The sequence below is a fragment of the Burkholderia sp. IT-111MI5 genome (assembly GCF_949752865.1).
GTDB classification, from domain to species: domain Bacteria; phylum Pseudomonadota; class Gammaproteobacteria; order Burkholderiales; family Burkholderiaceae; genus Burkholderia; species Burkholderia pyrrocinia_C.
Genome location: NZ_CATKIF010000009.1, coordinates 56,307 through 113,052 on the forward strand (window position 1 = coordinate 56,307; position 56,746 = coordinate 113,052).

The 56,746-nt window shown below is 65.1% G+C and carries 50 protein-coding genes, 2 pseudogenes and 1 riboswitch (2 of these 53 only partly in view); of the genes and pseudogenes, 35 read left to right on the forward strand and 17 right to left on the reverse strand.

Features of this window, described 5'->3' with window-relative positions; translation table 11 throughout:
• Both tam and ACM6JT_RS07355 read left to right on the forward strand, forming a co-directional pair.
• Positions 1–60, forward strand: partial view of a trans-aconitate 2-methyltransferase gene (gene tam, locus ACM6JT_RS07350; RefSeq protein WP_414856185.1) — the end only. The gene continues 726 nt to the left of window position 1, outside the view; 60 of the gene's 786 nt are visible here — the last part of the coding sequence; its start codon lies off the left edge, out of view; its stop codon occupies positions 58–60.
• Between the two features lie 219 nt (positions 61–279).
• Entirely contained in the window at positions 280–684 is a 405-nt protein-coding gene (locus ACM6JT_RS07355; RefSeq protein WP_034181912.1) for a nuclear transport factor 2 family protein, read from the forward strand.
• Between the two features lie 67 nt (positions 685–751).
• Here ACM6JT_RS07355 and ACM6JT_RS07360 read toward each other — a convergent pair.
• A pseudogene (locus ACM6JT_RS07360) lies at positions 752–1,273 on the reverse strand (aldehyde dehydrogenase family protein); the annotation flags it as partial.
• Positions 1,274–1,282: 9 nt separating this feature from the next.
• Positions 1,283–2,167: a helix-turn-helix transcriptional regulator gene (locus ACM6JT_RS07365; RefSeq protein WP_414856186.1), complete on the reverse strand. Its 885-nt coding sequence runs from the start codon at positions 2,165–2,167 to the stop codon at positions 1,283–1,285.
• A gap of 439 nt (positions 2,168–2,606) precedes the next feature.
• On the opposite strand from ACM6JT_RS07365, the gene ACM6JT_RS07370 reads away from it, so the two are divergent.
• Positions 2,607–3,074, forward strand: coding sequence for a YbhB/YbcL family Raf kinase inhibitor-like protein (locus tag ACM6JT_RS07370; protein ID WP_414856187.1), 468 nt, complete (start codon positions 2,607–2,609; stop codon positions 3,072–3,074).
• A 78-nt stretch (positions 3,075–3,152) separates the two neighbouring features.
• On the opposite strand, the gene ACM6JT_RS07375 is transcribed toward ACM6JT_RS07370, so the two are convergent.
• Entirely contained in the window at positions 3,153–3,521 is a 369-nt protein-coding gene (locus ACM6JT_RS07375) for a hypothetical protein (RefSeq protein ID WP_034181916.1), read from the reverse strand.
• 33 nt (positions 3,522–3,554) lie between these two features.
• Complete coding sequence (locus tag ACM6JT_RS07380; protein WP_131949094.1) at positions 3,555–3,947, reverse strand: winged helix-turn-helix transcriptional regulator; 393 nt, start codon at positions 3,945–3,947, stop codon at positions 3,555–3,557.
• Between the two features lie 136 nt (positions 3,948–4,083).
• Here ACM6JT_RS07380 and ACM6JT_RS07385 point away from each other — a divergent pair, with 136 nt between their 5' ends.
• From ACM6JT_RS07385 to ACM6JT_RS07410, 6 genes are all read left to right on the forward strand, one after another.
• On the forward strand, positions 4,084–4,716 hold the full coding sequence (locus ACM6JT_RS07385) for a glutathione S-transferase C-terminal domain-containing protein (protein WP_105392733.1): 633 nt from the start codon (positions 4,084–4,086) through the stop codon (positions 4,714–4,716).
• A 130-nt stretch (positions 4,717–4,846) separates the two neighbouring features.
• Positions 4,847–5,233, forward strand: coding sequence for a hypothetical protein (locus ACM6JT_RS07390; protein ID WP_414856188.1), 387 nt, complete (start codon positions 4,847–4,849; stop codon positions 5,231–5,233).
• A 92-nt stretch (positions 5,234–5,325) separates the two neighbouring features.
• A complete protein-coding gene (locus tag ACM6JT_RS07395; RefSeq protein ID WP_414856189.1) occupies positions 5,326–6,618 on the forward strand; it encodes a TolC family protein in 1,293 nt (430 codons plus the stop codon).
• Positions 6,619–6,629: 11 nt separating this feature from the next.
• The gene (locus tag ACM6JT_RS07400; protein ID WP_131949090.1) at positions 6,630–8,162 is read left to right on the forward strand and encodes an efflux RND transporter periplasmic adaptor subunit; all 1,533 of its coding nucleotides are present in this window, start codon (positions 6,630–6,632) and stop codon (positions 8,160–8,162) included.
• On the forward strand, positions 8,159–11,365 hold the full coding sequence (locus ACM6JT_RS07405) for an efflux RND transporter permease subunit (protein WP_414856190.1): 3,207 nt from the start codon (positions 8,159–8,161) through the stop codon (positions 11,363–11,365). Before ACM6JT_RS07400 ends, ACM6JT_RS07405 begins: the two co-directional genes overlap by 4 nt.
• Positions 11,356–11,724: a copper-binding protein gene (locus tag ACM6JT_RS07410; protein ID WP_414856218.1), complete on the forward strand. Its 369-nt coding sequence runs from the start codon at positions 11,356–11,358 to the stop codon at positions 11,722–11,724. The genes ACM6JT_RS07405 and ACM6JT_RS07410 overlap by 10 nt, the downstream gene beginning before the upstream one ends.
• 121 nt (positions 11,725–11,845) lie before the next feature.
• Here the strand turns inward: ACM6JT_RS07410 and ACM6JT_RS07415 are convergent, their stop codons facing one another.
• Entirely contained in the window at positions 11,846–12,856 is a 1,011-nt protein-coding gene (locus ACM6JT_RS07415) for a sodium:calcium antiporter (protein ID WP_414856191.1), read from the reverse strand.
• 112 nt (positions 12,857–12,968) lie between these two features.
• Positions 12,969–13,106: riboswitch (yybP-ykoY riboswitch) on the reverse strand.
• Between the two features lie 364 nt (positions 13,107–13,470).
• On the opposite strand from ACM6JT_RS07415, the gene ACM6JT_RS07420 reads away from it, so the two are divergent.
• From ACM6JT_RS07420 to ACM6JT_RS07435, 4 genes are all read left to right on the forward strand, one after another.
• The gene (locus tag ACM6JT_RS07420; protein ID WP_414856192.1) at positions 13,471–15,180 is read left to right on the forward strand and encodes a methyl-accepting chemotaxis protein; all 1,710 of its coding nucleotides are present in this window, start codon (positions 13,471–13,473) and stop codon (positions 15,178–15,180) included.
• A gap of 216 nt (positions 15,181–15,396) precedes the next feature.
• Positions 15,397–16,710 carry an EAL and HDOD domain-containing protein gene (locus tag ACM6JT_RS07425; protein ID WP_034181925.1) on the forward strand — a complete coding sequence of 438 codons (1,314 nt, stop codon included), beginning with the start codon at positions 15,397–15,399 and terminating at the stop codon, positions 16,708–16,710.
• 380 nt (positions 16,711–17,090) lie between these two features.
• Entirely contained in the window at positions 17,091–19,604 is a 2,514-nt protein-coding gene (locus tag ACM6JT_RS07430; protein WP_175746761.1) for an EAL domain-containing protein, read from the forward strand.
• Between the two features lie 233 nt (positions 19,605–19,837).
• The gene (locus ACM6JT_RS07435) at positions 19,838–20,785 is read left to right on the forward strand and encodes a GlxA family transcriptional regulator (protein ID WP_414856193.1); all 948 of its coding nucleotides are present in this window, start codon (positions 19,838–19,840) and stop codon (positions 20,783–20,785) included.
• A 55-nt stretch (positions 20,786–20,840) separates the two neighbouring features.
• Here ACM6JT_RS07435 and ACM6JT_RS07440 read toward each other — a convergent pair whose 3' ends face one another.
• From ACM6JT_RS07440 to ACM6JT_RS07450, 3 genes are all read right to left on the reverse strand, one after another.
• Positions 20,841–21,323 carry a YybH family protein gene (locus tag ACM6JT_RS07440; protein WP_034181928.1) on the reverse strand — a complete coding sequence of 161 codons (483 nt, stop codon included), beginning with the start codon at positions 21,321–21,323 and terminating at the stop codon, positions 20,841–20,843.
• Between the two features lie 126 nt (positions 21,324–21,449).
• On the reverse strand, positions 21,450–22,304 hold the full coding sequence (locus ACM6JT_RS07445; protein ID WP_414856194.1) for a DJ-1/PfpI family protein: 855 nt from the start codon (positions 22,302–22,304) through the stop codon (positions 21,450–21,452).
• A 149-nt stretch (positions 22,305–22,453) separates the two neighbouring features.
• Positions 22,454–23,200, reverse strand: coding sequence for an SDR family oxidoreductase (locus ACM6JT_RS07450; protein ID WP_414856195.1), 747 nt, complete (start codon positions 23,198–23,200; stop codon positions 22,454–22,456).
• A gap of 347 nt (positions 23,201–23,547) precedes the next feature.
• Here ACM6JT_RS07450 and ACM6JT_RS07455 point away from each other — a divergent pair, with 347 nt between their 5' ends.
• Entirely contained in the window at positions 23,548–24,756 is a 1,209-nt protein-coding gene (locus ACM6JT_RS07455; protein WP_105392746.1) for an MFS transporter, read from the forward strand.
• Positions 24,757–24,782: 26 nt separating this feature from the next.
• Here ACM6JT_RS07455 and ACM6JT_RS07460 read toward each other — a convergent pair whose 3' ends face one another.
• Both ACM6JT_RS07460 and ACM6JT_RS07465 read right to left on the reverse strand, forming a co-directional pair.
• Complete coding sequence (locus ACM6JT_RS07460) at positions 24,783–26,201, reverse strand: heavy metal sensor histidine kinase (protein ID WP_414856196.1); 1,419 nt, start codon at positions 26,199–26,201, stop codon at positions 24,783–24,785.
• On the reverse strand, positions 26,198–26,869 hold the full coding sequence (locus ACM6JT_RS07465) for a heavy metal response regulator transcription factor (RefSeq protein ID WP_034181932.1): 672 nt from the start codon (positions 26,867–26,869) through the stop codon (positions 26,198–26,200). Before ACM6JT_RS07465 ends, ACM6JT_RS07460 begins: the two co-directional genes overlap by 4 nt.
• A gap of 267 nt (positions 26,870–27,136) precedes the next feature.
• Between ACM6JT_RS07465 and ACM6JT_RS07470 the strand changes: the two genes are divergently transcribed.
• The 10 genes from ACM6JT_RS07470 (at position 27,137) to ACM6JT_RS07515 (ending at position 37,474) form a co-directional block, all read left to right on the forward strand.
• A complete protein-coding gene (locus tag ACM6JT_RS07470) occupies positions 27,137–27,493 on the forward strand; it encodes a hypothetical protein (protein WP_034181933.1) in 357 nt (118 codons plus the stop codon).
• Positions 27,494–27,581: 88 nt separating this feature from the next.
• Positions 27,582–27,878 carry a hypothetical protein gene (locus ACM6JT_RS07475; RefSeq protein WP_243566039.1) on the forward strand — a complete coding sequence of 99 codons (297 nt, stop codon included), beginning with the start codon at positions 27,582–27,584 and terminating at the stop codon, positions 27,876–27,878.
• On the forward strand, positions 27,875–29,359 hold the full coding sequence (locus tag ACM6JT_RS07480; RefSeq protein ID WP_414856197.1) for a TolC family protein: 1,485 nt from the start codon (positions 27,875–27,877) through the stop codon (positions 29,357–29,359). The genes ACM6JT_RS07475 and ACM6JT_RS07480 overlap by 4 nt, the downstream gene beginning before the upstream one ends.
• 1 nt (position 29,360) lies before the next feature.
• Positions 29,361–30,656 carry a multicopper oxidase family protein gene (locus tag ACM6JT_RS07485; protein ID WP_072438338.1) on the forward strand — a complete coding sequence of 432 codons (1,296 nt, stop codon included), beginning with the start codon at positions 29,361–29,363 and terminating at the stop codon, positions 30,654–30,656.
• Positions 30,657–30,730: 74 nt separating this feature from the next.
• The gene (locus ACM6JT_RS07490; RefSeq protein WP_131949125.1) at positions 30,731–31,078 is read left to right on the forward strand and encodes a copper-binding protein; all 348 of its coding nucleotides are present in this window, start codon (positions 30,731–30,733) and stop codon (positions 31,076–31,078) included.
• 14 nt (positions 31,079–31,092) lie between these two features.
• The gene (copC, locus tag ACM6JT_RS07495; RefSeq protein ID WP_414856198.1) at positions 31,093–31,473 is read left to right on the forward strand and encodes a copper homeostasis periplasmic binding protein CopC; all 381 of its coding nucleotides are present in this window, start codon (positions 31,093–31,095) and stop codon (positions 31,471–31,473) included.
• On the forward strand, positions 31,470–32,411 hold the full coding sequence (locus tag ACM6JT_RS07500; protein ID WP_414856199.1) for a CopD family protein: 942 nt from the start codon (positions 31,470–31,472) through the stop codon (positions 32,409–32,411). The genes copC and ACM6JT_RS07500 overlap by 4 nt, the downstream gene beginning before the upstream one ends.
• A gap of 215 nt (positions 32,412–32,626) precedes the next feature.
• Positions 32,627–34,438 (forward strand): ExeM/NucH family extracellular endonuclease, encoded by a 1,812-nt coding sequence (locus tag ACM6JT_RS07505; protein ID WP_414856200.1) that lies wholly within the window; start codon positions 32,627–32,629, stop codon positions 34,436–34,438.
• A 704-nt stretch (positions 34,439–35,142) separates the two neighbouring features.
• Positions 35,143–36,999 (forward strand): S10 family serine carboxypeptidase-like protein, encoded by a 1,857-nt coding sequence (locus tag ACM6JT_RS07510; protein WP_414856201.1) that lies wholly within the window; start codon positions 35,143–35,145, stop codon positions 36,997–36,999.
• A gap of 43 nt (positions 37,000–37,042) precedes the next feature.
• Positions 37,043–37,474, forward strand: a complete 432-nt coding sequence (locus ACM6JT_RS07515; RefSeq protein ID WP_063835067.1) for a hypothetical protein — start codon at positions 37,043–37,045, stop codon at positions 37,472–37,474.
• An 83-nt stretch (positions 37,475–37,557) separates the two neighbouring features.
• Here ACM6JT_RS07515 and ACM6JT_RS07520 read toward each other — a convergent pair whose 3' ends face one another.
• On the reverse strand, positions 37,558–38,637 hold the full coding sequence (locus ACM6JT_RS07520) for an alcohol dehydrogenase catalytic domain-containing protein (protein ID WP_034181940.1): 1,080 nt from the start codon (positions 38,635–38,637) through the stop codon (positions 37,558–37,560).
• 110 nt (positions 38,638–38,747) lie between these two features.
• On the opposite strand from ACM6JT_RS07520, the gene ACM6JT_RS07525 reads away from it, so the two are divergent.
• Positions 38,748–39,545 carry a helix-turn-helix transcriptional regulator gene (locus ACM6JT_RS07525; protein WP_034181941.1) on the forward strand — a complete coding sequence of 266 codons (798 nt, stop codon included), beginning with the start codon at positions 38,748–38,750 and terminating at the stop codon, positions 39,543–39,545.
• Between the two features lie 165 nt (positions 39,546–39,710).
• Here ACM6JT_RS07525 and ACM6JT_RS07530 read toward each other — a convergent pair whose 3' ends face one another.
• The 6 genes and pseudogenes from ACM6JT_RS07530 to ACM6JT_RS07555 all read right to left on the reverse strand — a co-directional run bounded on the left by ACM6JT_RS07530 (position 39,711) and on the right by ACM6JT_RS07555 (position 47,364).
• Positions 39,711–41,189, reverse strand: a complete 1,479-nt coding sequence (locus ACM6JT_RS07530) for an aminotransferase class V-fold PLP-dependent enzyme (protein ID WP_414856202.1) — start codon at positions 41,187–41,189, stop codon at positions 39,711–39,713.
• A 264-nt stretch (positions 41,190–41,453) separates the two neighbouring features.
• On the reverse strand, positions 41,454–41,759 hold the full coding sequence (locus ACM6JT_RS07535) for a TrfB-related DNA-binding protein (protein ID WP_034182204.1): 306 nt from the start codon (positions 41,757–41,759) through the stop codon (positions 41,454–41,456).
• 18 nt (positions 41,760–41,777) lie between these two features.
• The gene (locus tag ACM6JT_RS07540) at positions 41,778–42,035 is read right to left on the reverse strand and encodes a PAAR domain-containing protein (protein ID WP_081938507.1); all 258 of its coding nucleotides are present in this window, start codon (positions 42,033–42,035) and stop codon (positions 41,778–41,780) included.
• 133 nt (positions 42,036–42,168) lie between these two features.
• A pseudogene (locus tag ACM6JT_RS07545) lies at positions 42,169–44,160 on the reverse strand (hypothetical protein); the annotation flags it as partial.
• Between the two features lie 4 nt (positions 44,161–44,164).
• Positions 44,165–46,933: a type VI secretion system Vgr family protein gene (locus ACM6JT_RS07550; RefSeq protein ID WP_414856203.1), complete on the reverse strand. Its 2,769-nt coding sequence runs from the start codon at positions 46,931–46,933 to the stop codon at positions 44,165–44,167.
• A gap of 227 nt (positions 46,934–47,160) precedes the next feature.
• On the reverse strand, positions 47,161–47,364 hold the full coding sequence (locus tag ACM6JT_RS07555; RefSeq protein WP_414856204.1) for a hypothetical protein: 204 nt from the start codon (positions 47,362–47,364) through the stop codon (positions 47,161–47,163).
• Positions 47,365–47,685: 321 nt separating this feature from the next.
• Here ACM6JT_RS07555 and ACM6JT_RS07560 point away from each other — a divergent pair, with 321 nt between their 5' ends.
• The 10 genes from ACM6JT_RS07560 to ACM6JT_RS07605 all read left to right on the forward strand — a co-directional run.
• Complete coding sequence (locus ACM6JT_RS07560) at positions 47,686–48,939, forward strand: MFS transporter (RefSeq protein WP_414856205.1); 1,254 nt, start codon at positions 47,686–47,688, stop codon at positions 48,937–48,939.
• A 148-nt stretch (positions 48,940–49,087) separates the two neighbouring features.
• Positions 49,088–50,017: a LysR substrate-binding domain-containing protein gene (locus ACM6JT_RS07565; protein ID WP_414856206.1), complete on the forward strand. Its 930-nt coding sequence runs from the start codon at positions 49,088–49,090 to the stop codon at positions 50,015–50,017.
• Between the two features lie 114 nt (positions 50,018–50,131).
• Positions 50,132–50,626 (forward strand): hypothetical protein, encoded by a 495-nt coding sequence (locus ACM6JT_RS07570; RefSeq protein WP_034181946.1) that lies wholly within the window; start codon positions 50,132–50,134, stop codon positions 50,624–50,626.
• A 42-nt stretch (positions 50,627–50,668) separates the two neighbouring features.
• Entirely contained in the window at positions 50,669–51,688 is a 1,020-nt protein-coding gene (locus ACM6JT_RS07575) for a hydroxyquinol 1,2-dioxygenase (protein WP_034181947.1), read from the forward strand.
• 44 nt (positions 51,689–51,732) lie between these two features.
• A complete protein-coding gene (locus ACM6JT_RS07580; RefSeq protein ID WP_217588758.1) occupies positions 51,733–53,199 on the forward strand; it encodes an aldehyde dehydrogenase family protein in 1,467 nt (488 codons plus the stop codon).
• Positions 53,200–53,206: 7 nt separating this feature from the next.
• On the forward strand, positions 53,207–54,274 hold the full coding sequence (locus ACM6JT_RS07585) for a maleylacetate reductase (protein ID WP_414856207.1): 1,068 nt from the start codon (positions 53,207–53,209) through the stop codon (positions 54,272–54,274).
• Between the two features lie 34 nt (positions 54,275–54,308).
• Positions 54,309–55,178 (forward strand): intradiol ring-cleavage dioxygenase, encoded by an 870-nt coding sequence (locus ACM6JT_RS07590; RefSeq protein ID WP_414856208.1) that lies wholly within the window; start codon positions 54,309–54,311, stop codon positions 55,176–55,178.
• A gap of 4 nt (positions 55,179–55,182) precedes the next feature.
• Complete coding sequence (locus ACM6JT_RS07595) at positions 55,183–55,494, forward strand: YciI family protein (protein WP_072438385.1); 312 nt, start codon at positions 55,183–55,185, stop codon at positions 55,492–55,494.
• Between the two features lie 3 nt (positions 55,495–55,497).
• Entirely contained in the window at positions 55,498–55,833 is a 336-nt protein-coding gene (locus ACM6JT_RS07600; protein ID WP_105393329.1) for a Rieske (2Fe-2S) protein, read from the forward strand.
• Positions 55,834–56,032: 199 nt separating this feature from the next.
• Positions 56,033–56,746: the 5' portion of a porin gene (locus tag ACM6JT_RS07605; protein ID WP_414856209.1), read on the forward strand. 375 nt of this gene lie beyond the right edge of the window; 714 of the gene's 1,089 nt are visible here — the first part of the coding sequence; its start codon is at positions 56,033–56,035; its stop codon lies off the right edge, out of view.

Here is a 56,746-nt window from a genome sequence, read left to right on the forward strand (position 1 = left end):
GACGACGGCACCGTGCTGCTGCCGTTCCCGCGCCTGTTCGTCGTGGCGACGCGGAAGTGACGCGGCAATGCCGCCGGCGACGGGCCGGTGGCCGGCAAGATGCAGACGCATGTCATCGTCGCGGCAGGATAGCGGTGCCCCGGATTGCTCATATCAAATCGGCGCCGCTCGATTGCTCGCCAACCCTAAGTGTGTCGCGCTGCGGTTCGACTATGCTGAAATGACTGCAGCCCGGGCATCGCGCCGCAACGCTGCAACTGGCGATGACGGGAGGGCACGATGACCGAGCAAAGCAACGTTCAACTAGTGCAGCAGGCGTACGCGGCGTTCGGCAGGGCCGATATCGACGGCATCCTGCAGACGTTATCCGAAAGCGTCGACTGGTTCATACCAGGGCCGACCGGCATCATTCCGTTCGCAGGCAGACGACATGGGCCTCAAGAGGTCGCGGCGTTCTTCGGGGCGCTTGCGTCGACGCAGACCGTGGAACGGTTCGAACCGCTCGAGTTCATCGCCAGCGGCAACCGGGTCGTCGTGCTCGGCGCACAACGCTGGTATGTCCACTCGACCGGGCGCACGTACGAGGACGAGTGGGTGCATCTGATCACGATCGAAAACGGCAAGATCACGGCGTTTACCGAGTATCACGATACCGAGGCGGAAGCGGCGGCACATCGACAGTGACGGCGCTGTATGCGTGCCGGCTTTCCGGGAAAAACTCGTCTGGAATCCTGAGCGGCGGAACTGGTCGGTCGATCGCGCGCATCGCGTGGCGCAGTTCATGACAGCTGCGCAGCCACGCGATGCCGAGTTCGCTGCCGATCCCGCTGAGCCCGAAGCCGCCCCAGCACACGTGCGGGTAGATGAGTTGCGGCGCATTGATCCACACGAGCCCCGCGCGCACGTGTTTCTGGAACTGCTTCGCGACGTCGAGATCGGCATCCTCGCGCACGATCAGCGACGACTTGCCGCCGAGTTCGAGCGTCACGCGCTTCATGTCCTCGGCCGCTGCCTGCATCACCTTGCGGCCGGCCGCCGTGCTGCCGGCAAACGAGACCTTGTCGATCAGCGGATGCGCGGTCAGCGCCGCACCGACGTCGGCTTCGGCCTCGAGCGGCGGTTTGCAGCTCACCTGCATCTGCAGCGCGGCGAGGCGGTCACGTTCGGCTTCGACACGCTCGGCGACCGTCGCGAGAATGCGGCCGCGCTCGGCGGGCGGCGTATCGCGCCAGTCGGCGAACGCACCGCGCACAGCGGCGTCGACGTGCGCGGCCTGGCCAGGTCAGCGCGCGATCGCGGGTGGCGCGGCGCCGTCTTGCGATCCGGCGGAAGGGAGCGCGGTGGTGGCCGAACCCCACGCAGCGAGTTCGCGTTTCGTGCGCACGCCGAGCTTCGCGAATGCGCGCTTCACGTACGACTCGGCCGACGCGACGCGCACGCCGAGGATCCCGGCGGTTTCCGGCACCGTCTTGCCGGAGATCAGGTGCTTGCAGGTTTCGTATTCGCGCTTCGACAGCTTCACGCCGTCGGCCGCGATCCGCGCATCGAACTGCGCGAGCGGATGGACTTCAGGTGCCAGGTGCGCGACGCGCCGCACGGCGGTGGTCGACGCATGCAGTTCGAGCAGCGGGAACAGCACGTCGCTGATGCTGCGAAAGCGATTCATCTCGGCCAGCGTGAACGGCGGCCGGTCGCGGCCGCGCTCCAGCGCGATCGAATGCTGCGAGTAGCGTGTGCCGCGCGCGAGCACGCATTCGTGGCCGATATGCACATCATCGAACAGTCGCTGCCGGAATTCGCCGGGCGGGATCGCCGCGATGTCGCGCACGACGAGCATCGTGCCGGTCTTGCCGCGCAGCCCCGCGAATAGCGGGTCGCTGTCGAGAAAGCGCTCGTAGTAGAGCGTCATCACGTCCGAGATTTCCGACGTCGCGGTGCCGATGCCGCTGCTGCCGATCCATTCGCATCGATAGCCTGTGGGCATCGTGCCGTCGACGCGCGAGCGTTCGACGTGCGCGACGTCGAGCGGCACCACGTCGTTCAGCAGTTGCGTGAGGCGCGGCACGAAGTGCGGCGTGCCGACCGTCTCGATCAGCTCGCCCAGCGCCTTGAACGACACGTTGAAGCGGTCGTTGTCGCGGTGGGAGGGGTCCACGTTCAGCGGCATGCGGTTCCCCGGTGAGAAGCGGCGGGATTGTAGCGATTGCGGTGAAAAACGTCATTAAGGGGAAACACCGGCGGGTGTCCTTGCGACTTCGCGCCCCGCAAGACATCGCTTGTCCCCCCGAAGGTGGCAGGTCAGTCTGGCCGCAATCGATGCACAGGCGGCGAGCAGCAGCAGGGAGCCGTGGAGCAGCGAACTGAGTCGCGAGGGACGCGTCATGGTCGGATCAGGGATAAAAGGCGTGGATGAGGATGAAAGTGGCCGGCGGGGCCCGGCTTCCGTTTGCCGCCAATGTACCGGCATCCGGCATGTTCCGCGAGCGGGACCGACATGGCCGGACGTTGCCGGGTAGTCGCGATACCGGTACCTTTGCCCGCCTTGTTCAGGATCGGCGCGATGACAAGGATGTCCGTTCCATTCCTGCTTGCTGGTGAGGTTGACGATGAAGACATTCAAGCCCGGTTTCGCCCTTTGTGTTGCGATGATCGCTGCCGGTACGGCACGAGCAGGCGATTTCTCGATCGAAAGCGCTGAGCTCGCCGGCGGCGCGTTTGATCCCGCGCAGGTATCGGACAGCTTCGGCTGCCACGGTCAAAACATTTCGCCATCCATACGGTGGCGCGGTGTTCCGGAGGGAACGCAAAGCTACCTTCTGACGATGTTCGATGCCGACGCACCGACGGGCTCCGGATTCTGGCACTGGGTCGTCGCCGATATCCCGGCGTCGGCTCATGGCATCGCGTCCGGTTCGGGCAATGACGTTGCCAGACTGCCGGCGGGTGCCGTCCCGATGAAGAACGACACCGGCCACGCCGGCTATCTTGGCCTGTGCCCGCCGCAGGGCGAGACACATCGCTACGTCATTGCGCTGACCGCGCTCAAGGTGAGCGACGCTGCCGGTCGAGCGTGACGCGACGCCTGCGGTCGTCGGCTTTACCGCTCACTACCAGGCCATCGCGAAGGCGACGATGACCGTGCGATTGAGCCGCTAACCACCCGCGCTGTCGTCGCGATACCCGCTCTTGCCGACGAAGATCTCCTTCAGCGCCGCACGCAGCGCGACCGGATCGTACTGGCCGGGTGCGAGATGGATCACGTAACGCGTCTGGCCGTCGAGACGCGCAGCGATGCCCGGTTCGATCTCGACGTCGATCGTGTTGTCCGTCAGGCGCACCGACAGATCCTTGACGCGCCAGTTGATCTGGTCGCGCACCATCACTTCGATCAGCGTGTCGTCCGGAAAGCGCGACAGCGCGAAGCAATAGTCCTGCTCCGCGTCGTGACAGTAGATGTTGGCGAAGCTTTCGTCGTCGTCGAGGTCGGACGTTGCCGCGCCGACGGTAGCGTGAAGGTCCATGAACGTAGGTTCCTGCGTAATAGGTTGTCGAGGTTATCGGGGTGAGCGGCTTGCCGATTCGATCGCCTCCGCCGCTTCGGGCGCCACGCCGGTATCGCACGACGCATCGGCATCGCGCGCCTTCAGCCACAGCCCGAATTCGCGCATCACGTCGACCACCGGCCGCAGCCGGTCGCCGTCCGCGGTCAGATCGTACTCGACGCGCACCGGCACTTCCGGATAGATGGTCCGCCGCACGAGCCCCGCGTCTTCGAGCGCGCGCAGGTCGAGCGTCAGCATGCGCTGCGAGATGCCCGGCATGTCGCGGCGCAGGTCGCTGAAGCGCCGCGGCCCGTCGAGCAGATACGACACCAGCAACAGCCGCCAGCGGCCGCCGAGCATGCGCATCGCTTCTTCAACGGAACATCCTGTCGCACTCGTTTTCATCCTGCTGAACCCTGGTCGGTAAATTTTTTGTGACTACGGCACAAATGACTGCCGTCTTCCCACCCATGCGCCGATGCGAGATATTAGCGCCCGCGTCGCGGCAAATCGATACACGGACAACCAACGAAGGAAACGCATGAAGCTCTATCACGCTCCCGGCAGCTGTTCGCAGGCGATCCGCATCGTGCTGCACGAAGGCGACATCGACGCGCAGATCGTCAACGTCGACGCGCGCAAGCATGTCGTCGAAGGCGGACGCAACTACTACGACGTGACCGAACTCGGCTACGTGCCGCTGCTCGAACTCGACGACGGCACGATGCTGCGCGAAGGGCCGGTGATCGCGCAGTATCTCGCGGATCTGCGCCCGGAAGCCGCGCTCGCGCCCGCCTACGGCACGCTCGCGCGCTACCGGCTGATGGAATGGCTCAACTTCCTCGGCACCGAGATCCACAAGGGTTTCATCCCGCTGCTGTATGCGGTGCAGGCGGGGAAGTACGTGGAGCCGGCGCGGCAGAAGCTCGACAGCCGCTTTGCATGGATCGACCGTCAGCTCGACGGCAAGACGTTCGTCACGGGCGACACGTTCACGGTTGTGGATGCGTACCTGTTCGCGCTGACCGGCTGGGGCAAGGCCGACTGGATGCGCTCGGTGTACAACGCGGATATCGACCTGAGCCGGTATGCGCATCTGCGGGCGTGGTACGAGCGCGTGCGGGAACGGCCGGCGGTGCAGGCGGTGCTGGCGGCGGACGGCCTGTCGCGGTAGCGCGCGGCGATGGCGATGGCGATGGCGACTGCGACGGTCGCGGATACGGCGCGTCATCCCGTCGCACCGCGGCCGTTTCGCGCTATCGCGGCGCCGCCACGCAGCAAAATGCCGCGCTATAATCGCCGCCATGAAACTGCTTCGGACCTTCATCTTGCTGCTGCTTTGCGCGGTGCTGCCCATCAGCGGGCTGGCAGCCAGCGGCCTGACCGGTGAATGTCCGATGCAGCACACGATGTCGATGGAAGCGGATACCGGCATGACCATGTCCGCCGACATGAGCGATTGCGACTCGATGAAGTCGCTCTCCGCCAGCAACGCGAAAGCGAAGGCCAAAGCCAAGGTCATGGCCTGCAAGGTGACGGCCCAATGCCAGTTCGGCAGTCTCTATCACCCGGCCGCCCGCGTCGACGTCACCCATCCCGCTGCATTCGCCAGCACGATCGTCTTCCACTACACGCAGTCCGTCCCGGTCCGCGACCCGAGCGGGTTGTGGCGCCCTCCACGCATTAGCTGATCCCGATCCGACCGGTTCACCGCCCAGGCGGTGAGGTTCGTCCTGTGCTCAGGACGTGGAATCCCTATGGATTCCGACGTTGGGGTTAAACCATGTCATTCGATTTCGGCACGCCGCGCATGCGGCGTGCGTGTCGGCGCGCGCCCGTGCTGTGCGCCGCGCTGCTGGTGACGGGCGCCGTTCACGCGCAGCAGTCGCCATTCACGCTGGACGCTGCGCTGCAGTCCGCTACCGATCATTCCGCTTCGATGCAGGCCGCGCAGGCTTCGGTGCACGCGAGTTCGGAAGCAGCCGTCAAGGCCGGCCAGTTGCCGGACCCGATGCTCAAGGCCGGCATCGACAACCTGCCGGTCAACGGCGGGCAACGCTTCACCGTCGGCCAGGACTTCATGACGATGCGCCGCATCGGCATCGAGCAGGAGTGGGTGTCCGGCGACAAGCGGCGGCTGCGCTCGGCGCTGGCCGGCGAGCAGGTCGGCCGCGAACGCGCGGGGTATCTCGTGCAGCTCGCCGCCGTGCGCCGGCAGACCGCGACGGCCTGGCTCGACGCCGTCTATGCGAAGCAGGCGCTCGCGCTTCAGCAGGCGCTGCTCGCGCACATGAACCATGAACTCGACGCGACGCAGGCGTCGTATCGCGGCGCGAAGGCGAGCGCGGGCGACGTCGTGCAGGCCCGCGCGATGCTCGCGCAAACGCAGGATCAGGTGCTCAAGGCGCAGCAGGCATATCGCACCGCACTTATCGCGCTTGCCCGCTGGACGGCCACGCCGGTTGCGGACGTGACGGGCACGCCGCCCGCGCCCGAATCCTTCGTGTCGTCGCTGCCGCCGGACGAACTGCGTCTGTCGCAACCGGCGCTCGTCGCCGCTGCAGGCGACATCGCGGTCGCCGAAGCCGACACCGCGGTCGCGAACAGCGAGCGCAGCCCGAACTGGACGTGGGAAATCGCGTACCAGCAGCGCGGCGGCGCGTATTCGAACATGGTGTCGGTCGGCGTCTCGATCCCGCTGCCGATCAACCGCAAGAACCGCCAGAACCGCGACGTCGCCGAGAAGGCCGCACTCGCGACGAAGGCGCGGCTGATGTACGAGGACACGCTGCGTCAGGTGCAGGCCGATATCCGCACGCAGTCCGAAACGCTGGCGAGCGGCCGCGAACGCATCGCGAACCTGAGCGCGGCGCTGCTGCCTGCCGCCGATCAGCGCGTGCAGCTCGCCAATGCCGCCTACCGGGCCGGTACGGGTTCGCTTGCCGACACGTTCGCCGCGCGGCGTGCGCAACTGGAAGCGCAGTTGCAGGTGCTCGATCTCAGGCGCGACGTGTCGCAGACCTGGGCGCAGCTCGAATATCAGGTCGTGCCGGCGACGCTGGCCGCCGCGCAGTGAAGGAGAACCTCATGACGAAGCAATCACTGGCGCGCGCGGCGCTGTTGACGTTCGCCGCCGCGGCGCTGCTCGGCGCCGGCTATTTCGCTGGCGTCCGCCATGCGGCGGGCGGCGCGGGGATGGACGCAGCGGCTGCAGCATCCCCTGCCGCACCTGCAGGCGCGACCGATCCGAAGACGGGACGCAAGGTGCTGTACTGGCACGACCCGATGGTGCCGAACCAGCACTTCGACAAACCGGGCAAATCGCCGTTCATGGACATGCAGTTGCAACCTGTCTATGCGGACGAAGGTGGCGGTTCGTCAGGCATCCGGATCGATCCGGGCCTGCAGCAGAACCTCGGTATCCGCTACGCGACCGTACGCCGGCAGCAGACGGCAGCGGGATTCGATGCGGTGGGCACCACGCAGTTCGACGAATCGCGCGCGGACGTCGTTCAGTCGCGCGTCACCGGCTATATCGACCGTCTGTATGCGCGCGCGCCGATGCAGCGCATCGCGAAGGGCGCGCCGGTCGCGTCACTGTTCGTGCCGGACTGGCTCGCGCCGCAGGAGGAATATCTCGCGCTCAAGCGCGGCGGGATGGACGGCAGCCTGCTCGATGCGTCACGTGCACGGATGCGGGCGCTGTCGATTCCCGACGGCATGATCGCGAATCTCGATCGCACCGGCCGTGCGCAGACGCACGTCGTGCTGAGCGCGCCGGAAACCGGCGTCGTCAGCGAGCTGAACGTACGCGACGGCGCGATGGTCGCGCCCGGGCAGACGCTTGCGAAGATCGCCGGGCTGTCGACGCTGTGGCTCATCGTCGAGGTACCCGAAGCGCTCGCGCTGAACGTGCAGCCGGGGATGTCGGTCGACGCGACGTTCGCGGGCGATCCGGCGCGGCACTTCACCGGGCGCATCCGCGAAGTGCTGCCCGGCATCAGCACGGGCAGCCGCACGCTGCAGGCGCGCGTGGAGATCGACAACGCAGCGCTGAAGCTCACGCCCGGCATGCTGATGCGCGTGCGCGTCGAAGCGAAACAGACGGTGTCGCGCCTGCTCGTGCCGTCCGAAACGGTGATCGCGACCGGCAAGCGCACGATCGTCATCGTGAAGAACGGCGACGGCCGGCTTCAGCCGGTGTCGGTGACGGTCGGCAACGACGTCGGCGGCGACACGGAAGTGCTCGACGGGTTGAACGAAGGCGATACGGTCGTCGCATCGGGGCAGTTCCTGATCGATTCCGAGGCCAGCCTGAAAAGCGTGCTGCCGAAGCTGGAGCGGGCCGCGGGAGCAAGCACGCCGGCATCGTCCGCAGCAGCGGCGGCACCGATCTACGAAACCACCGGCAAGGTCGAGAAGGTCACGGCCGACGACATCACGTTCTCGCATCAGCCCGTTCCGGCGCTCGGCTGGGGCGCGATGACGATGGCGTTCGGCAAGCCGTCGGCGAAGGCGTTCCCGGATGTGAAGCCGGGCCAGACGGTGCGCTTCGCGTTTACGCAGACTGACGACGGCTACCGGCTGACGAAGGTCGAGCCGCAGGGAGGCGAACGATGATCGCGCGCATCATTCGCTGGTCCGTCCACAATCGCTTCCTGGTGCTCCTCGCTACGGTGCTGATCGCCGCATGGGGCGTTCATTCGCTGCGGCAGACGCCGCTCGATGCGTTGCCCGACCTGTCGGACACGCAGGTGATCGTGAAGGCGTCGTATCCGGGCAAGGCGCCGCAGGTCGTCGAGGATCAGGTCACCTATCCGCTGACGACGACGCTGCTCGGCGTGCCCGGCGCGAAAACCGTCCGCGCGTACTCGTCGTTCGGCGATGCGTTCGTCTATGTGCTGTTCGACGATCGCACCGATCCGTACTGGGCGCGTTCGCGCGTGCTCGAATACCTGAGCCAGGTGCAGAGCCGGCTGCCGGCAGGCGCGACGGTGTCGCTCGGGCCGGATGCAACCGGCGTCGGCTGGGTGTACGAGTACGCGCTGGTCGACCGCACCGGCCATCACGATCTCGGGCAACTGCGCGCGCTCAACGACTGGTTCCTGAAGTTCGAGCTGAAGGCCGTGCCGGACGTATCCGAAGTCGCGAGCATCGGCGGCATGGTGCGCCAGTACCAGGTCGTTCTCGATCCCGACAAGCTGCGCGCGTACGGGATCACGCAGGCGGCGGTTGCGGACGCGCTTCGCCAGGCCAATCAGGAGTCCGGCGGATCGGTCGTCGAGCTGGCCGAGTCGGAGTACATGGTGCGTTCGTCCGGCTACCTGCGCACGCTCGACGATTTCCGGCACGTCGTGCTGCGCACCGACGACGCGGGCACGCCGGTGTTGCTCGGCGACGTCGCGCGGATCCAGGTCGGCCCGGCGATGCGGCGCGGGATCGCGGAGCTGAACGGGCAGGGCGAGGTGACGGGCGGCGTGATCGTGATGCGCTCGGGCAAGAACGCGCTGACGACGATCGACGCGGTGAAGGCGAAGCTCGCCGACCTGAAGCGCTCGCTGCCGCCGGGCGTCGAGATCGTCACGACCTACGACCGCTCGCAACTGATCGAGCGCGCGGTGGACAACCTGACGGACAAGCTGATCGAGGAATTCGTGATCGTCGGCATCGTCTGCGCGGTGTTCCTGTTCCATCTGCGCAGCGCGTTCGTCGCGATCCTGTCGCTGCCGCTCGGTGTGCTGGCCGCGTTCATCGTGATGCGCTACCAGGGCGTGAACGCGAATCTGATGTCGCTCGGCGGGATCGCGATCGCGATCGGCGCGATGATCGACGCGGCGATCGTGATGATCGAGAACGCGCACAAGCATCTGGAAGCATACGACCACGCGCATCCCGGCGAGCCGATCACGGCCGCGCGCCGCTGGGAACTCGTCGCGGCGTCGGCCGCGGAAGTCGGGCCGGCGCTGTTTTTCTCGCTGCTGATCATCACGCTGTCGTTCATTCCGGTGTTTTCGCTGGAAGGGCAGGAGGGCAAGCTGTTCGCGCCGCTGGCGTTCACGAAGACCTACACGATTGCCGCCGCCGCCGGGCTGTCGGTGACGCTGGTGCCCGTGCTGATGGGCTATCTCGTGCGCGGCCGCATTCCGCACGAGAACGCGAACCCGATCAACCGCGTGCTGATCCGCGTGTACCGGCCGTTGCTCGAAGCGACGCTGCGGCGCCCGTGGTTCGCGATCGGCGTCGCGGTTGCCGCGCTCGTGCTGACGGCCGTGCCGTTGTCGCGGCTCGGCGGCGAATTCATGCCGCCGCTCGACGAAGGCGACCTGCTGTACATGCCGACCGCGCTGCCGGGCATCTCGGCCGACAAGGCGAGCGAGCTGCTGCAGCAGACCGACCGGCTGATCAAGACCGTGCCCGAGGTCGATACCGTGTTCGGCAAATCTGGCCGCGCCGATACCGCGACCGATCCTGCGCCGCTCGAGATGTTCGAGACGACGATCCGCTTCAAGCCGCGCAGCGCATGGCGGCCCGGCATGACGCCGGAGAAGCTCGTCGACGAACTCGATCGCACGGTGAAGGTGCCGGGCCTGTCGAACGTGTGGGTGCCGCCGATCCGCAACCGGCTCGACATGCTGTCCACCGGCATCAAGACGCCGGTCGGCGTGAAGATATCCGGGCCGGACCTGAAGGGGATCGATGCGATCGCGACGCAGGTCGAGGCGGCCGTGAAGCACGTGCCGGGCGTCACGTCCGCACTCGCGGAACGGCTGAACGGCGGCCGCTACATCGACGTCGACATCGACCGGCTCGCCGCCGCGCGCTACGGGCTGTCGGTCGCCGATATCCAGTCGGTAGTGTCGTCGGCGGTCGGCGGCGACGATATCGGCGAAGTGATCGCGGGGCGCGAGCGCTTTCCGATCAACATCCGTTATCCGCGCGAGATCCGCGATTCGCTCGAGAACCTGCGGCAACTGCCGGTCGTCACGGCGCGCGGCGCGCAGATCCGCCTCGGCGACGTCGCGCACATCGCGATCGCCGATGGCCCGCCGATGATCCGCAGCGAGAATGCGCGGCTGTCCGGCTACGTGTACGTCGATATCCGCGGCACAGATCTGCGCACCGCGGTTCGCGCGATGCAGCAGGCGGTCGCGCAACAGGTCGCGTTGCCGCCCGGCTATTCGATCGCGTGGTCCGGGCAGTTCGAGTATCTCGAACGCGCGGCGGCGACGCTGCGCACCGTCGTGCCGGTGACGCTCGTCGTGATCTTCGTGCTGCTGTTTCTCACGTTCGGCTCGGCGGCCGACGCGCTGCTGCTGATGTCGACGGTGCCGTTCGCGCTGGTCGGCGGCTTCTGGCTCGTGTGGGGGCTCGGCCATGCGGTGTCCGTCGCGACGTCGGTGGGTTTCATCGCGCTCGCGGGCGTGGCCGCCGAATTCGGCGTCGTGATGCTGCTGTACCTGAAGGGCGCACTGACGCGCCGGCTCGACGCCGGCGAACCGCTGACCGATGCGCTGCTGCTCGATGCGATTCGCGAAGGCGCGGTGCTGCGCGTACGGCCGAAGGCGATGACGGTCGCCGTCGTGCTCGCCGGCCTCGTGCCGATCATGGTCGGGCACGGCGCCGGTTCCGAAGTCATGCAGCGCATCGCCGCGCCGATGGTCGGCGGCATGGTCACCGCGCCGCTGCTGTCGATGTTCGTCATTCCCGCCGCGTGGCTTCTGCTTCAGCGCCGTCGTGTGCGAAGCGCGAGCGATGCGCGGCATTCCGATGCAGTTCCTCACGGCATGAACGTGCCATCCACCCAAACCGGAGAATCCCGATGAAGAAATTGATTGCTACCACCGCTGCCGTTCTCGCGATCGGCGCTTTTGCAGCTCCCGCCTTTGCCGCCGGTGACATGTCGGGCATGGACATGTCCGGCATGAAGATGTCGTCCGATGGCGCGGCCGAGTCGCATGCCGCGCTGACCGATGCGGAAGTGAAGAAGGTCGATGCCGCGACCGGCAAGGTCACGCTGAAGCACGGCGCGCTCGACAACGTCGGGATGCCGCCGATGACGATGGCGTTCAAGGCGAAGGATGCGGCCATGCTCGAGCAGGTGCATGTGGGCGACAAGGTCAAGGTCCGGATCGAGAACGTCAACGGCACGATGACGATCGTCAAGCTCGTCAAGGCATCCTGATCGTCTAGACGCGGGTGTCGTTTTCGCCCGCGTCAATGCAGTGAAGCGTATCGCGCGGACGCGGCGGACGTTGCCGCGTCCGCGCGCGTGCGCGTGTCGGGCAATGCGCCCGATCCCGGCTTCAGCGCGCCAGCGTCAGGAACAGATACACCACATAACCCGCGCCGTTCGCCAGCAACGCCCAGATCGCGAGCCCGCGCTTGCGCGCATTGACGCGCAGCCAGGCCGCCGCCGCGAGCGTGACGATCACGCCGGTCAGCACTTCGGGGCGCGGCTCCCACGGCGTCAGCGTGATGCCGATCGCCGGCAGCAGCGTGCCCTGGAACACCATCGCTCCGGTGATGTTGCCGAACGCGAGCGTGTCCTTCTTGCGGCGGATCCACAGCACGCTGTTGACCTTCTCCGGCAGCTCCGTGGCAATCGGCACGATGATCAGCGACAGCAGCAGCGCCGATATGCCGAGCACGTGCGACACGCCTCCCACGCCGTGAATGAAGCCCTTCGCACCGCCGACCAGCAGCGCGACGCCGAGCAGCAACTGCAGCGCGATGGTCGCCAGGTTGGTCGGCAGGCCCGTGCGCGCCAGGAACATCGTGTGCGGCGCCTCGGTGCCGTGCCCGGCATCGACGAGCTGGCTCGACGCGCGGAACGTCATCACGACGTACATCGCGTAGATGCCGACCAGCATCGCGGAAAGCAGCGCGCGTACGGCCCAGTTGTGATGCGGGACGAACATCGCCACGGTCGCCAGCGAGAACGCGGCCAGGAAGTAGTTCATGTCGCGCACGAAGCCCGTGCGCTCGGGCGCGATCGTGCCGCGCAGCCCGCGCGAGCGGATCACGGCGAGCGTCATCAGGAAGGTGGTCAGCGTTGCGAGCATCAGCGGCGCGCCGAGAATCGCGCCGACGCCGATTTCCTCGTTCACGGCCTGGTTCGCCGTGCCGCCGGCCAGCGCGAGCAGCGGCACCATCGTTTCGGGCAGCGCGGTGCCGACGGCCGCGAACAGCGAACCGGTCACGCCTTCGGAAATCTTCAGACGTTCGCCGAGATGTTCGAGCGCATTGGTGAAGACTTCGGCGGCCACGAGGATCACGAGCAGCATGAACGCCAGTTCGACGAACATGAAAGTCATGCGACACCTCCGCAGGCTGATGCGTAGCGGGCGACGGGGCGCGGGGGAACGGCTGGGAGGAACATGGGGACTCCGTGGTCGGACGCTGACGAACCATGGCACAACCGCCGACGTCCGACCAGGAACGACGCGATGTGCCCATGGTCTCGCCAGACCGAATCGGCCGAACGCGCCACGGCCGAAAGCCGAGTGTGTTGACGCGTTCGCTTTCCGCGGAGCGGAAAGCAGGCTACTCCCCAAAGACGAAGGGCAGTCTAGCGGAGCGGATTTCTTTCGACAAGCCTTCGCCTCGAAAAGTGTTTCTTCGCGGATTTCCGTGGATGTCGCTGTCCGACCATGAGCCGCCCTTCATGCCAACTATCGTGTATGACCGTTACCTGATCGTAAGCGGCCGTCGGCACGCCTCTTGGTCCTTGGCGCCCGTGCCTGCTTCTATCACATATCGGCAGCCAGCATTTTGGCAATTTCCGTAAGGGACCGCTCCAGAATCGACTGCTAATCGCGATCGATCTCGGGCCGTTATCTGCTGCAAGTATTCCGTCGAAGCTGCACTCTGCAGAGTGAGCTTCGCACCTTCTCCCCCCCGCTGGTCAATCTGCAAGGTCGGTAAGCACATGAAGCTGTCATTTGCGCAGAAACTCTGGTTGCCACTCATCCTGAGCCTGCTGTGTCTCGCCGGCATATCGGTCTACAACGCTTACCAGACTCGAGAAATGCGGCTGGAGGAGCGCAAGGCGGACCTGAAACATGCAGCGGAGATCGCGCTGAGTGCGGTCAAGACCCTTGGCGATCAGGCTGCCGCCGGTGCCATGCCGGTAGCGGACGCCCAGAAGCGGGCCTTGGACAGCGTCCGGAACATGCGGTACGGCGAAGACGGTTATTTCGTGATCCTCAATTCGCAGCCGATGGCGCTAATGAACCCTGCAAGACCGGAACTGGAAGGCAAGGACGTCGGCGATTTCAAGGATCCGAACGGCGTCTACTTCTTCAGGGACACGGTCGCCGTCATCAAGCATGCCGGTCGGGGTTTTACCGCATATTCCTTTCCGAAACTGGGGAGAACCGAAGCCTCTCCGAAAGTCGTCTACAACGTGACATATCAGCCGTGGGACTGGATTCTCATGACGGGGCTTTATGTCGACGACCTCGATGCTGCATTCCGCTCGACGCTGTACCAGAGCCTCGGGATTCTGGTGGTACTGGCCGGCGCGCTGTCGGTTGTCGTGTTGCTGCTCAACCGCGGCATCTTGCGCTCGCTGGGCGGTGAGCCGTCCTATGCCGCCGAGATTGCAAACCGGATCGCCGGCAACGATCTGACCGCCGTGGTGAAGACCGCACCGGAGGACCGCTCGAGCCTGCTTTTTTCGATGAAGCGCATGCAGGAGCAGCTCACGCAGACGATCGGTACGATCAAGGTTTCGGCCGACTCGATCGCTACCGCCACGCACCAGATTGCGGCGGGCAACCAGGACCTGTCGCAGCGCACCGAAGAGCAGGCCGCCTCGCTCGAGGAAACGGCGGCCAGCATGGAGCAATTGACCTCTACCGTCACCCAGAATGCCGACAATGCCAGCCAGGCCCGCCAACTCGCCGCGCAGGCTGCGCAGGTGGCGGAGCAGGGCGGCGCCGTCGTGTCACGCGTGGTGGAAACCATGGATGGCATCAACGCCAGCTCGGACAAGATCGCCAACATTGTCGGTATCATCGAGAGCATCGCGTTCCAGACCAATATCCTCGCGCTGAATGCGGCTGTCGAAGCGGCGCGGGCGGGCGAGCAGGGACGGGGTTTCGCGGTGGTCGCGTCGGAAGTGCGTTCGCTGGCACAGCGCTCTTCGGCGGCGTCCAAGGAAATCAAGGAGCTGATCCACGATTCCGTGGAGCGCGTGCAGGCAGGTGCCGGCCATGTACGGGAAGCGGGTGCGAAGATGCGGGAGATTACGTACGAGATCAGGCGCGTGACGGACATCATGGGGGAAATCACAGCCGCATCGCAGGAACAGAGCAAGGGTATCGGCCAGGTCAACCAGGCCGTCACGCAGATGGACGAAGTCACGCAGCAGAACGCGGCGCTGGTCGAACAGGCGGCGGCCGCCGCCAGCTCGCTCGAGTCGCAGGCGGACGATCTGAAAGCGTCCGTTTCGATGTTCAGACTGAACGCCTCACGCGACGCCGAAGCCAGCCGCCCTGTCACGCAAACGCACACGATTGCGGCTCCGACTCCGACGCGCGCCCGGACCCCGGCCAGGTCAGCCCCGGATCGGCCCGCACCGCAGCCCGTTCTGGCAGCGCAAACCGCCGCGGCGGGAGAATGGGACAGCTTTTAGGCGGCCATCCGCGTCACGAGTGACCGACAGGCGGAGCAAACCGCGCGGGTCGACGCCGGCACGGAGGGTTATCATGCGTCTACGTGAGCGTTGAAGAAGCCGGAGACGACGCCAGTCATCAGCGCAACGAACTCCCCGGATGCGACGGATACCCGCTTGGCATCCGCGAGACCTCAACTCTAAGGGGATCGTTCAAGATTGAATACAAGAGCACCGATGCCCGGCCCCGCCGACGATCAACCGACGTCGGACAGCAAAGCCGCCACACCGGAATACGTCTACCTCGGGCGGCAGCCGATTCTGGACCGCAGCGGAGTATTGAACGCATTCGAACTGCTGTTCCGCTCCGGGACAGCCAATCTTGCCCGAATCACGGATGACGCTGCTGCCACTGCGCAGGTCATCGAGAGACTCATCGGCGATATTGGCCTCGACGCTGCACTGGGCGATCGCACCGGCTATGTGAACGTCGACCGGACGGTGCTGATGTCCGACATCGTCCGGTTGTTGCCGCGTGAACGCGTCGTACTCGAAATCCTCGAAACCGTGACGTTCGACGAGGCGCTCTGCAGGCGCTGTAACGAACTGCGGCGCGCGGGCTACCGGCTCGCGCTGGATGACGTTTCTCGGGTTTCCCCGCGCCTGCTCGAGTTTCTGCCTTACGTCGATATCGTCAAGATCGATTTTCTCGAATGCCCGCGCGAACACCTTGGCGAACTGATCGACGCCGTCAGGCAGCACGGCAAGGTGTCGATCGCCGAGAAAGTCGAAACACCGGAGGACCATGCTGCGGCCATGCGCGCCGGCTTCGACCTGTTTCAGGGCTACTACTTTGCGAAGCCGCAGGTGCTGACATCGCGGCGCATCAAGCCATCGCGCGACGCGCTGCTGCGCCTGCTCGTGCTTCTGGGCGGCGAACCGGAGATTGTCGAACTCGAAGCCGAACTCAAGCGGATTCCGAACCTCGTCATTCAACTTCTGATGCTGCTCAATTCGAGCGCGGTCGGGCTTAGCCAGGCAGTTTCATCGCTGCGTGAGGCGATCATGCTGGTCGGCACGCGGCAAATCACGCGCTGGGCACAGTTGCTCCTGTTTGCAGATGAACGTCTGGACGCGCTGCGCTCCGATCCGCTGGCGCAGCTGTGCGGCACGCGCGCGCGATTCATGGAACTTGCCGCCAGCCGGCTGCGGCCCGATGACGATAGGATTGCCGAGACCGCGTTCATTGCGGGCGTGTTCTCGCTGGTTCATGTGCTGTTCGGCAACACGATCGAGGACGTCGTGACTACGCTGCCGATCCACGCCGATATCCGGCGGGCACTGCTCGAACGGCGTGGCGAGCTGGGTCTGCTATTGAACGCCAGCGAGGCAGCCGAATCGGGGGAGTTCAACGCAATCCGCGCAGCGTGCAATGAATTGACGATCTTCACCCCCAACGACCTGACCATGCTCTGGCTTGCCGCCGCCGCGTGGTACGACGATCAGGTGCGTGGGCTACCCGCACACCGCCCGCAGCGAGCCTCGCAATAAGGGAGCGATGGCCGCGCCGTCGACCTCACCCTGCCCGCAGCCGCTCGACTTGCCGCCGCGCAACCCGGATGTCGTCGTGGCACTCAACTCTTGTCCGAATCTGCCGTTAACTCAGGGCGGCTGCCCCTGAAAGGGCGGTGAGGGCGGTGCTCCGGCATGTGGATTCGCCGGACAAGGGGGCGTCGACCGTGGTCACGGGGCCAAAGTGCCGCGCTCGTCGCCACGACGCCTCGAGCGATGGGGCAATTCCCCGTTTGCGAGTTCGATGAGTACGCAACCATTCGAGGCAAGTGAGATCGCATCTTGCCTGCCGCCGCGGGCGAGCCCGAAGGTTGCCGGATCGACGTGCGCCGGCGAGGATTTTTCGTCTTGGTTAGAGAATGTATCCGAACAGCTACGATGTTCCGATTGCGCGCCTCGTCGCGCGTCAGATTCTGTCCTGCGCGCCCGCCACGCCGGTGCGGGAGGTCGCGCGACGCATGTTCGCCGAACGTTGCAGCTCGATCGTCGTGATGCAGGATGAACAGGTCGTCGGGATCTGGACCGAGCATGATGCACTGTCGGCCGGCGACAGTTCGCGCGAACTCGATCGGCCGGTCAGCGAGGTGATGAGCCATCCGGTGCTGACGCTCGAGGCCGATACGCCGCTGGGTGAAGCCGCGATGAAGTTCAAGCAGTCGGGCGTGCGGCACTTCGTGGTGGTCCGGGATGGCGCCGCGATCGGCGTGCTGACGCAGACCGACGTCGTCGTGAACCAGGGGCCGGAATTTTTCCTGCACCTGAAGCCGATCGAATCGATCTGCGTCCATCCGCCCGTTGTGGTGCCCGAGCAGGCCGCACTGCACGAAGTCATCGCGCGGATGCGCGCGCAACGGCTCGATGCGATCCTCGTCGGCTACGACGACGGCGAGCACGGCATCCTGACCGAACGGGACATCGTCCGGCTCCTGGCGGACGGCGGGGCCCAAGGCGCGGTCGGGGCCCATGCGAGCAAGCCGCTGCAGATGCTGACCGCCAAGCAGAGCCTGTATGCGGCGCAGCGCTTCATGACCGAGCACAATATGCGGCATGTCGGCATCCAGGACGACGATGGCAGGCTGACCGGGCTGCTCTGTTTCGCGGACGTGCTGCAGAGCATCGAGCACGAATACGCGAACGAGCTGCGCAGCGCCTTGCGCGAGCGCGACGAAGCGCTGGGCCTCGCGCGCTTCAACCTGCGCATGGCGGATCGGGTGTTCGAATCGGCACTCGAAGGCATCATGGTGACCGACCGGCACGCGAAGATCGAGCGCGTCAACCAGGCCTTCACGCGCCTGACCGGATACACCGAGGACGAAGTGATCGGGCGCAACCCGGGCCTGCTGAGTTCCGGGCGCCAGACGCCCGATTTCTACAAGCAGCTGTGGCATTCGCTGACGACCGATGGCCACTGGCAAGGCGAAATCTGGAATCGCCGCAAGACCGGCGAGCTGTTTCTCGAATACCTGACGATCACCAGCATTCGCGACAGCGAAGGCGAGATCTCTCACTACGCGGCGATCTTTTCCGACATCACGCAGCGGCGCCAGGCGGAGGAGCGGCTGGGCTATCTCGCCACGCACGACGTGCTCACCAATCTCGCGAACCGGATGCTGTTCGAGGAGCGGCTCGCGCACGCGATCGTCCACGCGAAGCGGCTCGGTCGCAAGGTCGCGGTGATGTACCTCGATCTCGACCGCTTCAAGCTGGTCAACGATACGCTCGGCCACAACGCCGGCGACGAGGTGCTGAAGATGGTCGCGGAGCGCATCGTCGCGAAAGTGCGCGCGAACGACACGGTGGCGCGCATGGGCGGCGACGAATTCGCGCTCGTGCTCGAGGAGGTCGACGATGTCCGCGACGTCGGGCGAGTTGCGCGCAAGCTGCTGGACGAAGTGGGGCGGGCGATCGATATCGGTGGTCGCGAGATCTTCGTGACGCCGAGCATCGGCATCAGCATCTATCCGGACGACGGCACCGAGGCGGAGGACTTGATCCTGCTCGCGGACCAGGCGATGTACGGCGCGAAGAGCCGCGGCAGGAACGTGTTCCAGTTCTTCGAGAGCAAGATGACGTCGTCGGCGATCGAGCAGCTGGAGACGCTCGGCGAGTTGCACCGCGCGCTCGAGCAGAATGAATTCCGCCTGTTCTACCAGCCGCAATACGATCTGGCCAGCGGCCGGATCGTCGGCGTGGAGGCGCTGCTGCGCTGGTTGCATCCACGCAGGGGCCTGGTGCCGCCGGGCGACTTCATCGGGCTGGCGGAGCGGTCCGCGCTGATCGTCCCGATCGGCAGGTGGGTGCTGCACGAAGCCTGCCGGCAGGCGCGCCGCTGGCTCGACGAGGGCTTCGAGTTCGGGCGTGTGTCGGTGAACGTGTCGGCACGGCAGTGCTTTACCGACCACTTCCTCAGCGACCTGACGACCATTCTCAGCGAAACCGCATTGCCGGCCGAATGCCTGCAGCTCGAGTTGCTCGAAAGCATGGCGATGAACACCCGCGAGGAAATGGGCATCCTGCTGCGCGAACTGGCGACGCGAGGGATCAGCCTGGCGATCGACGATTTCGGTACGGGCTATTCGTCGCTGGTGTATCTGAAGGACCTGCCCGTCGATACGCTGAAGATCGATCAGTCGTTCCTCGCGGACTGCGGTTCGGGCAGCACGGACGACGCGATCGTGCGCGCGATCGTTGCGATGGGGCGTGCGCTGGGGCTCGATGTCGTGATGGAGGGCGTCGAGACGGCAAAGCAGCTGGCCTTCCTGCAGGAAATCGGTTGCCACCAGGGGCAGGGCTTCCTGTTCGCGCGGCCGCAGCCCGCCGATCAGCTAGTCGGCATCTCGTCGCGCCGCGGCGCTGAATTGCTGGCAGAGTGAGCCGGTCGCGGGGCGCGCCGCGTTCACGCGCCGGCGGGTCGACGACTGACGCATGCGGCGCGGACCGGCTGCCGCGCGGCACGTAACCGGTCGAAGTCGTTCCCGTTCCAATGACACTTCAGCGGGTGGATGAGGGGCAAATGACGATTTGCCGTCATTTCCGCCTGCATGACACGATTTGAGGGATTTCCGTAAAATACGCCTTCTCAGGGTATTCGGCCAACGACTCCGTCATGCATCGAATCGGGTTTTTTGTTTGCAGTGGCTACGACGCGCTCGATCTTGGCGGGCCACTGTCGGCTTTTAATCAGGTGGCCGGAGCCGCTGGCCATACTCCGTACGATCTTCATGTCATCTCGCAGTCCGGAGGCCCGGTACGCGGCAATACCGGCCTGTCGATCGAGACCAAGCCGATCGGAAGGCGCATGTTCGACACCGTCGTTTTCGTGGGCGGTGATATCAGCCCGATGCAGACACCGGAGAACATCGCCGCTGCAAAAAAATTGTGCGCCAGGGCGTCGCGGGTGGCGAGCGTGTGTACGGGAGCGTTTCTGCTTGCGGAAACCGGCTTGCTGGACGGCTTGAGAGCAACCACGCACTGGCGATACGCTGCGCTGTTGCAGTCCCGCTTCCCTCGCGCCCGGGTCGAGGGCGACAGCATCTATATCGTGGACGGCCGCATCTGGACGTCGGCGGGCATTGCCTCCGGAATTGACCTGGCGCTCGGCTTGATCGAAAGAGACATGGGTGCGGAAGTCGCGCGCGCCGTTTCCAGGCTGCTGGTCGTTCCGTACCGTCGACCGGGCGGGCAGTCCCAATTCTCCGCGATGTCGCAAATGGAGCCTGAATCGGATCGTATCCGCATCGCGCTGAACTTCGCGAGAGAGCATCTGGCCGAAGCGCTGCCAGTGGAACGACTCGCCGATGCGGCAAGATTGAGTCCGAGGCAGTTCGGACGAGCATTTCGTCGGGAAACCGGGGAAACACCTGCCAGGGCGGTCGAGCGTTTGCGCGTCGAAGCTGCGAGGCTGCGCCTGCAGGACGGTAGTGAACCCATCGAACAAATTGCGCTGGCCGTGGGATTCACTGATCCGGAACGCATGCGGAGGGCCTTCATCAAACTGTATGGCCACCCTCCGCAGGCGATCCGCCGCGAGAGCAGATTGAACAGTGCGCGCTGATCGAGCGCCGGGCTATTGGCGCTCGCGGTACGTCACTACCTGGATCGCGGGGCGCTCAATGGCCATCGGATTTCCGGGCAGCGTAATCATTCCAGATGTCGCGATGCAATTTCCACGCGCCGCCCTCCTTCAGAAAGAGGAGGATCTGCTTGCCGCGGTATTTGAGGTTTCCAGCAGGGTCACGGATTTCCGCATCCGAAACCTCCGTCACGGTCCGGTCGTTACCGTAGAACTCGTAATTGCTGAACGATACGGTGTCGGGTTTTGCCCCGGCATACCCGTTGGCGAAGTGCGCGGCAATCGCGCTGCCCCCCGTCACCCTGTCGCCGCCGGGCGGCAGGAGTGCGCCGTCTTTCGTATATAGACGGCCTATCGCGTCGTAGTCCCCTCGCGCAAAGGCATCCGCCCATCGCGCGTTCTCGGCTTTGATGGCCGCTTCGGTTTGAGGCTGCGGGCCGCCGGCAATGGCTGGCGCCGCAAACGCGAAAAATGAAAAGCAGGCTGCAACGGCTGCAGTAAAACGACGAATCTGTTGCATTTCAGGATTTCCGATCAGGGTTTGAATCGAAGGGGCTGCGCCAGCTTGCGCAGGTGAGGCAAGCGAGGTCGGCCGCGGCTTCATCGAAACGCGTGCGAGTCCTCGCAGACATTGGCCGCGGGCATCTCAGCGAACGCCAGGGATGCGTGCGAGCCCCCTGGATGCACCAGGCAGTTCCTTGTCGACCATCGCGACGAGTTCCGGCCGTGCGTCTCTGGGATGACCGGAATGGAACGGCGGAGCGGGATCGTATTCGATCACGAGTTGCGTGAATTCGGCGGCCTGCCGACCGCGCAGCTTCTCTGCGACGCGAAGGGCGAAATCGATGCCCGCCGTCACGCCGCCGCCGCTCATGAAGCGGCCGTTGTCGTCTTCCACGAACCGATCCGGCACGGGGATCGCGCCATATTCGGACAGCTTGTTGACGAAGGCCCAATGGCAGGCGCTTCGCTTGCCCTTGAGAATGCCCGTCGCAGCGAGCACCAGCGATCCGTTGCAAACCGACGTGACATGTTTGGCGCTTTCCGCCAAACGCCGGATCTGCGCTTGATACTCGGGCCGCATCGGCGCCGTCAAATCGGACCCGCCGGGCACCAGAATCAGGTCGGTCTTTTCGATATCGGCCAGTCGTTCGGTCTTGCCATACACGACCCCGAATTCGAGAGTCACGTTGCCCCCATCGAGGCTCGCATAGCGAACGTTCGTATTCGGTAAGCGGTGGAAAATTTCGCTGGGGCCGGCGAAGTCGAGAAGTGTCCCGCCGTCGTAATTGACAATCAAAATGTTGAGCGGGGCATCCGGAGCGAGTTCTCCTTTGCTGGCTGCCTGCGCAAGAGCAGGCGTGGTGCGGCCAAGCAGGGCTCCGCCACCCAGCACGGCGCCCAGCGTGGCGATGCTGCCGAGCTTGAGCATATCGCGGCGCGAGCGACCTGCTCCTGTGAGTGCCTTTCCGTAGGCATTGTTATCGTTGCTGTCGGTCAAGATCATTTCTCCTTGCGCTTCGGCCCCTCCGTGCGCAACAGGGTTGGGCCGGATTGAAAACCACCACGACAGGCATGCGGGTGGACGTGTGATCAAGGTGTGGATGAGCCGGAAGAACGTGCAGGGCTCTTGAATCGGAACGCGCGGGCTTAAAGCTGCGAGGCACCGCCATCGACAATCAGCTCGCTGCCGACGACGTACGAGGATTCGTCGCTGGCGAGATAGAGCGCCGCGTAGGCAATGTCCTCTGCCTTGCCGAGATGGCCTACCGGGATGGTCTTCGCGAACTCGCTCTTGAAGTTGCGGACATCCTCGTCCGACATCCCCCACTTGCCGAACAGGGGCGTGTCCATGCCGCCCGGCGCGATCGCGTTGAACCGAATCTTGCGATCGAGAAACTCGTAGGACCAGCTACGGGCCAGCGATCTCACGGCGGCCTTCGCCGCTGCCGTCAACGAGATGCCATGCTTGCCGGTCTGGGCGACGAACGATGTGTTGAGGATGACTGACGAGCCATCTCGCAAGTCCGGCAGCACCGCTTGAAGCGTGAACACCACGCCCTTGACGTTGATGTCCATGATCTCGTTGTAGAGGTGGTCGTCGATGTCGTTGACCGCGGACGGGAAAGCCCAACCAGCGTTGGCGAACACGACATCCAGCCCGCCGAACTTCGCTTTTACCTCTGCGGCAATCGCTCGCATGTCCTCGATCGAACGGACATCGCCCTTGAGAACCAACGCATTCTCGCCAAGCTCGGCCTTCACGCGCTCGAACACTGAATCATCGCGACCGGTAACCGCAACTCGGGCGCCTTCTGCAATGAAAAGCCTGGCGGTCGCGAGACCGATGCCGCTGGTACCGCCCGTAATCAAAGCTGACTTGTTCTTGAGCCTCATCTTCCGTTCCTTTCTTTGCTCGAGATTGGTCAAACCGGACGCACAAGCCGCAATCGCGTTTGTGCTCGTGTTCCGGCTTGATTCCTGCGCAAATTATGGAACCGGAAGTGAATGGCTCAAAGGTCGTATAACCCTCAAAATACGCCACTCAGTTCAACCTGATGACGAACCCGCTTTGGGGGCTACTGGCGGCCGCGCGCAACAATGGCGGGCCGGGCGGCTGATCCGAAAACCAAGCGAAGCCTCTGACTCTCTATTAACGTCGACGCGTCCGTGTGGTGTGTGTCACCGGCCCGCAGTAGTATCGGTGGCATCCCGTGTCAGGATTCCCGAATCGAGAGCGACCCATGCAGACCGAAGCGTCGACCCGCATTCTTCGTCAAATTCCGCGCAGCGTCTGGGTGTTGGGCTGCGTCAGCCTGTTGATGGACGTATCGTCGGAAATCATCCACAGCCTGTTGCCGATGTTCCTGATGGCGGGGCTCGGCGCGAGCGCGACCGCGATCGGCGTCATCGAGGGGATCGCCGAGGCGACGGCGCCGGTCGTCAAGGTGTTCTCCGGCACGTTGAGCGACTATCTGCGCAATCGCAAGTGGCTGGCGGTTGCCGGATACGGGCTCGGCGCGCTCAGCAAGCCGCTGTTCGCCATCGCGCCGACGATCGGCGTCGTGGTGACGGCGCGGATCGTCGACCGGATCGGCAAGGGAATCCGCGGCGCGCCGCGCGATGCGCTCGTGGCCGACGTCACGCCGGTCCACCTGCGCGGCGCCGCATACGGGCTGCGACAGGCGCTCGACACGGTGGGTGCGTTTCTCGGGCCGCTGCTGGCCGTCGCCATCATGCTGATGTGGCGCGACGACTTCCGCCTCGCGTTCTGGCTGGCCGTGATCCCGGGCATGCTGGCCGTGGCGCTGCTCGCGTTCGGTATCGAAGAGCCGGCGCGCGCGCCGGGCGACAAGCGCGTCAACCCGATCCGCCGCGACGTCGTGAAGCAACTCGGCGCGCGTTACTGGTGGGTCGTCGTGGTCGGTGCCGTGTTCGCGCTGGCCCGCTTCAGCGAGGCTTTCCTGGTGCTGCGCGCGATGGGCAGCGGCGTACCCGTCGCGCTCGTTCCGCTGGTGATGGTGGCGATGAACGTCGTGTACGCGTTGTCGGCCTATCCGTTCGGCAAGCTCGCCGACACGACGAGCCACACGAAGCTGATGGTGGCCGGACTCGTGATGCTGATCGCAGCCGACCTCGTGCTCGCGCACGGCACGCACTGGGGAACCGTACTCGTCGGCGTGGCGCTGTGGGGGCTCCATATGGGGATGACGCAAGGGTTGCTCGCCACGATGGTCGCGCAAGCCGCGCCGTCCGAATTGAGAGGCACGGCGTTCGGCGTTTTCAATCTGCTCAGCGGCGTCGTGACGCTCGTATCGAGTGTCGTCGCCGGCATCCTGTGGGACAGGGCGGGCGCCGCGGCCACGTTCTACGCGGGGGCGGTGTTCAGTGCGGCGACCATTGCGCTGCTCGTCCGCTTGCGCGGATCGTTCGGCACCGAGCACGCCCGGTGATCGCGAGCCGGCAGCGAACTGCCTGACTAACTATCGGTGCCGCGCGGAAAGTAAAGCGCGAACGTCGTGCGTCCGTCGCGGCTCACGACCTCGACCTTGCCGCGATGCAACTCCATGATCGACTTGACGATCGCGAGCCCGAGCCCCGCGTTCCGCGCCGCACCATGCCGCGACGAATCGATGCGGTAGAAGCGCTCGAAGATCCGGTCGACCTGTTCGGGCGGAATCGCGGCGCCGCGATTCGTGACCTCGACGACCGCGTAACCGGCCTGCACGGAAACGGCCAGCTCGATCGTCGACTCGGCTTCCGCATGTTCGAGCGCGTTCGACGCAAGGTTGCTGACGGCGCGCCGGAACAGCGTTGCGTCCGCAACGACCGGCGCATTGCCGCGCACGTCGATGCGCACGCCGGCCTCGTCGGCCAGTGCCTGGAAATACGACGCGAGCCGGCGCAATTCGCTGCCCGCGTCGAGCTCGGCGGTTTTCAGGTGCTGCCGCGCATTGTCGGTGCGCGCGAGAAACAGCATGTTCTCGATCATCCGCTGCAGCCGTTCGCATTCCTCGATATTCGAATCGATCAGCGCTTCGTATTCTTCGGTCGTGCGCGCGCGCGACAACGTGATCTGCGACGAGCTGATCATGTTGGCGAGCGGCGTGCGCATGTCGTGCGCGAGATCGGACGAGAACTGCGACAGCCGCACGAACGCGCGTTCGAGGCGGTCGAGCATCCGGTTGACCGAGGTCGCGAGCTCGCGGAGCTCGACCGGGCCGCCGCGCGCGTCGAGGCGCGCGTTCAGGTTGTGCGCCTCGATGAGCGACGTCTGCCGGCCGAGGCTCTCGACCGGGCGCAGGCCGCGCGACGCGACCGCATAACCGAGCGCGCCGACCAGTAGCGCGCCGACGGCCGCCGCGAGCCAGATGTCGACGCGATAGCTTTCGAGCAGCGACTGGCGATCCGTCGCCGTGCGTGCGAGCGCGACCTGGATTGCCTCGCCGGACGGCAGCGTGGCGCGCGCATAGACGCAGCGCGATGTGCCGATGCCGGGCGGCGAGCAGGTGAACGGGCGGCCGGTTTTACCGGTTCCGCCGGACGCATGCGGCGCGGCGATCACCGTGGCGAGCGTGTTGCCGGCTTCGTCGGTGTGCTCGACGAGCGGGCGGTTCTGCCCGTCGTATATGCCGAGATAGACGCCCGGATGCGACAGCAGAACTTCATGGAACACGGCCGGATCGGCGCGCAGCGCGGCTGTCGATCCGCTCGCGTGCGCGAGCTGCAGGAACTGGTTGAGCTTGCCGGAGATCTCGATGTCGTCGCGCCGCGTCAGTTCGGCGGACAACGAACGATAGAGGTACGCGCCGGTCAGCGCGAACACGAGCGCGGCGACGACGGCGAACGCGAGCGTCAGGCGCCGCAGCAGCGAATACGAAGCCGGGCTGGCGGTCACGAACGATCCTCGAGCACGTAACCCATGCCGCGGATCGTGTGGATCAGCTTCTTGTCGTACGCGTTGTCGATCTTCGCGCGCAGCCGCTTGATCGCCGCATCGACGACGTTCGTGTCGCTGTCGAAATTCATGTCCCAGATCTGCGACGTGATGAAGGTGCGCGTCAGCACCTCGCCCTCGCGTTCCGCGAGCAGTTGCAGCAACGCGAATTCCTGTGCGGTCAGGTCGATGCGGTTGTCGGCGCGCCGCACGCGGCGCTTGATCAGGTCGACTTCGAGATCGGCCACATACAGGATGTCGCGCACGTTGCGCGGTGCGCGCCGCAGCAGCGAGCGGATGCGCGCGAGGAACTCGGCATACGCGAACGGCTTGAGCAGGTAGTCGTCGGCGCCCAGTTCGAGGCCGGTGACCTTGTCCTCGATCGCCTCGCGGGCCGTGAGCAGCAGCACGGGCGTCTGCTTCTGCGCGCGCAGCCGCCGGAGCACCTCGAAGCCGTCCATCTCCGGCAGCATCACGTCGAGCACGACGAGATCGAAATCCTCGTGCAGCGCGAGGAACAGCCCGTCCTTGCCGTTCTCCGCGATGTCGACCGTGTAGCTCGCCTCCATCAGCCCCTTCCGGAGGTACGACGCCATCTTGGGTTCGTCTTCGACTATCAGTATCCGCATGGTGAGGCAGGCTGTCCGTGGTTCCAGCCGGTCAGTGTAACGCCTGAGCTTACGGCGCCGTGCGTGCGCGAAAGATGACCGCCGGATGACGGAATTTTCATGAAGTGCTGACTCGCCACTCCGCCCGCGTTTCATGAAAATCCCGTCATGTTTCGACCATGTCGTCGTCACGGCGGCGGCGATAAGCTGCAGCCGTGTTGTCCCCGGAGCGCGCCGTCGCGGCGCTGCGCCGGCCGATCCGATCGTTGCCTGCCTGATTCCGTTTCCATGTCGTACTGGCGCAAATTCATCCTCGTCGTGCTGCTGGCGCTGAGCCTGCCGATGCAGTCGTTCGCGACCGTTTCGATGCAGTGCGCGGGCGCTGCGGTGCCGCATGCGGAAGAGGCGCCGCACACGATGTCGACCGCACCGGGCACGCGGGGGAACCATGGGGATCACGACAGCCACGCGGCGTCGTGTGCCGCCTGTGTGTCCTGCTGCTTCGGCACGGGCATGTCGGGTGTGCCGGCGGTGCCGGCTGCGGCGGACGCCAGCATCGCGATCGCGTCGTATCCGCTTTCGGCCGTCGTCGTGTCGTTCCTGACCGGCGGCATCGAGCGGCCGCCTCGGCGGATTCCCGTCTAGTCCCTGCACGCGGCCGACCGGCCGCGACCCGCAATCCACGCTGGCGGCCGTACGCGGTCCGCCGGACGACTTACGACGAGACTTGTTCATGCGATTGATCACTGCGGCGCTGTTGAGCGCGGCGGCCATCGTGCCGTCGCTCGCGCCTGCGCAAACCCCGTTTCCCGATCCGGCGGATGCCGCCGCGACGGTGCCGGACGTCGCCGTGACGTCCGCGTTCGACGGCTACCGGCCGTATCGGGACGACGAAGGCCCGGGCTGGAAGCAACTGAACCGGGACGTACTGGAGCGGCCCGCGAAGGGGCGCACGACCGCCGACGCGAAGCCCGGCAACCCGGCGGGCGACGGTGGCGCCCATTCGACGCACGGAGGGGCCGCGCGATGAAGCACCTCACGATATCGCCGAGGATCGGCGCGGCCGCGGTCGTGCTGGCGTTCCTCGCGGGCTGCACGACGTTTTCGAAGGACGGCGGCTTTGGCGCCGTGTCGTCCACCGCGTCGGAACGGATCGGGAAAGACGCCGTCGTCGTCCGCACCGACGCCGACCGCGAAGCCGTCGACAAGCGGACCACGGAACTGCTCGCGAAACCGCTGTCGATGGACGACGCGGTTCAGGTTGCGCTGCTGAACAACCGCGGCCTGCAGGCGTCGTACGCGGAGCTCGGACTGTCGGAAGCCGACCTCGTGCAGGCAGGCCGGCTGCCGAACCCGCGCTTCTCGTTCAGCCGCACGCGCGCCGGCGACGGCGAGCTGACGCTCGGCCGCACGTTCTCGGCGAACGTGTTCGCGCTGCTGACGATGCCGCTCGCAACGAACATCGAGCGCCGCCGCTTCGAACAGACCAAGCTCGAAACGGCCGACGCGATGCTGAAGGTCGCGGCCGACGCGCGCCGTGCGTATCTCGAGGCCGTCGCCGCCGAGCAGGCCGCGAACTACGCGCAGCAAGTGCGCGATGCGGCGAGCGCGGCCGCCGAACTCGCACAGCGCATGCGGCAGGCCGGCAACTTCAGCCGGCTCGATTACGCGCGCGAACAGGCGTTCCATGCCGATGCGGTCGCACAGCACGCGAAGGCGCGCCAGCAGGCCGTGGCCGCGCGCGAAAAGCTCACGCGCGCGATGGGCTTGTGGGGCGAGCGCACGCAGTACGCGCTGCCCGACCGCTTGCCCGACCTGCCGAAAGCGCGCCCGGACCTGCCCGATCTCGAACGCTTCGCGATGAGCAACCGCCTCGACATCCAGGCCGCGAAGCTGCAGACGCAGGGCGTCGCGTCGTCGCTCGGCCTCAGCAAGGCCACGCGCTTCATCAACGCGGTCGATCTCGGCTACGTGAACAACTACGAGACCGGCAAGGGTCACGAGCACGGCTACGAGATCAGCGTCGAGATTCCGCTGTTCGACTGGGGCGGCGCGAAGGTCGCGCGGGCCGAGGCCGTCTACATGCAGTCGGCGAACCGGCTCGCGAAGACGGCCATCGATGCGCGCTCCGAAGTGCGCGAGTCCTACGCGGCATACGTGACGAGCTATGACGTCGCGAAGCACTATCGAGACGAAGTCGTGCCGCTGCGCAAGACGATCTCGGACGAACTGCTGCTGCGCTACAACGGGATGCTCGCGAGCGTGTTCGAGCTGCTGACCGATGCACGCGAACAGGTCGGCGCGGTGAACGGCTACATCGATTCGCTGAAGGACTACTGGCTCGCCGAAACCGATCTGCAGATGGCCGTCGGCGGCCGGCTGCCGACTACGGGCCCCGCACCGCGCGCGGCGGCTGCCGCCGAACCCGAACCCGGAACCGACGCTGCGCCGCAGCCGGCTTCCTCACCCGCGGCGCAACCGGCGCCCGCAACGCATCCTGAAGGTCATTGACATGGTGTCCCGTCGACAATTTCTCAGCGGCTCGGGCGCCGCGCTGCTGGGCGCCGCGATGGTCAGCAAGGCCGGCGCCGCGTCGCTGCCCGAAGCGCCCACGATGGCGAAAACCGCCACGCAGCCGCCGCTCGTGCCGCCGAACGGCCGCCCGTACACGCCCGTCGCGACGCTGAACGGCTGGACGCTGCCGTGGCGGATGAAGAACGGCTGGAAGGAATTCCACCTGACGGCCGAGCCCGTCGTGCGCGAGATGGCACCCGGCATGAACGCGAACCTGTGGGGCTACAACGGCCAGTCGCCGGGCCCGACGATCGAGGCCGTCGAAGGCGACAAGGTCCGCATCTTCGTGACCAACCGGCTGCCCGAGCACACGACGATCCACTGGCACGGGCTGCGGCTGCCGAACGGGATGGATGGCGTCGGCGGCCTCACGCAGCCGCATATCCCGCCCGGCAAGACCTTCGTCTACGAGTTCCAGCTCGAATCGCACGGCACGTTCATGTATCACCCGCACGCCGACGAGATGGTGCAGATGGCGATGGGGATGATGGGCATGTTCATCGTGCACCCGAAGGATCGCGGCACGATGCCGGTCGATCGCGACTTCGTGTTCCTGCTCGCCGCGTACGACATCGATCCGGGCAGCTACACGCCGCGCGTGAACGAGATGACGGATTTCAACATGTGGACCTTCAACTCGCGCGTGTTCCCCGGCATCGATCCGCTGCCGGTGCGCGCGGGCGACCGCGTGCGGATTCGTTTCGGCAACCTGACGATGACGAACCATCCGATCCACCTGCACGGCTACAGCTTCGAAGTCGCGGGCACCGACGGCGGCTGGATTCCGCCGGCTGCGCGCTGGCCGGAAGTGACGGCCGATGTCGCGGTGGGCCAGATGCGCGCGATCGAGTTCACCGCCGATCGCCCGGGCGACTGGGCGTTCCATTGCCACAAGTCGCATCACACGATGAATGCGATGGGCCACCAGGTGCCGAACCTGATCGGCGTGCCGCAGAAGGATCTCGCGAAAAAGATCGGCAAGCTCGTGCCCGACTACATGGCGATGGGCAGCACGGGCGGCGCGATGGGCAACATGGAGATGCCGCTGCCCGACAACACGCTGCCGATGATGACGGGCACGGGCCCGTTCGGGCCGCTGGAGATGGGCGGCATGTTCACGGTGCTCAAGGTGCGGCAGGGGCTCGGCCGCAACGACTATCGCGATCCGGGCTGGTTCCGGCATCCGAAGGGCACCGTCGCATACGAATACACCGGCGAATTGCCGGACGGCTGAGCAGCAGTAGCAGCACGCGGCGGCCGTGCCGATGCGGCCGCCGGTTTCGATTCACTCACTCGGGAGCAAGCACGATGAAGAAGGGACTGGTTTCGATTGCAATGGGTTGCGCGCTGGCGTTTTCCGCCGCGTCGTACGCGGCCGGCGACATGGCCGGCATGGACATGAGCGGCGGCGCGATGCAGGGCGCCGACGCGAAGCACGGAATGTCGCACGGCGAGATCCGCAAGGTCGACACGGCCGCGGGCAGGCTGACGATCAAGCACGGCCCGCTGGACAACCTCGGGATGGACGCGATGACGATGGTGTTCAAGGTGAAGGACCCAGCGATGCTGTCGCAGGTGAAGGTGGGCGACAAGATCGACTTCGTCGCCGAGGACGTGGGCGGCGCGCTGACCGTCGTCGAACTGAAGAAGCCGTGACGCCGGGCATGAACATGAAGATCACGACTCTCACGCGGCTGGCCGCCTTCGCCGCGGCCGGCGCGATTCTCGCGGCCGCACCGGTCGCGGCATCGGCGCACGGCAAGCTGGAAAGCGCCGCGCCCGCGACCGGCAGCACGGTCGACACGGCGCCCGACACGTTGCGGCTGACGTTCAACGAAGACCTCGAACCGACGTTCAGTTCGGTGAAGGTGTCGGACGCGAACGGCAACGCGGTCACGCAGGAAAAGGCGAAGGTCGACGCGTCGAACCCGCGCGTGATGACCGTCGCGATGCCGAAGCTCGCGCCGGGCGAGTACACGGTGCAGTGGGCGGCAATGACGGCCGACGCGCATCGCACCAAGGGCACCTATACGTTCAAGGTGAAAGGGTGAACGAGGGCTTCGTCGGCCTGCTGCGGCTCGTATCGGTGGCGATCCAGAACGCGGGGTTCGCGGTGATCGTCGGCGCGCTGCTCGGCAGCCACTGGCTCGCGCGCGGCGCGTCGGCGTGGCAGCACGGCATCGGGCGGCGTCTCGTCGCGACGCTGCGCATCGCGTCGGTCGTGTCGCTGCTCGCGAGCATCACCGCATTCTGGGCGCACTGCGCGCTGATGAGCGAAGTGTCGCTGCTCGACGCCGGGCCGTCCGTCCGCGCGATGCTCGTGGGCACCGGCTTCGGCCATGCGTGGCTGGCCGGTGCCGTGTTCATGGTCGTCGTCGTGCTGCTGTCGTTCGTCAGGCATGCGAACGACACACGCTTTCCGTTCGCGATGTGGGCCGCGCTCGCATGCGTCGCGCTCGCGCGCAGCAACGGCGGCCATCCGGTCGACGCGGGGCTGTTCAGCGTGCCGGTGTGGGTCGACTGGCTGCATCTGCTGGCGATCAGCGCGTGGGTCGGGCTCGTGCTCGTGACGGCGTTCGGCGTGATGCCGCGACTCGTTGGCATGCCCGCGGGCGAACGCGCGACCGGCGCGTCGTTCGTGCAGTCGCTTTCCGATGCGTCGACCTATGCGTTGATCGCGCTGTTCGCGACTGGCGCGTACAACGGATGGCGCGGTGTCGATACGCCCGCCAACCTGCTCGCGTCGACGTACGGACAGATCCTGCTGCTGAAGCTCGCGCTCGTGCTGATTGCAGCGGCGCTCGGCGGACACAACCGGTTCTTCGGGATGCCGAAGCTGCTGGCCGCGCTGAAGGACCCGGCCGCCGCGATGCCGGCCGGCCCGTTGCGCCGGTTCGGCGCGGTGTTGCGGATCGAGGCGGTGGTGCTGGCCGGCGTGCTGATGGTGGCGGCCGTGCTCGTGTCGAGTGCGTTGCCGGGGACGGTCTAGCGCGGCGGTGCGGTGCTGCAGGTCACGCAGGGGAATCGTCACGCGGACGGCGGATTTTTGTCGGACGATCCCCCTGCGTTTTTCGGCACAACCCGTGCGGCTGGTTGTGATCGCAGCGCGATGACGAAAATTACATCGGCCTGTCTTCTGATTACCAAAAACTGTCATTGAGCGCCGCTAAGCTTTCGCCACCCTCACAACCGGGATTCCCCGTCATGCGCTCGACAATCCGCCTGTTTGCCCCGTTATTGCTTCTGCCCACGCTCGCTGCGCCGGCGATCGCCGCCACCGCCGCGCCCGTCAGCGCGAACTGCGGCGGCAGCGCGACGCCGATCGCCGATATCCAGGGACCGGGCGCGCCGTCGCCGCTCGCCGGCCAGAACGTGTCGATCGAAGCCGTCGTCACCGCCGATTTCGGCGGCACCGACGGCTTCGGCGGCTTCTTCGTCCAGCAGGCCGACGCGCAGCGCCGCAACCAGCCGGGCGTGTCAGAAGGCCTGTTCGTCTATGCGCCGAAAGTGCGTGCGAAGGCCGGCGATCTCGTGCACGTGACGGGCAAGGTCGAGGAGAAATACGGGCAGACGCAACTCACGCAGTCGGGTGCGATCGCGGTGTGCGCGAACGGCCAGACCGTCACGCCCGCGACGCTCGCGCTGCCGGTCGACGGCCCGAACGCGTTCGCCGCGTATGAAGGGATGCTCGTGCGCCTGCCGCAGACGCTGAACGTCACCGACAACTACGAGCTCGGCCGCTACGGCAGCGTGTTGCTCAGCAACGGCCGCCTGCGCACGCCGACGAGCGTCGTGCCGCCCGCGCAGGCGCAGACGCAGATCGATGCGAACGCACGCAACCGATTGGTACTCGACGACGGCTCGAACAAGCAGAACCCCGCGACCGTGCCGTATCCGGCGCCGGGCCTGTCGGCTGCGAACACGCTGCGCGCGGGCTACACGGTGCGCGACGTCGAAGGCGTGCTCGAAGTGCGTTACGGCGCCTGGCGCGTGCAGCCGCTGCCCGGCGCGGCCGTGCCGGCGTTCGACGCACGCACGAACCCGCGCACCAACGCGCCCGCGCGCGATCCGAAATCGAACCTGCGCGTCGCGTCGTTCAACGTCCTCAACTACTTCAACGGCAACGGTCTCGGCGGCGGCTTCGACGATCCGAACAACCGCGGCGCGAAGAACTACCAGGAATTCCAGCGTCAGGAAGCGAAGATCGTCAGTGCGCTGAAGGCGCTCGATGCCGACGTGATCGGCCTGATGGAAATCCAGAACAACGGCTACGGCGAACTGAGCGCGGTGCGCCAGCTCGCGGCGAAGCTCGGCAACACCTGGCGCGTCGTCGATCCGGGCACGTCGCGCCTCGGCGGCGACGCGATCGCGGTCGCGATGATCTACGACAGCCGCAAGGTCGAGCCGGTCGGCCGCGCGGCCACGCTCGCGATCGACGACAAGAACCGCCAGCCGCTCGCGCAGTCGTTCCGCCGCATCGGCGGCAAGCAGGCGCTGACGGTCGCGGTGAACCACCTGAAGTCGAAGAACTGCCCGGACGCCGCGAACGACGATCTCGACCAGGGCGACGGCCAGGGCTGCTGGAACCCGACGCGCACGCGTGCGGCGGCGAAGGTTGCCGACTGGCTCGCCGGCACGCCGACCGGTGTCGCGGGCCAGGGCGTGCTGCTGATCGGCGACTTCAACAGCTATACGCATGAAGACCCGATCCGCGCGCTCGAATCGCGCGGCTACCGCAACCTCGTCGCGCGCTGGATCGGTGCGAACGCGTACAGCTACGTGTACAACGGCGAGGCCGGTTATCTCGATCACGCGCTCGCGACGCTGCCGCTCGCGTCGCACGTGAAGGCCGTGCACGAATGGCACGTCAACGCGGACGAGCCGCTCGCGCTGCAATACACGATGGCGTACAAGTCGGCCGAGCAGCAGAAGACGTTCTACGCGCCGGATGCGTATCGTTCGTCGGATCACGATCCGGTGCTGATCGATATCGCGCTGCCGGGCGGCGGGCGTTGATGGCGGGTTGATTGTTTGTGGCGGGCGACGGCGCGTGTGTATCGCGCGCCGCTCGCACCGCGGAAAATCCGGTCGGATATCGGGTAAATAATTCCACTGCAACCGAGGCGAATTAGCGGAATCGGTATTTTGTGGATGGCGAGGCACGCATAAGCCCCGCGGATTGAAAAATTGTAGAAGTGAATAGAGTCATCGAATCACGTATGCATGAAGCTACGCCGCTTTAATCGATTTGTGATAATAAAAATGAAAGAAAAATCCTGTCGATCTGAAGGCTAACTTTGAAGCGCTTCGTCAATACAGAAGGCGCTTCTGCGTTGTGCGAGAAAAGCAAAATATTCGGCGAAGCCTTGCCGACAAGGCGTGCCTTGCACGAATAATCCCGCTTTCTTTCAAATTCCAGACACTGACCGGCCTTCGCATCATTACGGGATTTTTAATATCGGAATGATCTTTGACAACGCGGCGCAGCACCGCCTATTTTGTCGATGTCGTAAATTTCGGTAATCAGAAAAGAAGTCCAAACTGCAGGGGGCGGTTCAAGCACGATTCTCGCCGGCAGTTTGCTGTGTCTGTATCACGTTCAGTCTCTTGAAGCAGTCCGATCCCAACCGCCTTTTGCGCGAGTGGCGGGTGTTGCTGCGCGTCTCGCCGGCGAAGGCGGCCTTTGTGAAGCGGTATCCGAACCAAATCAAAGGGCAGAGATGAAACCAGACAGGAGCTGTACCGGCAGCCGCCAAGGTCGCCGTGGTCGTCACGGCCGATTGGCCGGGCTAGGCGCATTGACCGTCATGACACTGGCGCTCGCGGCATGCGGCGGCGACGATTCGTCGTCCGTCGGCGCGTCGAGCCTCGCGCAGGCGATCGCTAGCCAGCAGGCCAGCGCGCAAGCGGCCGCCAGCCAGGCGCCGGCGGCCAACCAGCCTTACGTCGATCAGGTCGCGTATTCGATGAATGCGACCGACGGCCTCGCCGCCGCGCAAGTGTCCGAGAAAGCGGCGGTCATGCATTACCAGTGGAAGTCCGGCGGCACGACCATCAACTACACGACCACCACCGGCCACCTGACCGCGCAGGACGCGAACGGCAATGCGGAAGCGTCGATGTCGTATGTCGCGTACACCGCGCCGAGCACGAACGGCAAGCCGCGGCCCGTCACGTTCGTGTATAACGGCGGCCCCGGCTCGTCGTCGATCTGGCTGCGCCTCGGCTCGTTCGCGCCGACCCGCGTCGCCACGCCCGATCCGCTGTTCGGCAGCAACTGGCCGAACTATCCGCTCGTCGACAACGCGGAAAGCCTGATCGACACCACCGACCTCGTGTTCATCGACCCGCCGGGAACCGGGCTGTCGGAAGCCGTGTTGCCGAACACCAACCAGAAGTACTGGGGTTCCGATGCGGACGTGAACATCATGCGCGACTTCATCCAGCGTTACCTGAACGTCAACAGCCGCGGCAGCTCGCCGATCTACCTGTACGGCGAATCGTACGGCACGCCGCGCACCGACATGCTGGCGCTCGCGCTCGAATCGGCCGGCGTGCACCTGACGGGCATCGTGCTGCAGTCGGCAATCCTGAACTACTTCGCGGATGCAGTGGAAGCGGTGGCGATCACGCAGTCGACGGAAGGGCTGCTGCTCGAAACCGATACGGTGGCAGGTTATCTGCCAGGTTACGCGGCGGTCGCGGCGTACTTCAACCAGGTCTCGCCGGCGCCGGTGAACCAGGCTTTGTACGCACTGCAGACGGAACTGTTCACGACGCTGATCTACAACCAGCTGCAGAAGTATTCGCAGTCGTGGGTGTTGAGCCAGCTCGGCATTCCGGATGCGCTCGGCACGCCGGTGTTCCCGAGCGATGCGACGCTCCAGCTGTGGTCGATCCCGTCGAGCCTGACGCAACAGGCGCTGCGCGGCTACTTCAACGCGAACCCGTTCGGCACGAGCCTGCTGCCCGGAACGACGGTCGGCCGCTATGACGGACGCGTGTCGCTGCCGAACTCCGATCCGCGTCTGCAAACCGACGGCGATCCGTCCGACATCCTGATCTCGCAGCCGTTCACGAACGCGCTCGCGACGCAGATGCCGGACTACCTCGGCTATACCGCGCCGAATGCGACTTACCTGCCGCTGAACGACAACATCATCGGCGTATGGGACTTCTCGCACGACGGCCAGCCGATGCCCGACACGATCCCCGATCTGCTCGGTGCGCTGCAGCTCAACCCGAAGCTTCGCGTGCTCGCGGAGAATGGCTTCCACGATCTCGCGACGCCGTTCTTCAACACCGAGAAGCAACTCGCGCGGCTGCAGACGGTGAAGGGGCTGAACCCGAAGCTGCAGGTGAACTTCTTCCAGGGCGGTCACATGACGTATCTGGACGATGTCGCGCGCCCGCAGATGAAGCGAGACCTGACGACGTTCTATCGCGGCAAGCGGATTCCGACGGCGCTGACGCTGCATACGCTGCCGCCGCCGTGGCCGGACGAGAACCCGCCCAGCGTGCCGACCGGCAGCGTCCCGGGCGCGACGGCCGCGACGACGCTGGCGGCGGCCCCTTGAGCGACGGACTCCTTGTCAAAGGAACCCTCTATTCATCCATTGAATGCGAGTGATCATGTCCCTAATCAAATTGATTCGGCGTACGTCTGCGTTGATCGTCCTCGGTGCCGCGATGAGCAGCGCCTACGCATTGCCGCCGCAGGCGGTGGCGCCGGTGAAGCTGCCGCATGGCGGGCGCGGTGTCGACGGTCCGTTCTTTCCTGCCACGCGTGCGGCGCCGGTGTTGCCGTCGACCGGCACGACGCTGCAGCAGCAGGCGCAGCGGCGTGTTGACGCGAGGCTCGGCGCCAATACGGTGCTGAGCAACGGTGCGGCCGTGACGAAGGCGCAGGCGCAGAGCAGCGGGCTCGGTTTCGTGTCGAAGCACTTCGACGAGATCGATGCGAAGCACACGGGCCGCGTGACGATGAGCGATGTACGGCAGTTCATCCAGCAGCGGCAGGTGCAGGCGCAGCAGGAACAGCAGGACGAGTGATGTAGCGGTGTATGGCCTGACGGCCGGGTGCTGGCGCGGAGTGTGCGTCGGCACCCGGCACTCACGAATGCCGTGCGTCGAGGCTATGGCGCGATCACGGTCATCCTGAACGGCCCGCCGTTCGCCGCCGCATGCGCGACCGCTTCGTTCGCATCGTCGAGCGCGAACACCGTCACGTCGAAATGCCCGAGGTCGAGCAGCCCGCCGCGGACGAGCCCCGTCATCAGCGTCACGGCTTCCGTCGGGCACATCCACTTGCCGCGCAGCGTGATGTCGTTGCGCATGATCCACGGATACGGCAGTTCGAGCCCTGCACCGCCGAGCATGCCGACGCCGCCCATCAGCACCACGCGCCCATACGGGCGCACCGCCATCACTGCGGCACGCACCGTCGTCGCGGGCACCGACGGCGGCATCAGGTCGATCACGCAGTCGATCGGCCCCGGCGCCGCCTGCTGCATGCGTGCGCGATCCGCGGCTTCGTCGCCGGTTAGCGCGACGGTGCGCACGCGTTCGCCGAAGCGGCGTTCGAGATCCGCGAGCGTGCGCGCATTGCGGCCGGGCGCGACCACGCACCGCGCGCCCATCGCCAGTGCCACCGCGATGCCTGCGCTGCCGAAGTTGCCGGTTGCGCCGCTGACGAGCACGATCTCGCCCGCGCGCAGATCGGACGCGAGCAGCCCGCCGTACGGCACGAGCAGCGTATTGAGCGCGCACCAGCGTGCGGCGTCGGCCGGCGGGATGTCGCCGATGCGCACGGCGTTCTCGGTCGGCACCCGCAGTCGTTCGGCAAACGGGCCGTCGTGGAAGTGGCGCTGCAATTGCTTGCCGCCTTCGCCGCGCGCGCTCCAGCCCTGCAGCACGATATCGGGCATCAGCGCATCGTCGCGCGCGCGCACGGTCGGATCGCAGAACACCCAGTCGCCCGGCTGCAACCTCGTCGCGTCGGGGCCGGTTTGCCGGACACGGCCGATTGCGCCGCAGCCGGGCACCATCGGCAGTTCGATCGGATACCGGCGCTCGCCGCTGAACACTTCCCGTGCATAGGACAGCACCGGTGCCGCAACGACATCCACGATGACCTCGCCGGTGCCGAGCACGGGATCCGGCATCGTCTCGATCGCGAGCGGCATGCCGAGCGACTTCAGAATCGCAGCTTTCATGACTGTTCCAGAGGGTGGGGGACGCGCCGATTCTGGCAGGCTTAGAATCCGCAACAAGGCCCGGCACGAGCCCAGGATCGACCGATACCACCCTGCACGGAGCGACCCCGATGACCGTTACGACGCGAACCCCGTTCGGCGATTTTCTGCGCTCGCGGCGCAAGAAGCTGCGGCCGGATGCCGTCGGCCTGCACGACGGCCCGCGCCGGCGCACGCCCGGCCTGCGGCGAGAGGAAGTCGCGGAACTGGCGGGCATCGGCGTCGACTGGTATGTGCGGCTGGAGCAGGGGCGCGACGTCAGCCCGTCGGACGCGACGCTCGACGCGCTGGCACGCGCATTGCGGCTGGACAAGGCCGAGGCTGCCCATCTGCGCGCGCTCGCGCGGCGAGACACGTCGCGTGCGTTCGTGCCGGAGTGCGTGCCGCCCACCATCGCGCGGCTCGTCGCGAATCTTCACCTGCCTGCGTACGTGACCGGGCGGCGCTGGGACATCCTCGCGTGGAATGCCGCCGCGGCCGACCTGCTCGGCTTCGATCGGCTCGCGGAAGCCGACCGCAACATCCTGGTCTACATGTTCGTCGAGCCGCACGCGCGTCGGCTCTTCGCCGGGAGTTGGGCCGACGAAGCGCGCCGGATGATCGCGCTGTTTCGCACGAACCATGATCTCCATGCGAACGATCCGGCGTTCATTGCGCTGGTGGAGCGCCTGCGCGCGAGCAGCGACGAGTTCGCGAAATGGTGGGATGCGCACGACGTGCGCAGCGGGGCGTCGGGCCAGAAGGTGCTCGTGCATGCGCAACGCGGCACGCAGCGTTATGAATACGCGACGTTTCAGGCGAACGACGATCCCGCATTGAAGCTGGCGATTTATTCGCCGGTGAATGGCGATGGGGGCGGCGGCGAATAGGGGCGCGCGCGACAGGATTGCCGGCGGGGCATGCAACGGCAGGCGTCAGCCGGGTGGCCGAGGCTTGATTGGTTGGCCTGCGTCACCACCCGGCGACGTCTCAACGCATCGGCATCCTTTGCGTGCGAAGGCGCGCGGTGCAGCGTGTTCGGGCAATGTTCCGCGTCAGGCCGTACGCCGGCTCGACAAACGATTCCACAGCATGCCGGAGCGGCTCCCGCTTCGGCAATACGCGAGCACCGGCTTCTGCAGCGAGTCGACCAACGCACCGAACGCATCGACTTCCGCGTCGCCGATATGATCGCGCTCGACCGGCAGGTAGCGCGCTTCGAGGCCCAGTTCGCGGGCAGCCGCCGCGATCTCGTCGAACGCAGGCTGATCGTCGCCTTCGCCGTCCGGGCGGTTGCAGATGACCGAGCGGAAGCCCGCATTCCGGATCGCCTTCAGATCGGCCGGCGTGATCTGCCGCGAAGCGGAAAACCCGTTCGCAGCCGTCGCCCGACATTGCTCGATCGCTTTCCGGAAACAGGCGATCGCGAAATCGACGTCCTGCTCCGTCGTAAAGCGACCGAAGCTCACGCGCACGGTGCGGCCGGCAGTTTCCGCATCGAGGCCGGTCGCGGTCAGCACGTGCGACGGTGCACCGCTGGTCGAGTTGCATGCGGACGTCGACGACACGGCGAGCGCTTCGCCGAGCATGAACGGGAAAAAGCCGGGCGCGTTCACCGTCAGGCTCAACGTGTGCGGAATGCGGCGCGCAGCAGCGGCGTTCTGCGTGACATCGCCGAGCGCGAACAGCGCGTCCGTCAGGCGTGCGCCGAGCGCAGCAATCCGCACGGCTTCGCCGTCGAGTTTTTCGGCGGCGAGTTCGCACGCGACACCCATGCCGACGATCTGATGCGTCGCGAGCGTGCCCGAGCGCAGCCCGCGCTCGTGTCCGCCGCCATGAATCTGCGGGGCGATCCGGTCGGCGATGTCGCGGCGCACGAACAGCGCGCCGATGCCCTTGGGGCCGTACACCTTGTGCGCGGACATCGACATCATGTCGATGCCGAGCGCACGCACGTCGATCGGCGTCTTGCCGAGCGCTTGCGCGGCGTCGACGTGGAGCAGCGCGCCCGCGGCGTGCACGATGCGCGCGATCGCGGCGATGTCGGTCAGCGTGCCGATCTCGTTGTTCACGAGCATCAGCGACACGAGGCCGGTATCGGGGCCGATCGCCGCGGCGACCGCGTCGGCGGTGATTTCGCCGTCGTGCGTGGGCGTCAGGAAGCTGACCGACATCCCGCGCTTCGACAGGTTCGCCATCGTATCGAGAATGGCCTTGTGCTCGAGGCGGCTCGTGATCAGGTGGCGCTTGTCGGTCGCGGTTTCCGCATAGCCCTTCAGCGCGAGGTTGTTCGATTCGGTGGCGCCCGACGTCCAGACGATCTCGTCGGCATCCGCGCCGATCAGCGCGGCGACTTGCGCGCGTGCGCGCTCGACCTGTTCCCGCGCCAGCCGGCCGGCGGCATGCGAGCTCGATGCGGGATTGCCGAAGATGCCGTCGAAGCCGAGGCAGGCCGTCATCGCTTCGATCACGCGGGGATCCGCGGGCGTCGTCGCCGCGTAGTCGAGGTAGTGCAGCGTGGTGGTGTCGCTCATGTCCGTTTCTTGCTGATTCTGAATGGGAGAAATGATACGGGGGACAGGAGGGAAAATGGATCCAAAATAGGTCGGTGATCCAGCTTGATATGGAATAACGTTTTCTTTTAATGTGGAATAGTGGAATTTATTTCTTGGTGGGCAGGGCCGTGCGCGACGTGCCCCCATCGCCGGGTTGCCGTGAAACGATGGGCGAGCGGTGCCTTCCCGCGTCGTTTCGTATTTGGGGGCGGTCGCTACTGTTCCACGGGTTCGATCAAGTCGTTACTGTGGATCGGATGGCTTGGCCAGTCGGTGAGCGTCCCGAACCCATGCATGCAATGCGCTTTCGTACTTTGCCGGGATCGTAATCGTCAGTGTGGTCAGGCGCGTATCGTTGCCCGGCAGCTCCAGATACCTTTGCCAGGCCTTCCGCACAAGTTGCGACATGGCGGAACACGTCATGCCGAGTTCGGCGGCAAGCGCACGCTGTGACCGGCCCTTCACGAAGATTTCAAACAACGCCCAATGGTTGATGGGCTTGATCCGGGTATCTTGGAGCTTCAACAGTCGGAACTGTTCGGCGCTCATGCGTCGGCTTTGCCGCATTCAGACACGCCCGGAAGTTTGCAGGGAAGAAATCAACGCCGCGCCGCAGGAAGTCTTGTGGCCGTCGAATGCGGCGGCGCTGCCTTCGACATCAAACGCCATGTCACCTTCGGCAATCACACCGGTTCCGTGAATCGGACATGAACACGCGTCGCCAATGCGGGCGACCGCGCGTCCCATTACCTTGCTCCTTCCGGCTCCGGACTCGACCCGGCCGCCGTGGGTGTGTACGTCGCCTACTCGAATAATTCCTCGCATATAACCAATCTCCTGAATGACTTGTCGCGGTGGCCGCGTTCGCTCGAAACGCGCTGCCGCGTCGGTTTGCATCACCACGAATAGCCCTGCGTTCCGTAGTTCGTGTCGTGACGACGGCCCCACCACGGCAGATATTGGTCTGGCCACGATCCAGCCAATCCGTGATCTGCTTGTCTCGCCAGTCCTTGTAGCCGTCAGGTAGATCGCTTTTCCCATCCTCTCCGATAACATGACCGTCGTCGTCGACCCACTCGGTGTTCAACGTTCGGCGCGTCTCCATCCGCATCAGTGCACGGTCCTCGTAACGCTGCCCGGCTTCACTCCCGGCCGTCCCCTGGGCGTCGCCGTCCTTGTTCTTCGCCTTGTACTGGTCATAAGGGTCATCTGCCTGTTTGTCCACATCGCTCTTGCTCGCATCGCGCCATGCGGACGGCGGATCGTTACCTTCGTTGAAGTCGCTTACCGCGTCGCCGTCCCGCGTTTCGACCGGCTTGCCGAACCGCAGCGCCTTCGGCGGAAATGTTTCGTCCAATGCAGGTGCATCCGCAACGATCGTCCACCCCTTCGGCGGATCTTCGTTCACACGAAACATCTTTAGTGCGGAAGTCGCAGCGGTCGCCGCATACATGATCGGCGCAGTGATCAATGTTCCCATCATCCCGAAGATGGATTCGTTTCCTTTGAGCGCACCGATCAGACCGAATTTTGCCGGCGGCGACGGGGGATACCAGAAGCCCGATGTCGTCCCTTTCTCGCCATGCCGCCAGTCGTCTTCCCAATATCGATAAGGTTTCTGCACGCCGACATCGAAGCCGGACGCGAACACGCGCTGCGTCAGGACGCCGGATACGCGGATGTCGTCGAGTTCGTGCTTGCCGATACCGCGCCAGCCGATACCCTGCACAGTTACGGCCGAGATCACCTGATCGTGCGGACAGCAATACGACGTGACGCGCCCGTACGTCGAACCGTTCAGGCCGTGACGCGCGCGGTCATCCTGCGCGGCATAGGACTTGTTGCTCGTCGGCGATACGCGGTCATTTGCCATGTCTTCATCGACCTTGTCGGGCGACGGCTCGTATGCGGCGCGGGCGCCGATGATCGACAGGAATTTTCCGAACGTCTGCGTGCGTGCCGCGTAAGTCTGTCGTCCGCGATTGCCCTTGTCGTCCTTCGTTCCGCGCTGTGACCACGTGTCCATGAATATGCTGGATTTTTGCTGACCTTCGCCCTGAGCGAAACTGTACGGGGCATTCGCCAGCACGTAGGCGTCCGCAACGCACCGTCCCTTACGCCCCCAAGGATCTTCGACTTCCGGTAACGCATCACCAAAGAACGCGCCTGTGAGGCCGACGATATTCCCTTGGCTGTGACACACAACCGTGATCGGTACATTGGCCTGCATCTTGCGGATCGACTCGATCAACCTGGCGAGCCGCAACGCGGCAAGCACGCCATACGCACGCGGCGGCGCGCGATACAGTGGCCGGTTGGTCGGGTTGATACCCTGCACGGACGTCCATCCGAATGCCCGGTCGTCGAGGCCGCCGTGCCAAAGATCAGGCAGGCTCGAACAGCCGTTGGTGAACGGACCGCCGCCCCAATAGTCCTTCTCGTTCAGAAAGATCTTGTCGCCGTATTCCTTCAGCTCTTCCAGTGTCGCCTTGTAGCCCCACCGGAAATGGATGACGGGTGAGAACGACGGATCGGGTTTGACATAGGTTCCCGCCCAAAGCTGCGGGTTCAGAAACCCGTCCGGCGTCACGCCTTCGGTGTACTTCGCGGGCGTCAACTGTCCGGCATCGACGCCTTGATACTTCATCTGATCGTCCAGGCCCCCGAGTCGGCGATTCAGGCCTTCGCACAGTCCTTCTTCGGACGCTTCGAACCATTCGCCCTCAGAGTTGACACCGTGGACGAAGATGACGACCCCAGGCAACGGAAGTTGCTTGACGCAGACAAGCCGGTTGTTCTTGTCGAACAACATCGGCCCTTCGGTTCGGCCGACGACGATAGGCGGCGATTCGGAACGCGATGCAGCCGTGTCGGGCGCGTCGGTCTTTGCGGCGGGCTCGTCGGTGCGCGCGTTCGCTACCGGTCGGGGATCGAGAATCGAGGCGGCCATGGTTTTAAACGTTTTTCTTGATGAACTGCACCGCCAGCTTCTCGAACTGGTCGGCATGGACCGCCGGCAGTTCGCCGGCCGTGTCGGTCGTGAGGTTCGACAGTGCCCCGGACGCCTTCTGAATTTGCCCGTCGAAGCCCGCCACCGCATCGCCATCGGTCGCGCGAACGAGTTTCGGCACGCGGCCAAGCGGGGCTTTGTCGAACTTCGGCATATCGGCGTTCATGCTGGCCGGACCATCCCACGCATGGCCCGCCGACTTCACGGTGAAGATGCCGGGGCAGCCAAGTTCGATGTTGCCGCCGTCAAGCTTGAGATACGCGCCGCCCGATGTGACGAGAACCACCTGATCGTTTGCCATGCCGGCAAGCGTGCCGCCCGCCGCAGTCAACTGGATGTTCTTCGCCGAATCCACCTGCGTGTCGTCGTTCTGCGACTGGATCGTCACCTTCCCCTGATTCGCGATTGCCGACACGCCGTCGCTGTGCGCGAACATCGCGATGCCATGACCGCCATGCAGACTGATGCGCTCGCCGCTGGCGAGTTGCACGTGCTGCCGTGCGATCTGATCGATGTTCTCGCCCGCATACATGACATGCGTTTTGGGAGTGACGTGCAGCGATCCTGCCTGCGCGCCGAACGCCAGCAACGCGGATGCGTCACCGGCTGCACCGGATTCCGCGCTGCCGGGTGTCCAGTTGCGGAACGCATCGGCGATCTTGTCCTGGCCGACGGTATCGGCCGACTGTCCGCCATGCTGGCCGGCATAGTCGCCGAGCGATTTGAACAGTTCGGCGCACTGGTCGAGCAAGTGAATCAGCTCGTCGCGATCGATCTGACCACCGGTCGCGCGTGTGCGCGCATAGGTCGACAATAGAATGCCCTGGGCGGCGCGCAACGCCGCGGCGGCGTCGGTGCGCAGTTCCGCACCTTCGCCCCGATCGCTTCCGTGTCCGTCTTTCCGGGGCTGCGTCAGGTACCCCAGATTCAATTGGGTATGCGCGTGTTCGCTCGCCAACTGCGCCGAGATTTGCGATGGCGTATCGTCCAGGCGAAGCTGGTTGTACCGATCGCCGTTGATTTCCTTGGTTTTGATCCCGGACACGTAGCGGTTGCCGGGTAGCGCGCCGGTATGCGTGAAAGTCGCAGGCGGGTTTGCGCCGTTGCTCAAAACCCCGATGATGACCAGACGGTCCGGATCGCCAGACAGGCACCCGAGCAAGACTTCCATCCCGACCCGAGGCAGGAAGAGCGCACCGAAGTACTTGCCTGCCAGACTCGCCGCGACACGTATCGGCGCACTGTCACCGGCCGCCCCGTTCGTTCCGGCACCTTGCGCGTGCGCGTGATCCGCCGGATCGAAGCCGTGAATCCGCACGCGCACGCGGCCGGCTTTGTCGCAGAACACTTCTTCTCCCTGCGTGCCGACGATCGTGCCGGTCAGCAGGTGAGCCGGCGGCAAGTCGATTTCCGGATCGTAGGACGGCTTGAGCGGCACACCGCGACGCACGCACGTGAAACTGTTCTCGTAACGCGTGTCTGTTCGGTCCGACGCATCGGCCGGCAGGAACGGTGTGGTTCGCGTGAGGTTCCGGCTCGCCGCGAACAGCGCGTTCACGCGGCTCGTCAGGTCTTTCGGCAGGTTGTTCCAGATATCGTGCCGAACCGACGTCATGACGAACTGCCGCCGTTCGGCCAGCTTCATGTCCAGTTCGGGGTCGCCCGTCAGCGTGAACCAGTAACCGACCGGCATATCGCGTACGCTACCGATACCGTCGTAGCGCTCAGCCTCGAACTGGTGGGCGAGTATCCGGTCGTGTGTGATGCGGCCGTGATCGTTCCACGAATCGCCCACGTGCGGAATATCGATCGCCACATCGGTCAGCAATTGGGCAAGGTCGTTGCCGGCGTCGCCCTGATCGATGCTGCTTGCGATAGCAGAGACGTCCATGCGGGCCTTCTTGTAGTCCCACGACGGACGGCTGGCTTTGCCGGGAGACAGGCTTTGATAACGAGCGAACAGCGTCACCGTATCGCGTAGTTCGGTTCCTGCATCGCGCGGGTGAAGACGCACGGTACCGGCGGGTGATTCCGCCAATCGAAGCGGGTCATCGCAGAATGCGAGCGTATGAATCGGCCGCTCTTCGGTCGTGCTACGCGCCCCTCCGACCGGCCCGGCCTTCGCAAAAACCGTGATGCCTTCGCGCCGCAGCAGTCGACGCACAAAACGAGCGTCCGACTCGTTGATCTGCCGCGTCAGTTCGCGTGCCGGATAGCGCTCGGTTCGCAATCCGGACAGATCGAAATCGAATGCACGCGCGAGTGCGGCGCTGCGTTGTCGCCATTCGTTCATCAGCGTGGCAAGAATCTCGATAACGCTCATCGATCGGAATACGCGGGAGTTGGTGCGGTAGTCCATCAACGAAAGCGCATCGCAGACGTGCAACTGGTACACCGTCAGCTCGCCGTCGGATTGACCGATATGCACGTCCCGCACGATTGCATTGATCGTCCGCACGTCGCCCCGGTCGGTCGTCAGGCGGACCGATACAGGCAGGCCGAGAAACAGCGTGGGGGATAGATGATCGCGTGTGGAAACGCAGGTCAGGTACCCGTCGATGCCCGACATCAACCCTTCGCGGATATCGGCGTGATGGAGCGCCAGCAGATGGCCGACTGCGCGTTGCGCCTGCCCGAAATGAAGGGCGACCGGCCGCTTGTTCCAGTCGACAAGACCGGATGCAAAGTTTCGAAATGTTGCTGCTATCGACATAACGGCAATCTCGTTATTATTTTCCGGATTCGGACTTGTTCGAATTGGACTCTCGGTTTAATAAAGCGGCACTCGTAATTTCGATGCGGAGAATATCAAACTTATATCGATTTCAATGAATATTGATATTTCGAGATGAAAAATAACTCATTAAGAAACAGTGTTTGACGTTTTTCGGCGTTCTATTTTTTTAATAAAAGTCCTATGTGGAGCATATTTGGTGATATTCATGTCTGATCTTTGCGGGTCAGCCGCGCCGTGGTGACTGACTTTTCGTCGAACTGAATTGGGTTGCCAAATTTCAAAAAATCAGACTTTTCCCAATTCGGAATGGACTGCGACACATTGCGGTGTCGGAAGGGAGCCGAGCATGCCGGATCGTCTGCATGCGGGGCGTAAACGGAGCGGTACGCCGATTCTTCGATGTCCATGAGGGATTTCCCCGTGACGCATGCGTGAGCGTCATTTCAACGCCGCGTCCATTCGCTCCGCGCTTCCCCGTAGACACTTCCCGCCCCCTCGCGGCCGATTATTTGCATTTCGCGAATGGCGCGTTCGCCGGTTGTTCCATACCCGATCCGCAGCCTTGCACCTATCGTGGTGGCGTCGGCTGGCTGGATTCGATGCGTCGAACCGGAAAGGCGGCCGGCACTTCGTTGCGATTCGCGTCGCACACCACACAAAAAACATCGGACCTGGCTTATGCACAGGCGCTTCGGCGCGCACAGGCGGACCAGTCCTCGGAGACGGAAATGAAAGCAAACGAGTGGGATACCTCCTATGAGTGGAAGGCGGTGACGCTGCTGGCGCTCGGCTTCGGGCTGGTCGGCCTCGACCGCTGGCTCATCGCGCCGCTGTTCCCTTCGATCATGAAGGACCTCAACCTGACCGCGCAGGACGTCGGCAACTGCATCGGCGTGCTCGGCCTGTCGTGGGGCGTCTTTGCGGCGCTGATGGGCGGCATCTCGGACAAGATCGGCCGCAGGAAGGTGCTGATTCCCGCCATCATCGCGTTCTCGCTGCTGTCGGGCTTTTCGGGGCTCGCGGGCGGCCTGCTCGGGCTGATGGCGATTCGCGGGCTGATGGGCGTCGCGGAAGGTTCGTTCTGCCCGACGAGTTTCGCGGCGACGGCCGACGCATCGCATCCGCGGCGGCGCGGCCTGAACCTCGGCCTGCAGCAAAGCGGCTTCGCGCTGTTCGGGCTGGCGCTGTCGCCGATCATCGCCACGCAGCTGCTCGGCTTCCTGTCGTGGCGCTGGGTCTTTGCGCTGGTGGCGATTCCCGGCCTGATCCTCGGTGCGATCATGTTCTTCGTCATCCGCGAGCCGAAGGTCGTGAAGGAGGTCGCGTCGGAACACGCGCCGGCTTCGCTCGGCCACGTGCTCAAGAGCCGCAACATCCTCGTGGCGATGGCCGCACTGTGCTGCGCGATGACCGGCGTCTTCGTGCTCGGCGCGCTGCTGCCGCTGTACCTGACCGATTACCTGTCGCTCGGCACGCAGAAGATGGGCCTCGTGGTGTCGGCGATCGGCTTCGGCGGCTTTCTCGGGCAGTTCGGGTTGCCCGGCCTCTCCGACCTGGTCGGGCGCCGCCTCGCGAGCATCGTCGGCTTCGCGGGAACGGCCGTGATGCTCTATATCTTCCGCGGCCTCGGTCCGCAGCCGATCGCATTGTTCGGGGTCCTGTTCGTCGCGTCGTTCTTCACGCTCGGGCTGGTGTCGCTGCTGTCCGGCCCGGTCGCGACCGAGGCTGCGCCCGTCGGCCTCGTGTCGACGTCGATCGGCGTGGTGGTCGGCGTCGGCGAGATCTTCGGCGGCGGCATCGCGCCGGCGATGGGCGGCTACGTCGCCGCACACTTTGGCATCCAGAACATTCTGTGGTTGCCGATGTGCGCGGTCATGCTGGGCATCGTGGTCAGCATGCTGTTGAAGGAAACCGCGCCCGCCGTGCTGCAGCGTCGCGTGGTCGTTCAACCGGAGCTGGCGGCCGGCAAGCAGCCGAGGTAATGCCCGCGCGAGCGCGCAGGCGTTCGCCAGTGCCGGTGCGCTCCGCGATTGACATCGATTCGGCGACACAGTGACGCTTTTCGCATGACACAGCCCGTTGCCCGGTGCAGGTAGACTGCCGGTTTCGCTGTCGAAAAAAAGGCGCGGTATGGACCGGTTCCTCAGCATCGAGGCATTCGTAAGAGTCGCGGAGGCGAGCAGCTTCGCCGAGGCCGCGCGGCAGCTTGGTGTGACGAGTTCGGTCGTGACGAACCGCATCCAGCAACTGGAGAAGTTCGTCAATGCGCCGCTGTTCCATCGCAGCACGCGCCACGTGCGCTTGTCCGAAGTGGGCGAGGCGTTTTATCGCGAGTGCGCGGAGGTGGTGGGGCGCGTCAACGAGTTGACGGACCAGATGCGCGAGCTGCGCGCGACGCCGACCGGGCGGCTGCGCATCCAGATGCTGCCCGGTTTCGCACTCGATCACTTCGGCGCGCCGCTGGTCGAATTCAATCGACGCTACCCGGGCATCCAGCTCGACGTCATCGTCAATGATCGTGTGGTCGACCCCGTCGAAGAAGGGTTCGACATCGCGTTCCAGATCTTTCCGCCGATTTCCGAATCGCTGATCGAGCGGCGGCTGTTCACGGTCAGGCGTCTCTTCTGCGCGTCGCCCGCTTACCTCGAAGCGCATGGTGCGCCACAACATCCGCGCGATTTGCTGCAGCGCACCACCGCGCTGTATTCGGGCTATCCGTCGCGCAATCGCTGGACGATGACGCGCGACGACGAGGTCGTCGAAATGGAGCTGCCGGGCATGATTCGCTCGAACTCCGTTCACCTGCTGCGCGAGTGCGCGCTGACCGGCGGCGGCGTCGTTTGCCTGCCCACGCTCGTGGCAAGCGACGCGCTCGTCGCGGGCCGGCTGGTGCCGATCCTGACCGACTACCAGCTCGCGCCGCTGAGCTTTGCCGCCGTCTATCCCGCAACGCAGCGACAGGCGTTGAAGGTGAAGGCGCTGGTCGAATTCCTCGCCGAATATATCGGCGACGAGCCCCCGTGGGATCTTCCGCTTCTGGAGCATGGCTGGGTGCGGTGACCCGCGCGATTATTCGCGAAACGCAAATGCCGTAATCGCCATCCGTTGCCTTGTTGCCGCTGTCTCTTGCCCCTAGAGTTGAATCCAACAAGCAGTTCAACTCAGGAGACAGCAATGACCGACACGGCATTCCACACCGTCTTTGGCTCGCTCGACAGCTACAGGAAGGGCGAGATCGAAATCACCAGCGGCAGCGCCCAGCACTACGCCTTCTCGAACGTCTTCGAGGTGGCCTCGAAGTCGGCCCCTTACGAAAAGGTCGTCGCCGGCAAGAATCTCGAATACGTGATCGAAGTGCTGAGGACCGAGGGCCAGTCGCCCTGGTTCGCATGTGCCCATGACGAGTTCACGATCCAGATGGACGGCGAAGTCCGGATCGAATTCATCAAGCTCGACACGCCGCCGGCATCGGGCCGCGGCACCGTCAGCGCCGGCGCACAACCGGCCGGCCGCAAGATGGGGTACGTCGTCCTGCGCAAGGGACATCAAGCGCTGCTGCCGGCCGGCTGTGCATACCGCTTCGTCGCCGGCAAGCCGGGTGTCGCGCTCGTGCAGACCATCCTCGGCGAGCTGTCCGTCGAGAAGTGGGCCGAGATCTGCCTGCACTGACCGTTCCGACCGCTCACATTCGAATATTCCAGGAGACACGTTATGGCCACCCTCGAGACCCTCGACCCTTCCGCCGGTTTCGCCGCCGATCTGGTGCGATCCACGCAAGCCGATGCCGTTACCGGCTACCGCCGCTTTCAGCTCGGCGAGTTCGCGTTTCAGCGCGATGAGTATTTCGTGAAGATCAGTTGGCCCGCGAAAGGCCAGACCCGCACGCATGCGATGCCGGCGGACGCGTTCCTGCGCGCGATGATGCGCGACGTGGCGTGGGGCTTCTTCTACGGCTGGGTGAATTTCGATCATGTGTTCGGCACGCGCAATCACTACGGCAAGGTGGACATGTATGCGGGCACCTTCAACGGCATCCTGAAGGACGCCGGGGTCGACTACACCGAGACCTTCGAAACGCCGACGATCATGGCGACCTTCAAGGCGATGCTGCACGACTGGACGAACGAAGGCTTCGACCCGTTCGCGGCGCCCGAGGAAACGGGCACGGCATTCGGGCGCAAGCACGGCGACAACGGTTCGGCCATCGAGCGCACGCGGATCGCGACGCGCCGCATGCCGGGCCTCGAAGGCGACTCGCCGCTGCGCGACGAGCTGCCCGTCAACCGCGCGTTTCTCGACGTCGCGCAGGACGAGCCGGAAGTGCATGTCGAGCCGGGCTTCGAAGGCGAGCTGCACGCGTTCAACCTGTTCAAGTACCTGTCGCGCTCGGACGTGACGTGGAATCCGTCGGTCACGTCGGTGTGCGGGCGCAGCCTGTTCTGCCCGACCACCGAGGAATTCATCCTGCCGGTGTTCCACGGCAACGACCGCGTCGAATGGTTCCTGCAACTGTCCGACGAAATCGTGTGGGACATCGGCGACAAGAACACCGGCGCACCGCGGGCACGCGTCACGATGCGCGCAGGCGACATTTGCGCGATGCCCGCCGACATCCGGCACCAGGGCTACTCGACGAAGCGTTCGATGCTGCTGGTCTGGGAAAACGCGACACCGGACCTGCCGCAACGCTACGAGAGCGGCGAGCTCGCGCCGTATCCGATCGCGTTCTGAGCAGCGCTTCAGATTTCGCTTCAGCAATACACCGAGGACGATTCATGCAAACCCAACTCTTCATCGACGGGCGCTTCGTTGACGCCGTCGACCGCGGCACGATCGACGTGCTGAATCCTCACGACGGCTCCGTCATCACGAAGATCGCCGCGGCCACTGCGGCGGACGTGGACCTGGCCGTCGAAGCGGCGACCCGCGCGTTCCCGAAATGGTCGGCCATGCCGGCAGCCGAACGCGGCCGGCTGCTGCTGCGCCTCGCCGATGCGATCGAGGCGCATGCGGAGGAGCTGGCGCAGCTCGAATCGCTCGACACCGGCCACCCGATTCGCGATTCGCGCGCGCTCGACGTGCCGCGCACGGCGGCGTGCTTCCGCTACTTCGGAGGCATGGCCGACAAGCTGCAAGGCTCGGTGATTCCCGTCGAAACCGGCTTCCTGAACTATGTGCAGCGCGCGCCGATCGGCGTCGTCGGCCAGATCGTGCCGTGGAATTTCCCGCTGATGTTCACGAGCTGGAAGATGGGCCCGGCGCTGGCCGCCGGCAACACGGTGGTGCTCAAGCCGTCCGAAATCACGCCGCTGTCGACGTTGCGCATCGTCGAGCTGATGGCCGAGGTCGGGTTCCCCGCAGGCGTCGTCAATATCGTTCCCGGTTACGGACATACGGCCGGCCAGCGTCTCGCCGAACACCCGGGCGTCGGCAAGATCGCGTTCACGGGTTCGACCGCAACCGGCCGCCGGATCGTCGAAGCGTCGCAGGGCAACCTGAAGCGCGTTCAACTGGAGCTGGGCGGCAAGGGCGCCAACATCGTCTTCGACGATGCCGAGCTCGACGCGGCCATCAACGGCGCCGCATGGGCGATCTTTCACAACCAGGGGCAGGCGTGTATCGCGGGGTCGCGCCTCGTGCTGCACGAGCGCATCGCGGACGCGTTCCTCGAGCGATTCGTTGCGCTCGCATCGTCGATCCGGATCGGCAACCCGTTCGACGCCGATACCGAGATGGGTCCGCTGACGTCGAAGCAGCACCTCGAGCGCGTGCTGTCGTTCGTCGACGTCGCGCGCGAGCAGGGCGGCCGCGTGCTCACCGGCGGCAGCGTGCCGCAAGATCCGGCGTTGGCCAACGGCTACTATGTGCGCCCGACGGTCATCGAAGCGAAGAGCGCGACCGATCGCATCGCGCAGGAGGAAGTGTTCGGCCCGTTCGTCACCGTGCTGCGCTTCGGCAGCGACGAAGAAGCGCTGGCCATCGCCAACGCGACGGAATACGGGCTGGGCAGCGGCCTGTGGACCCAGAACCTCTCGCGCGCCCACAAGATGGCGTCGCAGATCAACGCGGGCATGTGCTGGATCAACTGCTACAAGCGCGTCAATCCGGGCAGCCCGTTCGGCGGCGTGGGCAAGTCGGGCTACGGCCGCGAGATGGGCTTCGAGGCCATGCACGACTACACTGAAGCTCGGTCGGTTTGGGTCAATGTCGACGGCAACGTGCCGCCGCACTTCAAGCGCTGAGGCTTTCATGGAACGTTTCGTCTATCAGGGCACGCCTTCCCGCGTGGTGTTCGAATGGGGGGCGCTCGCCAGGCTGCCGGACGAGCTGTCGGCGCTCGGCGCGCAGCGCGCGCTTATCCTGTCCACGCCCGAGCAGCGGCCGCTCGCCGACCGCGTGAAGGCGGTACTGGGCGAGCGTGCGGCAGGCGTGTGCGCACAGGTGGTCATGCACGTTCCAGTCGAAGTCGCGCGTGCCGCGCGCGAGATGGCCGCCGAGCTGGGCGCGGACTGTTGCATTGCGATCGGCGGCGGCTCCACGATCGGGCTGGGCAAGGCCATTGCGCTCGAATCATCGCTGCCGATCCTGGCCGTGCCGACGACTTATGCCGGCTCGGAGATGACGCCGATCTACGGGCTCACCGAAGGCCGGCTGAAGCGCACCGGGCGCGATGCACGCGTGCTGCCGCGTACCGTGCTCTACGACCCGTCGTTGACGTTGTCGCTGCCGCCGGGCATTTCGGCGGCGTCCGGTGTCAATGCGATGGCGCATGCCGTCGAGGCGCTCTATTCGGAAGACGCGAACCCGGTGATCAGTTTGATGGCCGAGGAATCGATTCGCGCGCTCGGCGAAGCGCTGCCCGTCGTGGTGCGCGATCCGGAAAACCGGGAGATGCGCAGCCGCGCGTTGTATGGCGCGTGGCTCGCGGGAACCTGCCTGGGCGCGGTCGGCATGGCGCTGCACCACAAGCTTTGTCATACGCTCGGCGGCACCTTCAACCTGCCGCATGCGCAGACGCACGCGGCCATGTTGCCGCATACCGCGCACTACAACCACGCCGCTGCGCCCGACGCGCTGCGCCGCGTCGCGCGAGCGCTGGGCGGGAACGATGCGGCCGAAGCCGGCCCGCTGCTGTTCAGGCTGAACGAGCAGCTCGGCATCGCGCCGGCGCTCGCCGACATCGGGATGCCGCAGGAAGGCCTCGACGAAGCGGCCGATCTCGCATGCCGGAATCCGTATGCAAATCCGCGGCCGATCGAACGCTCGGCGATTCGTGCGCTGCTTCAGGACGCGTGGGAAGGGCGCGCGCCGCATTGAACGGCCTGACGTGCAAAGGGAAAGGGAGACAGACATGAATGACCACCATGACAGCGACACGAGGCTGACCGAGCAGGTCGTCGCCAGCTTCGAAGGCACGCCGAACCCGCGCTTGCGCGTGCTGATGCAGAGCCTCGTGCGGCATCTTCATGCGTTCGTACGCGAGACGGAACTGACGGAAGCCGAGTGGATGGCGGCGATCCGCTTCCTGACCGAGACGGGGCAGATGTGCGACGACGTGGTGCGCCAGGAGTTCATCCTGTTGTCGGACACGTTGGGCGTTTCGATGCTCGTCGATGCGATCAACCATCGCTTCGCAACCGGCGCAACGGAGACGACGGTATTCGGCCCGTTCTACATCAAGGGGATGCCCGAGCGTGCATATGGCGAGAACATGGCGCTCACGCCGGGCGCACCGGTTGTCGTGCACGGCCGCGTGCTGACCACCGACGGTGTTCCGGTGAAGGACGCCGTGCTCGACGTATGGCAGACCGCGGAAAACGGCATGTATTCCGGGCAGGACACGGCGCAGCCGCACGGCAACCTGCGCGGCCGCTACCGGACCGATGCCGAAGGCCGTTATGCGATCACGACGATTTTGCCGGTCAGCTATCCCATTCCGACCGACGGCCCGGTCGGGAAGATGCTCGACGCCACCGGCCGCCATCCGTGGCGGCCCGCGCATCTGCACTTCATGATCGACGCGCCGGGCTTCCGTACGCTCGTTACGCATCTTTTCGACGAGGACGACCCGTACCTGAAGTCGGATGCCGTCTTCGGCGTGAAGCCGTCGCTGATGGTTGCGTATCGCCAGCGTGCCGCGCATGACGAGCTCGCCCGTCAGTTCGGACTGAACGGCCCGTACCGCGAAGCGACGTACGACTTCGTCCTCGACCGGAGCTGATCGAATGGCTCGATTTTTCGCGGTGTTTGCGACGGACCAGCCCGGTATGCGAGACGTGCGCGACCGTGTGCGGCCCAGTCATCGGAGTTACCTGCGCGCGGCTTCGCAGCACGGCGTGTATGTGCGGCTCGGCGGCCCGACGCTGGACCCGCAGGGCGACGCAATGAACGGAACGCTGCTTGTCGTGGAGGCCGACGATATTCATGCGGTGATGCAGTTTGTCGGAAACGATCCGTATGTGAAGGAGGGGTTGTTTTCGCGTGTGGAAGTGCGTCCTTGGGACTGGAGCCTGGGAAACCCCGAGCAGAGAGTGTGAATCATGGACGCAACGCAACTCTGCCGTTTCTCCGACGTGCCTGATGGCGGCGCGCGGGTAGTCGACGAAGCGTGCATCGGACGTCCCGTCATCGTGGTGCGGCGCGGCGAGCAGGTGTGGGCGTATGTGAATCGATGCCCGCATTTCTCGGTGCCGCTCGATTTTGTGCCGGGCAATGTTTCCTGCTACAGGTCGCAGGTATTGATGTGTGCGCATCACAGCGCGTTGTTCCGGTTCGATGACGGCGTGTGTATCGACGGACCTTGCTCGGGTTCGGCGTTGGAAGCCGTGGCTGTCGAGGTGGATTCTGCCGCGTGGGTTGTCTGGCGAGGCGCTTGATTCGAGTGTTCTGATCGGTACGAATGGGGCAATCCATTTTCCATGCGGCGATCTTCGAATTTATAAATCAGTAAAACTAATCATATTTTCGGCGTCGTTATATCTGCCGGGATGAAGGCGTTGTTGTGCGAAGCATTGAGCGAGTATCCGCCACGTAGCGGGTAGCAGGCTCGCATTTCCATAAAAAGACGGAGACGTGATGAAACTCAGGTTTGGAGCAGTGGCGATTCTTGCCGTAGCGCAGGGCGCATGGGCGCAGGGCAGCGTGACGATGTTCGGTCTTATCGACAGCGGCATCACGTATGTCAGCAACGAGGGCGGCGGAAAGAACGTCAAATTCGACGACGGGATATTCGCGCCCAACCTCTTCGGTCTCCGTGGCACGGAAGATCTCGGTGGCGGGTATCGCGCCACGTTCGCGCTCGTGAACCAGTTCTCGATGGCGAACGGCGCCATCATCGGGTCCGGAATTTTCGGGCGCAATGCCTACGTGGGCCTCGAGAGCGACCGGCTCGGCAGCGTCACGCTGGGCAATCAGTACGACTTCATGGTGGATTCCCTCTTTTCGAAGGGGAATGCGATTGCGAGGGACATCTCGGGGCTGTACGGTTTCAGGAATGGCCCGTTCCAGCGTCTCGCGCTGCCGGGTAATCCGACCGGTGCGTTCGATTGGGATCGCACGGCGGGTAGCAAGCCGATCGCGAATTCGGTCAAATACACGTCGCCGACGGTCGCGGGTTTGTCCGGCGGCGTGATGTATGCGTTCGGCGGGGTGGCCGGCTCGATCGGCGCGGACAATGCCGTCAGCGCCGGGCTGAACTATGAGGTGGGGGCTTTCGGTGTGGGTGCGGCCTATACGAATGAGAAGTACGGCCCGGCGCTCGGTGTGCCGTCGACGAGTGTTCGGAACTGG

Excerpts from the sequence above, each read along its gene's own strand:
- ACM6JT_RS07535 (WP_034182204.1), bottom strand. The coding sequence starts at position 41,759 with ATGAGCGCCGAACAGTTCCGACTGTTGAAGCTCCAAGATACCCGGATC.
- ACM6JT_RS07395 (WP_414856189.1), top strand. The coding sequence starts at position 5,326 with ATGTCATTCGATTTCGGCACGCCGCGCATGCGGCGTGCGTGTCGGCGC.
- ACM6JT_RS07455 (WP_105392746.1), top strand. The coding sequence starts at position 23,548 with ATGCAGACCGAAGCGTCGACCCGCATTCTTCGTCAAATTCCGCGCAGC.
- ACM6JT_RS07515 (WP_063835067.1), top strand. The coding sequence starts at position 37,043 with ATGCGAGTGATCATGTCCCTAATCAAATTGATTCGGCGTACGTCTGCG.
- ACM6JT_RS07530 (WP_414856202.1), bottom strand. The coding sequence starts at position 41,189 with ATGAGCGACACCACCACGCTGCACTACCTCGACTACGCGGCGACGACG.
- ACM6JT_RS07570 (WP_034181946.1), top strand. The coding sequence starts at position 50,132 with ATGACCGACACGGCATTCCACACCGTCTTTGGCTCGCTCGACAGCTAC.
- ACM6JT_RS07435 (WP_414856193.1), top strand. The coding sequence starts at position 19,838 with ATGCATCGAATCGGGTTTTTTGTTTGCAGTGGCTACGACGCGCTCGAT.
- ACM6JT_RS07380 (WP_131949094.1), bottom strand. The coding sequence starts at position 3,947 with ATGAAAACGAGTGCGACAGGATGTTCCGTTGAAGAAGCGATGCGCATG.
- ACM6JT_RS07465 (WP_034181932.1), bottom strand. The coding sequence starts at position 26,869 with ATGCGGATACTGATAGTCGAAGACGAACCCAAGATGGCGTCGTACCTC.
- ACM6JT_RS07420 (WP_414856192.1), top strand. The coding sequence starts at position 13,471 with ATGAAGCTGTCATTTGCGCAGAAACTCTGGTTGCCACTCATCCTGAGC.
- ACM6JT_RS07595 (WP_072438385.1), top strand. The coding sequence starts at position 55,183 with ATGGCTCGATTTTTCGCGGTGTTTGCGACGGACCAGCCCGGTATGCGA.
- ACM6JT_RS07355 (WP_034181912.1), top strand. The coding sequence starts at position 280 with ATGACCGAGCAAAGCAACGTTCAACTAGTGCAGCAGGCGTACGCGGCG.
- ACM6JT_RS07580 (WP_217588758.1), top strand. The coding sequence starts at position 51,733 with ATGCAAACCCAACTCTTCATCGACGGGCGCTTCGTTGACGCCGTCGAC.
- ACM6JT_RS07440 (WP_034181928.1), bottom strand. The coding sequence starts at position 21,323 with ATGCAACAGATTCGTCGTTTTACTGCAGCCGTTGCAGCCTGCTTTTCA.
- ACM6JT_RS07555 (WP_414856204.1), bottom strand. The coding sequence starts at position 47,364 with ATGGACATCGAAGAATCGGCGTACCGCTCCGTTTACGCCCCGCATGCA.
- ACM6JT_RS07505 (WP_414856200.1), top strand. The coding sequence starts at position 32,627 with ATGCGCTCGACAATCCGCCTGTTTGCCCCGTTATTGCTTCTGCCCACG.
- ACM6JT_RS07565 (WP_414856206.1), top strand. The coding sequence starts at position 49,088 with ATGGACCGGTTCCTCAGCATCGAGGCATTCGTAAGAGTCGCGGAGGCG.
- ACM6JT_RS07525 (WP_034181941.1), top strand. The coding sequence starts at position 38,748 with ATGACCGTTACGACGCGAACCCCGTTCGGCGATTTTCTGCGCTCGCGG.
- ACM6JT_RS07400 (WP_131949090.1), top strand. The coding sequence starts at position 6,630 with ATGACGAAGCAATCACTGGCGCGCGCGGCGCTGTTGACGTTCGCCGCC.
- ACM6JT_RS07560 (WP_414856205.1), top strand. The coding sequence starts at position 47,686 with ATGAAAGCAAACGAGTGGGATACCTCCTATGAGTGGAAGGCGGTGACG.
- ACM6JT_RS07550 (WP_414856203.1), bottom strand. The coding sequence starts at position 46,933 with ATGTCGATAGCAGCAACATTTCGAAACTTTGCATCCGGTCTTGTCGAC.
- ACM6JT_RS07375 (WP_034181916.1), bottom strand. The coding sequence starts at position 3,521 with ATGGACCTTCACGCTACCGTCGGCGCGGCAACGTCCGACCTCGACGAC.
- ACM6JT_RS07600 (WP_105393329.1), top strand. The coding sequence starts at position 55,498 with ATGGACGCAACGCAACTCTGCCGTTTCTCCGACGTGCCTGATGGCGGC.
- ACM6JT_RS07390 (WP_414856188.1), top strand. The coding sequence starts at position 4,847 with ATGAAACTGCTTCGGACCTTCATCTTGCTGCTGCTTTGCGCGGTGCTG.
- ACM6JT_RS07470 (WP_034181933.1), top strand. The coding sequence starts at position 27,137 with ATGTCGTACTGGCGCAAATTCATCCTCGTCGTGCTGCTGGCGCTGAGC.
- ACM6JT_RS07475 (WP_243566039.1), top strand. The coding sequence starts at position 27,582 with ATGCGATTGATCACTGCGGCGCTGTTGAGCGCGGCGGCCATCGTGCCG.
- ACM6JT_RS07590 (WP_414856208.1), top strand. The coding sequence starts at position 54,309 with ATGAATGACCACCATGACAGCGACACGAGGCTGACCGAGCAGGTCGTC.
- ACM6JT_RS07425 (WP_034181925.1), top strand. The coding sequence starts at position 15,397 with ATGCCCGGCCCCGCCGACGATCAACCGACGTCGGACAGCAAAGCCGCC.
- ACM6JT_RS07540 (WP_081938507.1), bottom strand. The coding sequence starts at position 42,035 with ATGCGAGGAATTATTCGAGTAGGCGACGTACACACCCACGGCGGCCGG.
- ACM6JT_RS07415 (WP_414856191.1), bottom strand. The coding sequence starts at position 12,856 with ATGACTTTCATGTTCGTCGAACTGGCGTTCATGCTGCTCGTGATCCTC.
- ACM6JT_RS07520 (WP_034181940.1), bottom strand. The coding sequence starts at position 38,637 with ATGAAAGCTGCGATTCTGAAGTCGCTCGGCATGCCGCTCGCGATCGAG.
- ACM6JT_RS07370 (WP_414856187.1), top strand. The coding sequence starts at position 2,607 with ATGAAGACATTCAAGCCCGGTTTCGCCCTTTGTGTTGCGATGATCGCT.
- copC (WP_414856198.1), top strand. The coding sequence starts at position 31,093 with ATGAAGATCACGACTCTCACGCGGCTGGCCGCCTTCGCCGCGGCCGGC.
- ACM6JT_RS07510 (WP_414856201.1), top strand. The coding sequence starts at position 35,143 with ATGAAACCAGACAGGAGCTGTACCGGCAGCCGCCAAGGTCGCCGTGGT.
- ACM6JT_RS07490 (WP_131949125.1), top strand. The coding sequence starts at position 30,731 with ATGAAGAAGGGACTGGTTTCGATTGCAATGGGTTGCGCGCTGGCGTTT.
- ACM6JT_RS07385 (WP_105392733.1), top strand. The coding sequence starts at position 4,084 with ATGAAGCTCTATCACGCTCCCGGCAGCTGTTCGCAGGCGATCCGCATC.
- ACM6JT_RS07365 (WP_414856186.1), bottom strand. The coding sequence starts at position 2,167 with ATGCCGCTGAACGTGGACCCCTCCCACCGCGACAACGACCGCTTCAAC.
- ACM6JT_RS07430 (WP_175746761.1), top strand. The coding sequence starts at position 17,091 with ATGTATCCGAACAGCTACGATGTTCCGATTGCGCGCCTCGTCGCGCGT.
- ACM6JT_RS07450 (WP_414856195.1), bottom strand. The coding sequence starts at position 23,200 with ATGAGGCTCAAGAACAAGTCAGCTTTGATTACGGGCGGTACCAGCGGC.
- ACM6JT_RS07575 (WP_034181947.1), top strand. The coding sequence starts at position 50,669 with ATGGCCACCCTCGAGACCCTCGACCCTTCCGCCGGTTTCGCCGCCGAT.
- ACM6JT_RS07480 (WP_414856197.1), top strand. The coding sequence starts at position 27,875 with ATGAAGCACCTCACGATATCGCCGAGGATCGGCGCGGCCGCGGTCGTG.
- ACM6JT_RS07485 (WP_072438338.1), top strand. The coding sequence starts at position 29,361 with ATGGTGTCCCGTCGACAATTTCTCAGCGGCTCGGGCGCCGCGCTGCTG.
- ACM6JT_RS07585 (WP_414856207.1), top strand. The coding sequence starts at position 53,207 with ATGGAACGTTTCGTCTATCAGGGCACGCCTTCCCGCGTGGTGTTCGAA.
- ACM6JT_RS07405 (WP_414856190.1), top strand. The coding sequence starts at position 8,159 with ATGATCGCGCGCATCATTCGCTGGTCCGTCCACAATCGCTTCCTGGTG.